This window comes from Bacteroidota bacterium, from assembly GCA_038746285.1.
Taxonomy (GTDB): domain Bacteria; phylum Bacteroidota; class Rhodothermia; order Rhodothermales; family JANQRZ01; genus JANQRZ01.
On the sequence record JBCDKT010000017.1, the window covers coordinates 1 to 55,302 of the forward strand.

Annotated in this window: 59 protein-coding genes and 1 tRNA gene (1 of these 60 only partly in view); 30 read left to right on the forward strand and 30 right to left on the reverse strand. The window is 67.7% G+C overall.

Features of this window, described 5'->3' with window-relative positions; translation table 11 throughout:
* From AAGI91_07330 to AAGI91_07370, 9 genes are all read right to left on the reverse strand, one after another.
* Positions 1-2,970: metallophosphoesterase (locus tag AAGI91_07330; GenBank protein MEM1042427.1), on the reverse strand; the 2,970-nt coding region annotated here is incomplete at its 3' end.
* Between the two features lie 156 nt (positions 2,971-3,126).
* Positions 3,127-4,680 (reverse strand): AbgT family transporter, encoded by a 1,554-nt coding sequence (locus tag AAGI91_07335; protein MEM1042428.1) that lies wholly within the window; start codon positions 4,678-4,680, stop codon positions 3,127-3,129.
* Between the two features lie 137 nt (positions 4,681-4,817).
* A complete protein-coding gene (locus AAGI91_07340) occupies positions 4,818-5,327 on the reverse strand; it encodes a hypothetical protein (protein ID MEM1042429.1) in 510 nt (169 codons plus the stop codon).
* The gene (fabG, locus tag AAGI91_07345; GenBank protein ID MEM1042430.1) at positions 5,324-6,073 is read right to left on the reverse strand and encodes a 3-oxoacyl-[acyl-carrier-protein] reductase; all 750 of its coding nucleotides are present in this window, start codon (positions 6,071-6,073) and stop codon (positions 5,324-5,326) included. The genes AAGI91_07340 and fabG overlap by 4 nt, the downstream gene beginning before the upstream one ends.
* 108 nt (positions 6,074-6,181) lie before the next feature.
* Positions 6,182-7,123: an ACP S-malonyltransferase gene (fabD, locus tag AAGI91_07350; protein MEM1042431.1), complete on the reverse strand. Its 942-nt coding sequence runs from the start codon at positions 7,121-7,123 to the stop codon at positions 6,182-6,184.
* Positions 7,124-7,210: 87 nt separating this feature from the next.
* The gene (locus AAGI91_07355; protein MEM1042432.1) at positions 7,211-8,242 is read right to left on the reverse strand and encodes a beta-ketoacyl-ACP synthase III; all 1,032 of its coding nucleotides are present in this window, start codon (positions 8,240-8,242) and stop codon (positions 7,211-7,213) included.
* 125 nt (positions 8,243-8,367) lie between these two features.
* On the reverse strand, positions 8,368-9,366 hold the full coding sequence (plsX, locus tag AAGI91_07360; protein MEM1042433.1) for a phosphate acyltransferase PlsX: 999 nt from the start codon (positions 9,364-9,366) through the stop codon (positions 8,368-8,370).
* A 234-nt stretch (positions 9,367-9,600) separates the two neighbouring features.
* Positions 9,601-9,789: a 50S ribosomal protein L32 gene (rpmF, locus tag AAGI91_07365; protein MEM1042434.1), complete on the reverse strand. Its 189-nt coding sequence runs from the start codon at positions 9,787-9,789 to the stop codon at positions 9,601-9,603.
* A 32-nt stretch (positions 9,790-9,821) separates the two neighbouring features.
* Positions 9,822-10,328 (reverse strand): DUF177 domain-containing protein, encoded by a 507-nt coding sequence (locus AAGI91_07370; protein MEM1042435.1) that lies wholly within the window; start codon positions 10,326-10,328, stop codon positions 9,822-9,824.
* Between the two features lie 695 nt (positions 10,329-11,023).
* Here AAGI91_07370 and dnaA point away from each other — a divergent pair.
* Complete coding sequence (gene dnaA / locus AAGI91_07375) at positions 11,024-12,607, forward strand: chromosomal replication initiator protein DnaA (GenBank protein ID MEM1042436.1); 1,584 nt, start codon at positions 11,024-11,026, stop codon at positions 12,605-12,607.
* Between the two features lie 118 nt (positions 12,608-12,725).
* Positions 12,726-13,868 (forward strand): DNA polymerase III subunit beta, encoded by a 1,143-nt coding sequence (gene dnaN / locus AAGI91_07380; protein MEM1042437.1) that lies wholly within the window; start codon positions 12,726-12,728, stop codon positions 13,866-13,868.
* A 75-nt stretch (positions 13,869-13,943) separates the two neighbouring features.
* Here the strand turns inward: dnaN and AAGI91_07385 are convergent, their stop codons facing one another.
* A complete protein-coding gene (locus AAGI91_07385) occupies positions 13,944-14,948 on the reverse strand; it encodes a hypothetical protein (GenBank protein ID MEM1042438.1) in 1,005 nt (334 codons plus the stop codon).
* Between the two features lie 124 nt (positions 14,949-15,072).
* Positions 15,073-15,711 carry a sigma-70 family RNA polymerase sigma factor gene (locus AAGI91_07390; GenBank protein MEM1042439.1) on the reverse strand — a complete coding sequence of 213 codons (639 nt, stop codon included), beginning with the start codon at positions 15,709-15,711 and terminating at the stop codon, positions 15,073-15,075.
* A 321-nt stretch (positions 15,712-16,032) separates the two neighbouring features.
* Here AAGI91_07390 and rplM point away from each other — a divergent pair, with 321 nt between their 5' ends.
* The 17 genes from rplM (at position 16,033) to AAGI91_07475 (ending at position 27,557) form a co-directional block, all read left to right on the forward strand.
* Positions 16,033-16,476 (forward strand): 50S ribosomal protein L13, encoded by a 444-nt coding sequence (gene rplM / locus AAGI91_07395; protein MEM1042440.1) that lies wholly within the window; start codon positions 16,033-16,035, stop codon positions 16,474-16,476.
* A gap of 78 nt (positions 16,477-16,554) precedes the next feature.
* Positions 16,555-16,947: a 30S ribosomal protein S9 gene (rpsI, locus tag AAGI91_07400; GenBank protein MEM1042441.1), complete on the forward strand. Its 393-nt coding sequence runs from the start codon at positions 16,555-16,557 to the stop codon at positions 16,945-16,947.
* A gap of 195 nt (positions 16,948-17,142) precedes the next feature.
* Positions 17,143-17,970 carry a 30S ribosomal protein S2 gene (gene rpsB / locus AAGI91_07405; protein MEM1042442.1) on the forward strand — a complete coding sequence of 276 codons (828 nt, stop codon included), beginning with the start codon at positions 17,143-17,145 and terminating at the stop codon, positions 17,968-17,970.
* Between the two features lie 95 nt (positions 17,971-18,065).
* A complete protein-coding gene (gene tsf, locus AAGI91_07410; protein ID MEM1042443.1) occupies positions 18,066-18,830 on the forward strand; it encodes a translation elongation factor Ts in 765 nt (254 codons plus the stop codon).
* A gap of 137 nt (positions 18,831-18,967) precedes the next feature.
* Positions 18,968-19,765: a UMP kinase gene (gene pyrH / locus AAGI91_07415; GenBank protein ID MEM1042444.1), complete on the forward strand. Its 798-nt coding sequence runs from the start codon at positions 18,968-18,970 to the stop codon at positions 19,763-19,765.
* Positions 19,762-20,331, forward strand: coding sequence for a ribosome recycling factor (gene frr, locus AAGI91_07420; protein MEM1042445.1), 570 nt, complete (start codon positions 19,762-19,764; stop codon positions 20,329-20,331). The genes pyrH and frr overlap by 4 nt, the downstream gene beginning before the upstream one ends.
* A 90-nt stretch (positions 20,332-20,421) precedes the next feature.
* A tRNA-Ser gene (locus tag AAGI91_07425) sits at positions 20,422-20,509 on the forward strand.
* Positions 20,510-20,594: 85 nt separating this feature from the next.
* A complete protein-coding gene (locus tag AAGI91_07430; GenBank protein ID MEM1042446.1) occupies positions 20,595-21,470 on the forward strand; it encodes a YicC/YloC family endoribonuclease in 876 nt (291 codons plus the stop codon).
* A gap of 41 nt (positions 21,471-21,511) precedes the next feature.
* On the forward strand, positions 21,512-22,072 hold the full coding sequence (gene gmk / locus AAGI91_07435; protein MEM1042447.1) for a guanylate kinase: 561 nt from the start codon (positions 21,512-21,514) through the stop codon (positions 22,070-22,072).
* Positions 22,073-22,103: 31 nt separating this feature from the next.
* Positions 22,104-22,406 (forward strand): DNA-directed RNA polymerase subunit omega, encoded by a 303-nt coding sequence (locus AAGI91_07440; GenBank protein ID MEM1042448.1) that lies wholly within the window; start codon positions 22,104-22,106, stop codon positions 22,404-22,406.
* A 53-nt stretch (positions 22,407-22,459) separates the two neighbouring features.
* The gene (gene coaBC, locus AAGI91_07445) at positions 22,460-23,722 is read left to right on the forward strand and encodes a bifunctional phosphopantothenoylcysteine decarboxylase/phosphopantothenate--cysteine ligase CoaBC (GenBank protein MEM1042449.1); all 1,263 of its coding nucleotides are present in this window, start codon (positions 22,460-22,462) and stop codon (positions 23,720-23,722) included.
* On the forward strand, positions 23,719-24,339 hold the full coding sequence (locus AAGI91_07450) for an SGNH/GDSL hydrolase family protein (GenBank protein MEM1042450.1): 621 nt from the start codon (positions 23,719-23,721) through the stop codon (positions 24,337-24,339). The genes coaBC and AAGI91_07450 overlap by 4 nt, the downstream gene beginning before the upstream one ends.
* A gap of 246 nt (positions 24,340-24,585) precedes the next feature.
* Positions 24,586-24,789 carry a hypothetical protein gene (locus AAGI91_07455; protein MEM1042451.1) on the forward strand — a complete coding sequence of 68 codons (204 nt, stop codon included), beginning with the start codon at positions 24,586-24,588 and terminating at the stop codon, positions 24,787-24,789.
* A gap of 45 nt (positions 24,790-24,834) precedes the next feature.
* Complete coding sequence (locus AAGI91_07460; protein ID MEM1042452.1) at positions 24,835-25,344, forward strand: GNAT family N-acetyltransferase; 510 nt, start codon at positions 24,835-24,837, stop codon at positions 25,342-25,344.
* A gap of 194 nt (positions 25,345-25,538) precedes the next feature.
* A complete protein-coding gene (locus AAGI91_07465) occupies positions 25,539-26,009 on the forward strand; it encodes an SWIM zinc finger family protein (protein ID MEM1042453.1) in 471 nt (156 codons plus the stop codon).
* Positions 26,010-26,092: 83 nt separating this feature from the next.
* Positions 26,093-26,671 (forward strand): DinB family protein, encoded by a 579-nt coding sequence (locus AAGI91_07470; GenBank protein MEM1042454.1) that lies wholly within the window; start codon positions 26,093-26,095, stop codon positions 26,669-26,671.
* Positions 26,672-26,906: 235 nt separating this feature from the next.
* The gene (locus tag AAGI91_07475) at positions 26,907-27,557 is read left to right on the forward strand and encodes a tetratricopeptide repeat protein (protein MEM1042455.1); all 651 of its coding nucleotides are present in this window, start codon (positions 26,907-26,909) and stop codon (positions 27,555-27,557) included.
* A 7-nt stretch (positions 27,558-27,564) separates the two neighbouring features.
* Here AAGI91_07475 and AAGI91_07480 read toward each other — a convergent pair whose 3' ends face one another.
* Positions 27,565-29,595, reverse strand: a complete 2,031-nt coding sequence (locus AAGI91_07480) for a GMC family oxidoreductase (protein ID MEM1042456.1) — start codon at positions 29,593-29,595, stop codon at positions 27,565-27,567.
* 126 nt (positions 29,596-29,721) lie between these two features.
* Complete coding sequence (locus tag AAGI91_07485; GenBank protein MEM1042457.1) at positions 29,722-30,429, reverse strand: hypothetical protein; 708 nt, start codon at positions 30,427-30,429, stop codon at positions 29,722-29,724.
* A gap of 179 nt (positions 30,430-30,608) precedes the next feature.
* Between AAGI91_07485 and AAGI91_07490 the strand changes: the two genes are divergently transcribed.
* The 6 genes from AAGI91_07490 (at position 30,609) to AAGI91_07515 (ending at position 35,204) form a co-directional block, all read left to right on the forward strand.
* Positions 30,609-31,877 (forward strand): FtsX-like permease family protein, encoded by a 1,269-nt coding sequence (locus tag AAGI91_07490; protein ID MEM1042458.1) that lies wholly within the window; start codon positions 30,609-30,611, stop codon positions 31,875-31,877.
* A 139-nt stretch (positions 31,878-32,016) separates the two neighbouring features.
* Positions 32,017-32,958, forward strand: a complete 942-nt coding sequence (locus AAGI91_07495; protein MEM1042459.1) for a tetratricopeptide repeat protein — start codon at positions 32,017-32,019, stop codon at positions 32,956-32,958.
* Positions 32,959-33,050: 92 nt separating this feature from the next.
* Positions 33,051-34,292 (forward strand): hypothetical protein, encoded by a 1,242-nt coding sequence (locus tag AAGI91_07500; GenBank protein ID MEM1042460.1) that lies wholly within the window; start codon positions 33,051-33,053, stop codon positions 34,290-34,292.
* A gap of 258 nt (positions 34,293-34,550) precedes the next feature.
* Positions 34,551-34,787: a 50S ribosomal protein L28 gene (gene rpmB, locus AAGI91_07505; GenBank protein ID MEM1042461.1), complete on the forward strand. Its 237-nt coding sequence runs from the start codon at positions 34,551-34,553 to the stop codon at positions 34,785-34,787.
* 35 nt (positions 34,788-34,822) lie between these two features.
* On the forward strand, positions 34,823-34,993 hold the full coding sequence (rpmG, locus tag AAGI91_07510) for a 50S ribosomal protein L33 (GenBank protein ID MEM1042462.1): 171 nt from the start codon (positions 34,823-34,825) through the stop codon (positions 34,991-34,993).
* Between the two features lie 37 nt (positions 34,994-35,030).
* Positions 35,031-35,204, forward strand: a complete 174-nt coding sequence (locus AAGI91_07515) for a hypothetical protein (GenBank protein MEM1042463.1) — start codon at positions 35,031-35,033, stop codon at positions 35,202-35,204.
* Between the two features lie 76 nt (positions 35,205-35,280).
* Here the strand turns inward: AAGI91_07515 and AAGI91_07520 are convergent, their stop codons facing one another.
* The 9 genes from AAGI91_07520 to AAGI91_07560 form a co-directional block, all read right to left on the reverse strand.
* The gene (locus tag AAGI91_07520) at positions 35,281-35,718 is read right to left on the reverse strand and encodes a nuclear transport factor 2 family protein (GenBank protein ID MEM1042464.1); all 438 of its coding nucleotides are present in this window, start codon (positions 35,716-35,718) and stop codon (positions 35,281-35,283) included.
* A gap of 61 nt (positions 35,719-35,779) precedes the next feature.
* A complete protein-coding gene (locus AAGI91_07525) occupies positions 35,780-37,135 on the reverse strand; it encodes a DUF4147 domain-containing protein (GenBank protein MEM1042465.1) in 1,356 nt (451 codons plus the stop codon).
* Complete coding sequence (murJ, locus tag AAGI91_07530; GenBank protein ID MEM1042466.1) at positions 37,096-38,973, reverse strand: murein biosynthesis integral membrane protein MurJ; 1,878 nt, start codon at positions 38,971-38,973, stop codon at positions 37,096-37,098. Before murJ ends, AAGI91_07525 begins: the two co-directional genes overlap by 40 nt.
* Positions 38,974-39,009: 36 nt before the next feature.
* Complete coding sequence (locus tag AAGI91_07535; protein ID MEM1042467.1) at positions 39,010-39,264, reverse strand: type II toxin-antitoxin system RelE/ParE family toxin; 255 nt, start codon at positions 39,262-39,264, stop codon at positions 39,010-39,012.
* Positions 39,261-39,470 carry a hypothetical protein gene (locus AAGI91_07540; GenBank protein ID MEM1042468.1) on the reverse strand — a complete coding sequence of 70 codons (210 nt, stop codon included), beginning with the start codon at positions 39,468-39,470 and terminating at the stop codon, positions 39,261-39,263. Before AAGI91_07540 ends, AAGI91_07535 begins: the two co-directional genes overlap by 4 nt.
* A 146-nt stretch (positions 39,471-39,616) precedes the next feature.
* On the reverse strand, positions 39,617-39,949 hold the full coding sequence (locus tag AAGI91_07545; GenBank protein ID MEM1042469.1) for a DUF5615 family PIN-like protein: 333 nt from the start codon (positions 39,947-39,949) through the stop codon (positions 39,617-39,619).
* Positions 39,950-40,022: 73 nt separating this feature from the next.
* Positions 40,023-40,244 (reverse strand): DUF433 domain-containing protein, encoded by a 222-nt coding sequence (locus AAGI91_07550; protein MEM1042470.1) that lies wholly within the window; start codon positions 40,242-40,244, stop codon positions 40,023-40,025.
* Between the two features lie 306 nt (positions 40,245-40,550).
* Positions 40,551-40,991, reverse strand: a complete 441-nt coding sequence (locus tag AAGI91_07555) for a cupin domain-containing protein (GenBank protein ID MEM1042471.1) — start codon at positions 40,989-40,991, stop codon at positions 40,551-40,553.
* A gap of 808 nt (positions 40,992-41,799) precedes the next feature.
* On the reverse strand, positions 41,800-42,843 hold the full coding sequence (locus AAGI91_07560; GenBank protein ID MEM1042472.1) for a DUF262 domain-containing protein: 1,044 nt from the start codon (positions 42,841-42,843) through the stop codon (positions 41,800-41,802).
* A gap of 114 nt (positions 42,844-42,957) precedes the next feature.
* Between AAGI91_07560 and AAGI91_07565 the strand changes: the two genes are divergently transcribed.
* Positions 42,958-44,631 (forward strand): NAD+ synthase, encoded by a 1,674-nt coding sequence (locus tag AAGI91_07565; GenBank protein ID MEM1042473.1) that lies wholly within the window; start codon positions 42,958-42,960, stop codon positions 44,629-44,631.
* Here AAGI91_07565 and AAGI91_07570 read toward each other — a convergent pair.
* The 3 genes from AAGI91_07570 to AAGI91_07580 form a co-directional block, all read right to left on the reverse strand.
* Complete coding sequence (locus AAGI91_07570; GenBank protein ID MEM1042474.1) at positions 44,628-45,092, reverse strand: VOC family protein; 465 nt, start codon at positions 45,090-45,092, stop codon at positions 44,628-44,630. The two genes, AAGI91_07565 and AAGI91_07570, sit on opposite strands and share 4 nt — an antisense overlap.
* 206 nt (positions 45,093-45,298) lie before the next feature.
* Positions 45,299-46,207 (reverse strand): SDR family oxidoreductase, encoded by a 909-nt coding sequence (locus tag AAGI91_07575; GenBank protein MEM1042475.1) that lies wholly within the window; start codon positions 46,205-46,207, stop codon positions 45,299-45,301.
* Between the two features lie 162 nt (positions 46,208-46,369).
* Positions 46,370-46,951, reverse strand: a complete 582-nt coding sequence (locus AAGI91_07580; GenBank protein MEM1042476.1) for a TetR/AcrR family transcriptional regulator — start codon at positions 46,949-46,951, stop codon at positions 46,370-46,372.
* Positions 46,952-47,084: 133 nt separating this feature from the next.
* Here AAGI91_07580 and ruvA point away from each other — a divergent pair, with 133 nt between their 5' ends.
* The 4 genes from ruvA (at position 47,085) to AAGI91_07600 (ending at position 50,273) form a co-directional block, all read left to right on the forward strand.
* Positions 47,085-47,675 (forward strand): Holliday junction branch migration protein RuvA, encoded by a 591-nt coding sequence (ruvA, locus tag AAGI91_07585; GenBank protein MEM1042477.1) that lies wholly within the window; start codon positions 47,085-47,087, stop codon positions 47,673-47,675.
* Positions 47,676-47,861: 186 nt separating this feature from the next.
* The gene (locus tag AAGI91_07590; protein MEM1042478.1) at positions 47,862-48,584 is read left to right on the forward strand and encodes a response regulator transcription factor; all 723 of its coding nucleotides are present in this window, start codon (positions 47,862-47,864) and stop codon (positions 48,582-48,584) included.
* Positions 48,585-48,640: 56 nt separating this feature from the next.
* On the forward strand, positions 48,641-49,723 hold the full coding sequence (locus tag AAGI91_07595) for an ATP-binding protein (protein ID MEM1042479.1): 1,083 nt from the start codon (positions 48,641-48,643) through the stop codon (positions 49,721-49,723).
* A 76-nt stretch (positions 49,724-49,799) separates the two neighbouring features.
* Positions 49,800-50,273, forward strand: coding sequence for a MarR family transcriptional regulator (locus AAGI91_07600; GenBank protein ID MEM1042480.1), 474 nt, complete (start codon positions 49,800-49,802; stop codon positions 50,271-50,273).
* A gap of 6 nt (positions 50,274-50,279) precedes the next feature.
* Here AAGI91_07600 and AAGI91_07605 read toward each other — a convergent pair whose 3' ends face one another.
* From AAGI91_07605 to AAGI91_07625, 5 genes are all read right to left on the reverse strand, one after another.
* The gene (locus AAGI91_07605; protein ID MEM1042481.1) at positions 50,280-51,173 is read right to left on the reverse strand and encodes a hypothetical protein; all 894 of its coding nucleotides are present in this window, start codon (positions 51,171-51,173) and stop codon (positions 50,280-50,282) included.
* A 137-nt stretch (positions 51,174-51,310) separates the two neighbouring features.
* Positions 51,311-52,258, reverse strand: coding sequence for a branched-chain amino acid transaminase (locus AAGI91_07610; GenBank protein MEM1042482.1), 948 nt, complete (start codon positions 52,256-52,258; stop codon positions 51,311-51,313).
* 209 nt (positions 52,259-52,467) lie between these two features.
* Entirely contained in the window at positions 52,468-53,226 is a 759-nt protein-coding gene (locus tag AAGI91_07615) for a glycosyltransferase family 2 protein (GenBank protein MEM1042483.1), read from the reverse strand.
* Between the two features lie 64 nt (positions 53,227-53,290).
* Positions 53,291-54,109 (reverse strand): hypothetical protein, encoded by an 819-nt coding sequence (locus AAGI91_07620; protein ID MEM1042484.1) that lies wholly within the window; start codon positions 54,107-54,109, stop codon positions 53,291-53,293.
* Between the two features lie 65 nt (positions 54,110-54,174).
* A protein-coding gene (locus AAGI91_07625) for a TonB-dependent receptor (protein MEM1042485.1) crosses the window boundary here: on the reverse strand, positions 54,175-55,302 show its 3' portion. It continues 1,065 nt past the right edge of the window; 1,128 of the gene's 2,193 nt are visible here — the last part of the coding sequence; the start codon falls outside the window, past its right edge — the gene reads right to left on this strand; it ends in the stop codon at positions 54,175-54,177.

Here is a 55,302-nt window from a genome sequence, read left to right on the forward strand (position 1 = left end):
GCCGAGAGCCGCGAGCACTGAGGCGCGGATGGCCGTGGTGTAGGAATTAGTAGCACCGTTGGCCTCGGCGAGGTCGAGCACGCCGAGCGCGCCCTCGGCGTCGCCCGCGTCGAGCAGGGCCTTCGCCTCGTCGCTGTAGAGGGCGGGGTCCCGGCTGCCGCGCTCGATCTCGGCCATCCGCAGCGCCGACGCCTCGGCGCCCCGGCCTACGAGTTCTAGGCTCCGAGCCTGGATCGCGCGCACGTGAGCATCGACGGCCTCGGGCTGCCCCTTCTCAACAGCCTCTAGGCGTTCGAGAAAAGCTCGCGCGCCTTCATGTCCAAGTGCAAGTAAGGCATTCCCTAAGTTAGCCCAGTAGGGTGGGAAGTCGCGCCGCATGTCGCATGCCTTTTCGAAGCACGCCAAAGCTTTGTCACTCTTGTCGCCTTCCAACTTGCGGTAGGCCTCTCCGAGGAAGCGCTGGACCATGTGGCTCTCTGGTTCCAATAGGGCTCGGTATTCGAGCGCTGCTGCCTGCTCGTGAATGGGCGCTCTGCTTTCGAAAAGCTGCTTGTAGAAGGCTTCCATGCGCTTTCGCGCCCATTCCAAGTTGGCTCCTAAGAGGGAGACGGCGATCCCTTTCACACGGTGAGCGTCCCCCGCTGCCACGAGGTGGTGAAACGCTTCGAGGGCACGGTCAATGTTGAGGCTCGTGGTGCGGGGCTTCTGGCCGAGCTGCTTCAGGAAGCAACTCGCGATGGCGCCGTGCATATTCCGGGCGCGGCGCTTAGTCTCGCCGGCAGCGTCTTCTCGGAAGGCGAGCGCGTCCTGCTCCCCGTCGTCGGCGTACCCGTGCTTGCGGGAGCGGACCCAAGCGGCAACGAAGCCGTGGAGGAAATACCTCTGGTGGTCGGCGGAGAGCGCGAGGAGGCACCGTCGGTCCAGACCTTCCCAACCCTGTACGCCGAGGTGGCGTTCGAGCGTGTCGATGTGGTCGTGCGGGATACCTTTACGGTAGAGCGCGAGGGCGTCGAGCATATGTCGCGCAGGCGCTTTTAGGACGTTGTCGTAGAGGTCATTGAGGAGCAGCCCTTCCATCCGCTCCTCAAGCTGGTGGCGATGCCGCTGTAGCACCTGCAGCGGGGACTCGTTGCGCCCTCGCGCTACCTCGATGAGAAGCTGGGTGGCGTGGGGATGAGCTTGGTCCCCCTGCCCGCCGCCGAGCCACTGGTATATGGCTCGGCGATCGGTCTTCGTGTACTGCCACGCCTCTGCCTGCCCGGGCGGAGCCGCATCGGCGAGGCATTCGAAGAGGCTAGCGCTGTCGAGTCCTGGGACCTCGCGCTCTTCGGACTGCCCGACGAGGAGGCGCTCGGGCGGGCGCTCGCGCAGCTCGAAGATCCATGTCCACCGGTCACCAAGTGCCTGCTGCAGCCCGAGGAGGAGGGCGCGGACCTCTGGATCGCGGAACCCGTCCGTCCCGAGGAGTTTGTGGCCGCTGTCGATCCAGACCCAGGCCGGTTCTGGGTTGGGAAAGCGCTGCGCGATCTCAGCGGCGATCTCATCTGGGCTCCCCGCGGGAGGATGTTTGTTCTCAGATAGGTCGCCTAGGTTGTGGGCGATGTGCCGGTAGAGCGTTTCGCGCGTGGTGTCTTCATCGGCGAAGAAGTGGAGGGGCGTCCGGCCGGCTCGGCGCGCCAACTCGCGGATGATCTCGGACTTCCCGTTGCCGCGAAGGCCGTATAGGATGAGAAAGGAGACCCTTTCAAGCAGGGCCTCGGTTTCGTCCAGCAGTTCGTCTCGTCCATACAGCCGCACGGCATCGGCCGGAAGAGGATTGTCGGAGGGTGGTCGGGGCTCGATGGGCGGTTCGTTGGGCTCCGGGGCTTCTGTCTTGGCAGCCTCGGGTGGGAGCGCTCGTGGACGAGCAGCGACCGGCTCAGGCGACGTGCCGCCATCCTCTTGAAGCTCCAAGTTGTCGTGATCCGGCTTGAAGCGCCATCCGTTCGGCTTGCCCGTTGCGGTGAGCGGCCACAGGCGCAGCGTCGCCGCGTCGTTTCGGAAGGCTATTCGCCCGGTGGCGTAGCCGTGCGTCCGGGCCACTGTCGGCGGCTCCCCGCTCTTTTCCATGCCGAAGACGGAGCACCCCTGGCATTGCCAGACGGCCCCGGTGTCCCCTGGGTAGCGGACGTATTTGGCCTCCGTCTCGTGCTGGTGGCCGAAGAGGTGAACCGCGAACCGGTTGGACGGAGTGATCTCTGTGCTTCCTCGCTCCCGAGCTTCATCCGTCAGCCAGTCCGGACCCTGGTGAGTGAGCAAGAGGCAGGCGTCATGGTCGTTCACCCAGCGATCTACGCCGTCGTCGAACAAAGCCGCAAGCTGCTGGGGGTGCCAGACGAGCCGTTTTTTGTAGTCCCCTTCCGCAAGTTGGAGGAACGTCGTGTTCAGGCCGACGATACCGATGCGTCGGTAGCCGCGCTCTAGCGTGACGGCAAAGTCACCCGCCAGCATCCCCTCTCTCAGCCCGTCCGGTCGGTGCGGAGCGTCTGCCCACCACGTGGTATAGGCTGCAAACGCCTCGTCGATCACGGCTCGGTAGTCGGACTCGGAGACTGTCCAGAAAGTCTCGGCGATGTGGGAGAAGCCCGTGGGGAGCAGCAGCATGTCCACGGCTCCTGAACCGGGGGTAGGGCGCTGAAGGTCGTGGTTGCCCGGCACTGCCAAGAGGACTGCCTCGCCCGATCCCAACTCACGGAGCTTCTCCCACAAAGGCTCTAGCACATCTGCTTGCATCGCCCCAAACTGCCCAGCCTCACCCGACTGAACAAGGTCGCCGGTGAAGAGCACGGCATCCCAAGGCCCGCTCTTCTCGTGCAGCTTATCCAGACTCTTTAGAAGGGGTTCTCGCAGGGTGGGCCAGAGACACCCCTGCCCATTTAAGCCATAGTGGAGATCGGTGAGGTGAAGCCACGAAAAGAAATTGGCTGCCATGCGTATATCTAGGAAAGGTTCTGCGCGAGTTAGAGGGCGAGAAACTATGCGTCATCCCTGCTTCCGCAACCCTTCCTATCGGTCAAGGCTGTAGTGGGTAGACACGCACACCCCATGTCCGAAGGTCGGTGCTGTTAGTAGACGTGCCGTCGGCGGTCAGGGAGCCGGGTACGTGTACGACGCGCTGAGTCCGAGCGGGATGCCGACGGTCCAGTAGAGCAGCAGGAATGCCGACCACGCCACGAGGAACGCCGCCGCGTACGGGATCATCAGCGAGGTCAGCGTCCCGATGCCGGTGCTCTTGACGTAGCGCTGGCAGTAGACCACCACGAGCGGGAAGTACGGCATCAGCGGCGTGATGATGTTCGACGACGAGTCGCCGACGCGGTAGGCCGCCTGCGTCAGGTCCGGCGAGATCCCGACCTGCATCAGGACCGGCACGAAGATCGGCGCGAGGAGGGCCCACTTCGCGCTCGCCGAGCCGACGAAGAGGTTCACGAACGCCGTCAGGAAGATGATGCCGACGACCGTCACGCCGCCGGGGAGCGAGAGCGCCTGCAGCCCGGCCGCCCCCTTGACCGCGAGGAGCGCCCCGATGTTCGACGCCCCGAAGGCGTGGACGAAGAGCGCGCAGAAGAACGCCATCACGACGTAGTACCCCATCCCTTGCATCGCCTTCGTCATCGCGTCCACGATGTCCTTCGAGGTCTTGAAGACGCCCGCCACGATGCCGTAGACCACGCCCGGTATCAGGAACAGCAGGAAGATCAGCGGCACGATGGACTGCATGATCGGGGCCGAGAACGAGTTGAGCGAGCCGCTCGCGTCGCGGAACGGCGAGTCGGCCGGGAGGAGCGTGAGCGTGAGGACAACGAGCCCGAGGACGAGCACACCCGTGCCCCACCAGAACGCCTTCTTCTCGCGCGGGTCGATGTACCCCATGTCGGGCTGCTCCTCGGCGTCGGAGTCGACCGGCGTCGCCGCGTTCAGGCGCGGCTCGATGATGCGGTCGGTGATGAACCAGCCGAGCAGGATGATGAGGACGCTCGAGGCCGAGGTGAAGAAGTAGTTGTTGAGCGGGTTGACGAGGATGTCCGGGTCGATGAGCTGCGCCGCGGGCTGCGTGAACCCCTGAAGCAGCGGGTCGAGCGCCGAGGGCACGGGGTTGGCGCTGAAGCCGCCCGAGACGCCGGCGAACGCCGCCGCGATCCCGGCCAGCGGGTGCCGCCCCGCCGCGTAGAAGATGATCCCCCCGAGCGGAATCACGAGCACGTACCCGGCGTCGACCGCGCTGTGGCTGATCAGCCCGACGAGGATCACGACCGGCGTCAGGAGCGCCGTCGAGGTCTTGCCGAGGAGGAGCTTGATGCTCGTGTTGAAGTACCCCGCCTCGTCCGCCACGCCGACGCCGAGCATCGCGACGAGCACCACGCCGAGCGGCGCGAAGCTCGTGAAGATGGTCACCATGTTCGACAGGAACGACGCGAGCGCCGTCCCGGTCAGCAGGTTGATCACCCGGATCGGCTCGCCCGAGCGCGGGTCGAGGTCGGCAAACTCGACGGGCGCGAGGAGCGCGGACAGGCCCCAGACGATGAAGAGCGAGATCAGGAACAGCATCGCCGGGTCCGGCAGCTTGTTGCCGATGCGCTCGATGCTGCCGAGCAGGCGGTTGACGAGGCCGGGGCGAGGTTCAGCGATTTTCGGCTCCATGCGGGGCGCGGGCTAGGTGGACGGAGGCGCGCCAAACATAGGCACACCTGACCCTTGCAGGAAAGCCTATTCGTCCCGTGCCCTTTGCCGATCTCTGCGTCCGCCGTCCACCAGAGATATAGCGCTACCGACCGAGGTCAGAAACTCAGGCGCAGCCCGACCGTGGGAGCCTGGACCCCGAGGCCAAGGTTCGCCCGGCTCATCACCGGTTCGACGGAGCCGAACCCGACGAGGGCTCCGATGGGCGGCACGCCGAGGTAGAGCAACGCGCCGAAGATCACCAGCGCAAAGTCGTCGCCGCCGCACAGGAACCCGTCGCTGCAGTCGGAACCGCTGAGCCGAACGGCACCTACTGTGATGAGCACTGCGCCGGGGAGGGCTCCAAGGCCAGCGCCAACCATCGTTCCCCGAAAGTCGCCCTCTGCCCCAAGAATCCGGCCCATGCCGTAGACGCCCAACGCTGAGGCAAGCGGGGCGAACAGCACCACGGCACCGTCGTTGGCCTCAGATGCTACAGAGACGGTCCAGACACTCGCACCAGCACCGGCAGCTAGCATGAACGTCCGCTTGGCGAACGCGCTTCCGTCCTGCGCCGCCGCGGGGGCCGTGAGCAGGACGAGCGCGAGTACGGAGGTCAGCCGTCTCACATCGCCAGTCCGCCGTCCACATGGAGAACGTGGCCGGTGATGTAGCTGGACGCGTCGGAGGCGAGGAAGAGGGCAGCGTGGGCGATGTCCTCGGGCGAGGCGGGGCGCTTGAGCGGGATGCCACCTAGCATCGCCTCCTTCGCCGCGTCGCCGAGGGCACCCGTCATGTCGGTCTCGACGTAGCCGGGGGCCACCACATTCGCCCGCACGCCGCGCGCGCCGAGCTCTTTGGCGAGGCTCTTGGTGAAGCCGATGATCCCGGCTTTGCTCGCGGCGTAGTTCGCCTGTCCCGCGTTCCCCATCACCCCGACCACCGACGAGATGTTGATGATGCTCCCGGCGCGCTGCTTCATCATCGGGCGGTAAGCCGCTTTGCACGCGTTGAAGACGCTCTTGAGGTTGACCCCGATCACGGCGTCCCAGTCGTCCTCGCCCATGCGGATCAGCAGGTTGTCCCGCGTCACGCCTGCGTTGTTGACGAGCACGTCAATCGACCCCCACTGCCCGGTGACGTGGTCGACGGCCGCCTGTGCCGCGTCGAAGTCAGCGGCGTCACTCTGGAGGGCGAGGGCCTCAGTGCCCCTGCCTTCGAGATCGGCCTTGAGGGCGTCGGCGGTCTCAGACGAGGAGCGGTAGGTGAAGGCTACCTTCGCCCCTGCCTCGGCGCAGGCTTCGACGATCGCGCGGCCAATCCCGCGCGTGCCGCCAGTGACGAGGACCGTCTTGTCCGTGAGATCGAGGTTCATTTAAGTGGTAGGGTTGGATTCAGAGTCGGCGCTTCGGGCGGAATGAAGATGGAAGGTTGAGGATAGAGGATGGCCTTCAGGTTCGTACGCTTCGCCATCTTCGATCCTCTATTCCCCATCCTCCAACTCCCCAGCGGTGCCCGCCGTGGCGGTCTCGACCTTGCGGCCGAGCGTGCGCTTGGCGAGGCCGGAGAGCACGGTGCCCGCGCCGACCTCGACGAAGCGCGTCGCGCCGTCGGCGTGCATCGCTTCGAGCGTCTGCGCCCAGCGGACGGGCGCGGTGAGCTGGTCGAGCAGGCGGCGGCGGATCTCATCTGGGTCGGTCGAGGGGTGGGCGGTGACGTTGAGGTAGACTGGGCACTGCGGCGCGTTGATGGTCGCTGCTTCGAGCGCGTCGCTGAGGCCGTCCACGGCGTAGGCCATCAGCGGCGAGTGGAACGCCCCGCTGACCGGGAGCGGGAGGACGCGCTTCGCCCCGGCCGCGCTCGCAGCCTCACTCGCCTGGGCCACGGCGTCCCGGTCCCCTGAGACGACGATCTGCCCCGGTGCGTTGAAGTTGGCGCACTGCACGACGCCTTCGCTCTCGTCGGTGGCTTGCTGGCAGATCAGCTCGAGCACGTCGGCGTCGAGGCCCAAGACGGCCGACATCGCGCCGGGCCGCTCGTCGCCCGCCCGGGCCATGAGCTGCCCGCGCAGCCGGACGAGGCGGAGGCCCTGCTCGAAGCTCAGCGCGCCGGCGGCGGCGAGCGCGCTGTACTCGCCGAGGCTGTGCCCGGCCGCCATGTCGGGCGCGTGGCCTTTCGACTGGAGCACCGCGAAGGCGGCGAGGCTGTGGACGTAGAGCGCGGGCTGCGTGACGTCGGTCTGCGTCAGCGCGGCCTTTTCGGTCTCCGGGTCGTCGCCGTCGCCGAACATGCGGATTTTGAGCGGGAGGTCGAGGTTCCGGTCGGCCTCGTCGATCACGTCGCGGGCCTCGGGGAACTGCTCGTAGAGGTCGGCCGCCATGCCGACGAACTGAGAGCCCTGGCCGGGGAAGAGGAAGGCATTCATGAGCGGAGGAGCGGAGGAATGGAAGAGCGGAAGATAGGCGGCGAGGGTCAGAGGCTTCCGCTCTTCACCCCCTCCACTCCTCCCCTGCTAATCAAGCGTTTTCTGCTGCCGGTCGCGCGCGCCGGGGACCTGGCTGCCGTCGTAGGCCCAGGTCAGGTACGTCGCGCCCCAGGTGAACCCGCCGCCGAAGGCCGCAAGGACGACGTTGTCGCCGGGCCGGAGCTCGGCTTCCCAGTCGTAGAGGCAGAGTGGGATCGTGCCCGAGGTGGTGTTGCCGTAGCGGTCGATGTTGATCATCACCTGGTCGCGCCCGATGCCCATCCGGTTCGCGGTCGCGTCGATGATGCGGAGGTTGGCCTGGTGCGGGACGAGGTATTTGATGTCCTCGCCCGAGAGCCGGTTGCGCTCCATCACCTCGGCCGAGACGCCCGCCATACCCTTGACGGCGAACTTGAACACCTGCCGTCCCTCCTGAAGGAGGTAGTGCATCCGCTTGTCGACGGTCTCGTGCGTGGCCGGGTGCAGGCTCCCGCCGCCGTCCATGCGCAGGTGTTCCGCCCCAGAGCCGTCGGCGTGATGTACGAAGTCGAGGAGGCCGTGCTCCTCACTGGGTTCGAGCAGGACGGCCCCGGCCCCATCGCCGAAGATGATGCAGGTCGTCCGGTCGGTGTAGTCCATGATCGAACTCATCATGTCGGACCCGATCACGAGCACTTTTCTGTACGTCCCGCTTTCGATGAACTGAGTCCCGGCCGAGAGCGCGAAGAGGAACCCGCAGCACGCCGCCGAGAGGTCGTAGCCCCACGCGCGGTGGGCTCCGATCTCGTGCTGGACGAGGCAGGCCGTCGCGGGGAACAGCATGTCCGGCGTGACGGTCGCGACGATGATCAGGTCGATCTCCTGCGGGTCGATCCCGCGCTGGTCGAGGATCTCCCGGGCCGCGTGGGCGCACATGTAGGCGGTCGCCTTGCCGGGCTCGCGCAGGATGCGGCGCTCGCGGATGCCGGTCCGCGTGCGGATCCACTCGTCGCTCGTGTCGACCATCTTCTCGAGGTCAGCGTTGGTCAGCTTGGTCTCGGGGAGAAAGTGACCGACGGCGGTAATGGCGGCGCGGGGCATGGCGGGTCGGGGTGAGAGGGCGTGGAGGGGAATGGAGAGGAGGTGGAAAGAGGCTATGCTCTCCCGGCCCTCCACGCCCAACGCAGCGGCAGGCTCAGCAGCGTAAGGGGCATGGGTGGCGGGGACTAAGCCAGTGCTTCTGCAATCGCGCCGTGGACGTCTTCGCGCGCGATCTCGGCGGCGCGGTGGATCATCTGGGCGATGGCCTTGGCGGAGGAGCCGCCGTGTCCGATGACGCTCGTGCCGGTCACGCCGAGCAGCGGCGTCCCGCCGTACTCCTCGTAGCTGAAGGGCCGCGTGACGTTCCCGAACACCGTTCGGATCGCGCCGACGGCCTCGGGGCCGAGGCCTTGCCGCTGGACCTCGGCGCGGATGAGCTGGGGCAGGGCCGTCGCCAGGCTCTCGCCGAGCTTGAGGACGATGTTGCCGACGAACCCGTCGCAGACCACGACGTCGGCCGCGTGGTGCATCACGTCGCGCCCCTCGACGTTGCCGACGAAGTGGAGCCCGCCGAGTTCGCTGAGGAGCGCGTAGGCCGCTTTCGAGGCTTCGTTGCCCTTGCTCGGCTCCTCGCCGACGTTGAGGAGGCCGACCGTCGGGCGCTCGCGTCGGAAGGCGCGCTCGACGTAGACCTGGCCCATCCGCGCAAACTGCGCGAGATGCTCCGGCTTGGAGTCCACGTTCGCGCCCACGTCGACGATAATCGCAAAGCCCTCGACGGTTGGGAAGATGCCGGGGAGCGTGGGGCGCAGCACGCCCGGCAGCCGGCCGAGGAGGACGAGCGAGGCCGCCATGACGGCCCCTGTGTTGCCCGCCGAGGCGAAGGCGTCCACGTCGCCCTGCTTGTGCGCGCCGAGGCCGGCGTGGATCGACGAGCGCGTCTTGTTCTTGACCGCCGCCGCCGGCGGCTCGGCCATCGCGATCACCTCGGGCGCGTCGAGCACGTCCAGGGCGAGGCCGCTGGTATCGTGCTCGCCGAGTTCGGCGCGGACCGTCGCCTCCGGCCCGACGAGCACCACCTGGAGCGCGCCCTCGGCCTTCTGCAGCGCCTCGACAGCGCCTTGCACTACGACGCCGGGCGCATCGTCGCCGCCCATCGCGTCCACTGCCACGCGAACAGCCATCGGATCGAGAGGTTGAGTTGCCGAAGACCGGGCGGGCTGCACGCTGCACCCCGCGCCGGGAGAGGAGACGCGCCGAACGTGTCCCGGCGCAGACGGCAAAGATACGGAGGTCCCCCAAACCGAGCGCACGCCCCGCGCCGATGCTTACGGAAGCATCACGCAGAGCGTGCGGAGAGTTCGGAGGAGGGAGGAGGGCGGGCCATTCTCCCTCCTCCATCTTCTATCCTCCAGCGTTCAGGCGTAGTCCGGGCGCTCGACGACGGTGCGGCCCCGGTACTGACCGCACGTCGGGCAGGCGCGGTGGTACATCTTCGTGTTGCCGCAGTTCTGGCACTCGTGCACCCTGGGTGTGGAGCGGACCTTGTACTGGGAGCGGCGCTTGCGGGTGCGGGCCTTGGAGTGCTTGCGTTTCGGGTTAGCCATGATCGGTCTCAGAAGTCGGCCGGGGGCCGAGGTCAGTTGGTAGAGTCGCGGAGGGCGCGGAGCGCGTCCCAGCGCGGGTCGATAGGGTTGCCGTCCTCGTCGGTGAGCGCGCCGAATTGGACGGGGAGGTCTTCGTCCTCGGCACCCGGCGCGACGCGTCGCGTCGGGAGCGACAGCAGAAGAGTGTCGCGGACCGGCTCCGTCAAGTCGAGCGGCTGTCCGGGGTCGGGAAGCGGCCGGACGTCGTCGCTGCTGTCGTCGTCCGACGCGTACTGGTCCAGCCGCTCGGGCAGGACGAAGAGGACGGCGTAGCTCCCCTCGACCCGCTGCCGAAAGGGCTTGAGCGTGCGGTCGCACTCGAGCGTCGCCGTGGCGCGCGCCGTGAACGCGACGAGGTCACGGTCCTCCCCGTGGTCGAGGGTGACCTCCACCACGATGTCGCCGAACGTCCCGGCGTCGAGCCCGAGATCGTCGGGGACCGGCGCGTGGGTCTGCTGGTGCAGACCGGGCGGGAGCGCTGTGATGTCGACGCCGAGCATCAGATCGAAAATGAGAGGATTGCAGAACGAAAAAGGTACGCACAGTCCAGGCTCAGCGGCAAGCCTCCACGACTCTCCAAGAAACCTTCGGATTTGGTCGCGCGCTCCCTTGACAAGATGGCCGGATCCGTACTACCCTAGGGCGAGCGAACGCGGCAGGGCACGACCCGGTGGGAAGGCCGATCAGGAAGAGGCGGGCGGCGCAACCCCGGACCGGGGGCGAGCCCTGCCCCGAGCGTCGTGCGCGCTGGCAGGGCGACGGGACTGTCCTCTGTCCCTTGCGCGTGTGAACAACTTGTTGACAAGTGAAAAGGGGTGAAAAGCCGCTTCGGGTCCAGCGCGCCGGGAGGGTGGCGCGGCGCGGTGCGTCTGTGTGCAAAGAATATATTCTCAGAGTAAGCGCTTTGCGTGTAATGCCTTACGACCCTTGATCGTGCTGTGGATAAGATGTGAGCAAAACCCAACACTCTCGGAGAGGGCGCACGGCGTGGCCCTGATCTCGATTCCCAATCTGATACCCATGTGAATAACTCCTGCGACGCGCGGCGAAGACCTTGCACCGCTTCCACTGCGGCTCCTATTTTCGGTAGCCCCGAGTGGCCTCCCGATGCACGCGCTTTCGGCCCCGTCGCTGCTGCACATCTGACGACGCCCTCCCTCCCTCACTCCCACGCCTGAAGCGCTCTGTTTACCGGATGAACGACGCCTCCGAGCCTTCCCGCCACGTCGATACCGATAGCCCCCCCGAAGCGGTCTGGAACGCCTGCCTCGCCATCATCGGGGACAACATCAACCGGCAGAGCTTCAAGACGTGGTTCGAACCGCTTACCGCCGTAAGCCTTGAGGTGGAGGACGGCCTGACCAAGCTGACGATCCAGCTTCCGAGCCGGTTCTACTACGAGTGGCTCGAGGAGCACTACTTCGGCCTGCTCCGCAAGACGGTCACGAAGGTGCTCGGCCCGAGCGGGCGGCTCTTCTACGACATCGTGATCGAGAAGGACGACGCGGACGGCCCGCCCGGCGCGTCGATGCACCTGCCAGCGCACCCGCCGCCTGCGGCCGAGCCGCTGGCCGGACCGCCGGGCCAGTCCAGCGGTGGCGAGGTCCCGCCGCCGTCGGCACCGCGCGAGCAGCCTGGCGGGCGGCCCCGGACGACCCGCCGGCCCCCGCAGGGGCAGTCCCCGGCCGCCTCGCCGCCGCCGATCGCCAACCCGTTTGCGATCCCTGGCATCCAGAAGGTCAAGGTAGACAGCCAGCTCAACGCGAGCTACACCTTCGAGCGCTTCATCGAGGGCGACTGCAACCGCCTCGCCCGGAGCGCCTCGTGGGCCATCGCCCAGCAGCCCGGCGCGACGGCGTTCAACCCGTTCCTGATCTACGGCGGCGTCGGGCTCGGCAAGACGCACCTGATCCAGGCCGTGGGCAACTTCGTCCGGCAGCACCACAAGAGCGAGGCCGTGCTCTACGTCTCGTCCGAGCGCTTCACGACCCAGTTCGTCCAGGCCATCCAGAACAACCGCGCCTCGGACTTCTCGCTCTTCTACCGCCAGATCGACCTCCTGATCGTGGACGACGTGCAGTTCTTCGGCGGCAAGGAGAAGACGCAGGAGGAGTTCTTTCACATCTTCAACGCCCTCCACCAGTCCGGCAAGCAGATCATCCTCTCCGCCGACCGACCGCCGAAGGACATCGACGGCATCGAGGAGCGGCTGCTCTCGCGCTTCCAGTGGGGCCTCTCGGCCGACATGAAGCCGCCGGAGCTCGAGACCCGCATCGCGATCCTCAACCGCAAGGCCGAGGACGACGGGATCGAGGTCGACGGCGAGGTGATCGAGTTCATCGCGCACAACGTCAAGAGCAACATCCGCGAACTCGAAGGCTCGCTCATCCGGCTCCTCGCGCACTCGACGCTCCACAGCCGCGAGATCGACCTGGAGCTGGCACGCGAGATGCTGCGCGACATCATCAAGGAGACCCACGTCTCGCTCGGCGTCGAGCAGATCCAGCAGATCGTCTGCGAGTACTTCTCGATTCCCGAGGACCTTGTCCGGGCGCGCACCCGCAAGCGCGAGGTCGTCCAGGCGCGCCAGGTGGCGATGTACTTCGCCAAGCAGTTCACCAAGCACTCGCTCAAGACCATCGGCCTCCACTTCGGCGGGCGCGACCACTCGACCGTCATCCACGCGATCCAGAGCATCGAGAACCAGATCGAGACCGAGGTCAAGTTCCGCGAGATCATCGACGAGATCCGCCGCAAGCTCGAACTCCATACCCGGTGAGACGGAAGACGGTGATACAGAGGACAGAGAGCCTGTCTTCCGTCTTCTGTCCTCCGAGCTTGCATCCGTTGCTTTCGTTTCCGATACTTACCGGCCCCCTATCCTTCCGAGTCCCGCCATGAAATTCACCGTCTCCAGCACCGACCTCCAGAAAGCGCTCACCGCCGTCAGCGGGGCTGTCCCGAGCAAGAGCACGCTCCCGATCCTCGAGTGCGTCCTATTCGAGAAAGAGGAAGGCGACGCCGGCGGCATGCTCCGCCTCGCGGCGACCGACCTCGAGGTCTCGATCGTGCAGCACCTCGCCGTGCAGTTCGGGACCAACGGGGCCGAGGGCACCGAGCGCATCGCGGTCCCGGCTAAGCGCCTCTTGGACACGCTCCGCGCGCTCCCCGACCTCCCGGTCACTTTCACCTCGGACGCCGAGTTCCAGGTCGAGCTGACGACCGACCAGGGCCGGTACAAGATGGTCGGCTTCGACGGGGCCGACTATCCGGCGCTGCCGGCGCTCGAGGACGCCCGCGAGATCGAGACCGACGGCGGCCTCGTCAAGCGCGCCATCTCGAAGACCTCATTCGCGGTCTCCAAAGACGCCCTCCGCCCGGCGATGATGGGAATCTACTTCCAGGTCCGCCCCGAGCACAGCCGGGTCGTTGCCACCGACGGGCACCGCCTCGTCAAGCTCGTCCTGGACGCCGTCACAGCCGAGGAGCCGCTCGACTTCGTGGTCCCCGAGAAAGCCCTCAACCTCACCGGCCGCGTCGCCACCGACGAGCCCTGCACGATCCGCGTCGGCTCGGGCTACGTCGGGTTCGACTTCGGCTCGACGCAGGTGATGGGCCGGATGATCGACGAGCCGTACCCCAACTACGAGGCCGTCATCCCGGTCGAGAATGACAAGCGGCTGACCGTCAGCAGCGCCGCGCTCCTGGCCGCCGTGCGGCGCGTCGCGCTCTACTCGTCCTCGATGACGCACCAGATCCGCCTCAGGCTCGAACCCAACACGCTCACCATCTCTGCCGAGGACATCGAGCGCGCCAGCGAGGCGAAGGAGACCGTGCTCGGCGAGTACGACGGGCCGGGGCTGGAGATCGGCTTCAACTCGGTCTACCTCATCGAAGTCCTCTCGAACGTCAGCGCCGACGACGTGGTGTTCGAGTTCTCGTCGCCCAACCGCGCCGGCGTGGTCCTCCCCGCCGAGCAGCCCGAAGGCGAAGACATGCTGATGCTCATCATGCCGGTGATGCTGAACACCTACGCGTAGGCCTGGAGCGCCGCACCTCTGCGGGCCACTCACCATGCGGTGGGTGGCCCGTCTATCTGCAAGACCTCCGGCCCGCTACAGGACCGATGCAGCCAACGCATCGAGGAGGCGCTGGGCATCGGGGGCGCTCGGTCCTCGCTCGTCCACGACCGTCTGGAACGCCTGGCGGGCGGCGGCTTCGTCGCCCTGGTAGAGCCTGATCTTGCCGATCACGAACCGGGCTTCCAGCGCGATGGGGCCGTCCGGCGCGCCCAGCGACGCAGCTTGTTCGAGGAGCGCTGTCGCCTCGCGCAGCCCGTCGGGGGCGTAGCTCGGGAAGAGGCCGAGCGTGGTGGAGCGGGCGTCGTGGAGCGCGTCGAGGGCTTCGGCGTAGCGGTCGGCTACAGGGTCCATGTCGCCATCGGCCCCCCGGAGCCGGAGCCCCTGAAACTCGTCAGCCACCTCGTCTAATCCCGCGAGGCGCTCGTAGGAAGACAGGCTCGACCCGCTGGCGAAGAAGAGGCCGCCGTAGAGGAGCGCGAGGGCGAGCGAGGCCGCGAGCGCGAGCCGCGGCAGCGAGACGCGCCGCCGCAGCGGCACGGCCGGCCGGTCCGTGACCGACGTGCGCCACGACCGCGCAGGCTCGCGCTTCGGCACCGCCGTCGGCGTGTAGGGCGTGAACCCAATCCCCGATGAGCCGTCGGGGTCGAGCGGGAGGCTGGTGAGCCGCTTGAACTGGGCCGCGGGCGACTCCGCGCCCTGGGTGAGCGTCTTGAGCCGGTCCTGCATCATCGCGTAGCGGCGCTCCAGCTCCGGGTGCTCGTCGAACGCGTCCTCGATCCGGTTGCCGAGGGCGGCGAGGTCGGGCGGGAGCGGGTGGTTGCCGGCTGCGTACTGCGAGGCCAGGTAGCGGGCCATCGACTCGGCATCGGGCACCTCGGCCCCGGCGCGCGCCGCGTCGTCGAGGAGCGCCCGGACGGCGCGGCCCTCGGCCCGGATGAGCTCGGCCTCGGGATGCTCGGCGAGGTAGGCGTCGACCGCGTCCCGCTCCGAAGCCGGGAGGTCGTCGTAGTTGAGCAAGGCCTGTTCGATGGATCCCATGTGCGGTGGACAGGAGACGCGTGTCCGAGACTGTGCGTTCGGCGAGTGCGGTTCGGCGGGTACGGTTTCGAGACTCTCTACGTGCCGTAAGACAACGAAGCAGGGCTCCGCATAACCTCCTCGGTCAAATGCGGATTTCTTGAAGGAGCGCGACGAGCTCCGGGTCGGACCGCAGGCGGACGACGGCTTTGTGGGCGAAGGCGCGGAGCGAGGCCAGCGGACGCCCCGTCGCCTCGCTGATCTCGTCGTACGAGCGGTCCTCCAGAAACTTCATCCGGGCGATTTCGCGCAAGGACGGCGGCAGGCGCTCGACCGCGTGCTCGGCCGCGCGCCGCGTCGCCAGGCGGTCGTTCTCGAACGTCTCCGGGCGGGGCGGGGCCGGCGTGCGCGTCTCGTCGAACGAGGTCTGCTCCCGGTAGCGCCGCAGGAAGTTGACGAACACGTTGCGGCAGATCACGCTGACCCAGCTCGCGAAGCGCTCGGGTTGCTGCACCCGGTCGAGGTTCATCCGCGCTTTCGTGAACGCCTTGCCGATGAGCTGGTCGAGGTCCGTCGGGCCGTAGGCGCTGTCGCGCAGAAACTTGGCGACGAAGTAGCGCCGGGTGTAGCAGTAGGTCCACAGTTCGACCACTTCGAGGTCGTCGGCGCTGCCGCCGGCGTGCCACCGGACGAACGCCTCGTTGGCCTGGTCTAGGTCGTCGACGTGAAACGGAAGGCGGGCCGCTACCTCGTCCAGCGAGCGCATCGTAGCCTTGAGCGTCATAGGCCGCTGGAGAGAGCGAGGGGGAAAGGGACCGCCGGGTGCCAGAGGATAAGCTGAGCCCGCGTATTCTGGCAGCAGGATGCAGAAGAAGATAAGAAAGGATTTGCCAAGGCGGAACAGAGGCCGACCTGCCGGGTGGGGGAAAAGGTGCCGAGGAGCCATCACCGGCCTCCTGCACCTCTCGCCTCCTTTCTGTTCTCTGCCGGCCGCCTTCTTTCTAAATTGGCTTTCTCGGAATAGACGTAGGCCCTAGTTTACCCTGCTCCCGTCGCGTCGTCGGTGCGTCCTTCGGCGCGGCTTCACGTTTCTGCTTTTCCAGGTATGGACCACAACAGCTTCAAGACCGCCAGCGCCCGCCCGGCCGATGTCGAGCGCCACTGGCACGTCGTCGACGCCGAGAACCAGGTCGTCGGCCGGCTCGCGGCTCGCGTCGCGGCCGTGCTGCGCGGCAAGCACAAGCCCTCCTACACCCCACACGTCGACACCGGCGACTTCGTCGTGGTCGTCAACGCGGAGAAGGCCCGCTTCACCGGGCAGAAGGAGACCAAAAAGGAGTACTTCAGCCACAGCGGCTACCCCGGCGGCGTCAAGACCGCCACGCCGAAGGAGATGCGCGCCAAGAAGCCGACATTCATCATCGAGAACGCGGTCAAGGGCATGCTCCCCAAGAACCCGCTCGGCCGGGCGATGGGCAAGAAGCTCAAGGTCTATGCTGGCCCAGAGCACCCACACGAGGCCCAGGAGCCGCAGCCGCTCGAATTCTAGGACGCTGTTAGCTTTTGGCTTTTGGCTGTTAGCGGTCAGAGGCTACGAGCTAACAGCCAACAGCTAATAGCCAACCCCATGGCAGTAACCCAGTACCAGGCCATCGGCCGCCGCAAGACCGCCGTGGCGCGCGTCTACCTCCGCCCCGGCAGCGGCAACATCGTCATCAACAAGAAGCCGCTCGAAGCCTACCTCCCGACCGAGGCCCGGCAGCGCGCCCTCCGCGCGCCGTTCGTCGTGACCGAGACGGCCGGGCAGTTCGACGTGCTCGTCAATGCCAAAGGCGGCGGCCTCACCGGCCAGGCCGAGGCCACGCAGCTCGGCATCGCCCGGGCCCTCGTCGCCTACAACGAGGAGCTGCGCAAGCCGCTCCGCGACGCCGGCTTCATGACGCGCGACCCACGCATGGTCGAGCGCAAGAAGTACGGCCAGCCGAAGGCGCGCAAGCGGTTCCAGTTCTCGAAGCGCTAGCTCGAACGTCGAGTTACGAGTGTCGAATGTCGAGTGGGTGCTTGCCTCCAGCTCGACATTCGTCACTCGCAATTCGGCACTATCCCTCACACCGCCCGATGCGGCAGCGGGTGTTCCGGCCGGAGCCGTGCTCCCCGGGATCGCTGGCCCGCAGACGACGGCGGTGGTGGACCTAACCAAACCCTACCTACTCTCATGGCACGCGTATCCGTCGAAGACCTGCTCCGCGCAGGCTCCCACTTTGGCCACCTCACCAGCCGCTGGAATCCGAAGATGGCCCCGTACATCTTCATGGAGCGCAACGGCATCCACATCATCGACCTCAAGCAGAGCCAGGCGATGCTCGACGAGGCCGCCGGCGCGATCGGCCGGATCGCGGGCAAGGGCCGCAAGGTGCTCTTCGTCGGCACCAAGAAGCAGGCGCAGGAGATCGTCCGCACCGAGGCCGAGCGCTGCGGGATGCCCTACGTCACCGAGCGCTGGCTCGGCGGGATGCTGACCAACTTCCAGACGATCCGCCGCTCGATCCGCCGCATGGAGCAGCTCGTCAAGGAGGAGCAGGACGGCACGGCGGCGCAGCTCAAGAAGAAGGAGCGCCTCATGCGGAGCCGCGAGCGCGAGAAGCTCGAGAAGACCCTCGGCGGCATCGCCGACATGAACCGGCTCCCGAACGCGCTCTTCGTCGTCGACACCAACCGCGAGCACATCGCCGTCCAGGAGGCCCGCAAGCTCGACATCCCCGTCTTCGCACTCCTCGACACCAACTGCGACCCTGACCACGTCGACTACGGCATCCCGGCCAACGACGACGCCATGAAGTCGATCCAAGTCGTCACCCACGCGGTCGCCGAAGCCGTGGCCGAGGCCGCGCGCGCCGGTGAGATGGAGCGCGAGGCCCGGAAGGCCGAGCAGGAGAAGCGCCAGCAAGACGCCGCTGCTGCCAAAGCGCAGGCCGAGGCCGAAGCCGCCGAGGAGGTCGTCACGATGGCCGACGCGGAGGCCGAAGCCAGCGCCGACGGCTGACCCCGCCGGCGTGTAGGGGCGCCCCTCGTGGTCGCCCTTTCCGAGACCGTCTCCCACGCTATATCTGACCACGACACCGAACGACAACCGAACCGATGAGCACGATTTCCGCCAAAGACGTCAAGCGCCTCCGCGACTCCACCGGCGTCGGCATGATGGATTGCAAGAAGGCCCTCGCCGAAGCCAACGGCGACTTCGAGGGCGTCATCACGACCGCCACGAGCGACGACGCGACCGTCGGCGTCCTCGCCGAGGTCAACTCCGAGACCGACTTCGTCGCCCGCAACGACGACTTCGTCGGCTACGCCGAGCGCATCACGGCCCTCATCCTCCGCGAGCGCCCCGCCGGCCTCGACGCGCTCAAGGCGCTCGACTTCGAGGGCGGGCGCACCGTCGGCGAGTCGCTCATCGACATGACCGGCAAGATCGGCGAGAAGATCGAGGTCCGCCGCTTCGAGGTCGTCGACGCCGGGGCAGGCAACCAGATCGTGACCTACATCCACCCCGGGGCCAAGCTCGGCGTGCTCGTCGAGATGCAGGGCGCGAACGGTGTCGCTGACGCCGGGCGCGACGTGGCGATGCAGGTCGCCGCGATGAACCCGGTGGCCGCCAACCGCGACGAGGTGCCGGAGGAGGTCAAGCAGAAGGAGCTCGAGATCGGCCGCGAGACGGCGCGCAACGAGGGCAAGCCGGACCACATCCTCGACCGGATCGCCACCGGCAAGCTGGAGCGGTTCTACAAGGACAACGTCCTCGTGGACCAGCCCTTCGTCAAGGACTCCTCGATGACGGTCAAGGAGATGCTCGCGAAGGGCGGCACCGACGTCGTACGCTACGTGCGCTACGGCCTCGGCAGCTAGGTCGGACCTCGAACATTGAACGACTCCGCAGGGGCGGGTTTGAAACCTGCCCCTACGCCTGTCCACACGCCGGCGTGGATTGCGCGAGACGGCGGCGCACCGTAGTTTCCAGTGCTCCCTCTCGCGCACCGCTCGTCATGGCCGACTCCTCGCAGCCCCTCCGCTACCGCCGCGTCCTGATCAAGCTCAGCGGCGAGTCGCTCCTCGGCGACAAGCCCTTTGGCATCGACCACCGCGTGCTGAACCGCTACGCGGAGGAGCTGCAGGAGGCGCACGAGGCCGGGGCCGAGCTCGCCCTCGTCGTCGGCGGCGGCAACATCTTCCGGGGCGTCTCGCCCGAGGGCGCGGCGATGTCCTCGCGCGCCCACGGCGACTACATGGGGATGCTGGCCACGATGATCAACGCGATGGCACTCCAGGACGCGCTGGAACAGAAGGGCGTCTTCACCCGGCTCATGTCGGCCATCGAGATGGACGAGATCGCCGAGCCGTTCATCCGCCGCCGGGCGATCCGCCACCTCGAAAAGGGACGCGTGGTGATCTTCGGCGCGGGCACCGGCAACCCCTACTTCACCACCGACACCGCCGCGAGCCTCCGCGCTGCCGAGGTCGACGCGGAGGTCGTCCTCAAGGGCACGCGCGTCCCCGGCGTCTTCACCGCCGACCCGGAGACGGACCCCGAGGCCCGGCGCTTCGCCACGATCAGCGGGCACGAGGTCTTCCGCCGCAACCTCAAGGTGATGGACCTCACCGCGATCTCGCTCTGCCAGGAGTCCGGCCTGCCCATCGTCGTCTTCAACATGGATGAGCCCGGCATGCTCCTCCGCGTGCTTCGCGACGCGGGCGAGGGCACGCTCATCCAGTGGGACGACGACACGAGCACGCTCGCCGACCCCTCCGACCTGTCCTCCCCAATCGCTACCTCTGCGTCATGATCGACGACACCCTGAAAGTCATCCTGGACGAGACGCGCCAGCACATGCACAAGGCGCTCGAGCACCTCGCCCACCAGTTCAACCACATCCGCGCCGGGCGGGCCTCGACGAGCATGGTGGACGACGTGAAGGTCGACGCCTACGGCCAGCACATGCCGCTCAACCAGGTCGCCAGCGTGAGCGCGCCGCAGTCGGACCTGATCGTGATCCAGCCCTGGGACAAGGGCATGCTCGCCCCCATCGAGCGCGCGATCACCGCCGCCAACCTCGGCCTCAACCCGACGAACGACGGCACGCTCATCCGCATCGCCATCCCGCCGCTGACCGAGGAGCGCCGCAAGGAACTCGCCAAGGCCGCCCGCTCCGAGGGCGAGGAGGCCAAGATCTCGATCCGCAACGCCCGCCGCTCGGCCAAAGACGACATCAAGAAGGCCACCGACGCCGAGAGCCTGAGCGAGGACATGCGCTACGAGAGCGAGGACCGGCTCCAGACGATCACCGACGAGTACGTCGGCAAGGTGGACGAGATGCTCGGCAAGAAGGAAACCGATATTATGGCGGTCTGACGAACGACGAATTACGAGTGACGAATGGCGAGCGGAGTGGCGAGGCCCAGCAGGTTGCCCGATCTTCGTCGCTCCTAGTTCCCCATCCCCGGAGAGGTGCCCGAGTGGCTGAAGGGGCGCGCCTGGAAAGCGCGTGTGCCGGTTCCCGGTACCGAGGGTTCGAATCCCTCTCTCTCCGCATGTTTATTTGCTGATTGGGTGATTGGCTGAATGGGTGATTCGGGCAGCACAATCAGCCAATCGCTCAGTCACCCATTCAGCCAATGATCTCCTCCATGACCGGCTTCGGGCGCGGCACGGCCAGCGCCGACGGGGCCGACGTGACCGTCGAGCTCCGCTCGCTCAACGGGCGCTACGCCGACGTGAGCGTCCGCGCCCCGCGGAGCCTGGCCGAGCACGAGGCCGAGATACAGAGCCGGGTCAAGGACGCGCTCGACCGTGGGAAGATCAGCGTCAGCGTGCAGGCGCAGCGCGCCGCCGTCTCGGCCCCGCTCCGGGTGGACGCCGCCGCCGCCGCCGCCTACCGCCAGCTCCTCGACAGAGTCCGCGAGGCCGCCGGCATCGCCGAGCCTGTTGGGCTGGAGCACGTCCTCCGGTTTCCCGACGTGCTCGTGGCGGTCGAGACGGAGGACGAGGCGGAGGGCGTGTGGGAGGCCACGCAGGCTGCGCTCGCCGAAGCCCTGGAGGCCCACCTCGCCATGCGGCGGCAGGAAGGCGACGCGCTCGCCGCCGACCTCCGCGCCCGGCTTGGTGCCATCGAGACGGAACTCGACGCGGTCGAGGCCGACGCGCCGGCCCGCATCGTCGCGGCGCGCGCCGCGATGCACGAGCGCATCGCCGACCTCCTCGGCGACGAGCGCCTCGACCGCGACCGGCTCGAACTGGAGATCGCCCTCCTCGCCGACCGGCTCGACGTGAACGAGGAGTGCGTCCGCCTCCGCTCCCACCTCGCGCTCTTCCGCGAGGCGCTCGGCAGCGACGAACCCGTCGGGCGCCGCCTCAACTTCCTCGCCCAAGAGTTCAACCGCGAGATCAACACCATTGCCTCGAAGGCGGGCGACCCCGGCATCGCGCACCGCGCGGTCACGATGAAGGAGGAGCTGGAGAAAATCCGCGAGCAGGTGCAGAACGTCGTGTAAGGGCGCAGCACGCTGCGCCCCTACTACGTCAACCTCGACCCATGAAGATCATTGTCCTCACAGCCCCGAGCGGGTCCGGCAAAACGACGATTGCCCGCGCCCTCTTGGCGGCCGAGCCGGGCCTCCGGTTCTCGGTCTCGGCGACGACGCGCCCGCCGCGCGGGCAGGAGCAGGACGGGGTCGAGTACTTCTTCCTCTCCGACGAGGCGTTCCGGTCGCGCATTGCCGACGGGGCATTTCTGGAGTACGAGGAGGTCTACGGCGGGTCGTTCTACGGCACGCTTCGCCAAGAATTAGAGCGCGTGGCCGTGGACAGCCGGGCCGCCCTGCTCGATATTGACGTCAAGGGTGCGCTCAACGTGAAGCGCCTCTACGGCGACCGCGCCCTCACGCTTTTCATCGCCCCGCCCTCGCTCGCGGCCCTCGCCGAGCGCCTCCGGGCGCGGGGCACCGACGCCGACGCCGCCATCGCAACGAGGCTCGCCCGCGCCGAACTGGAGATGGGCTACGCACCCGAGTTCGACCACACCGTCGTCAACGACGACCTCGACACGGCCGTCGAAGAAACCGTAGCGCTCGTGCGCGCGTTTCTCGCGGCCTGAACCGACCGCCCCCGCACAACCGCTGCCCCGTATGGCTATTAAGACCCGCGACACCTCGCACCTCGCCGAGAAAATCGGCAACCTCTACGAGGCCACCGTCATCCTCTCGAAGCGCGCTCGCCAGGTGGCGACCCACACGAAGGCCGAGCTCGACACCAAGCTCTCCTACTTCGAGGACTTCGGCCTGGAGCCGACCGACGAGATCCGGACCAACGAGGACCAGCTCCGCGTCTCGCTCGAATACGAGCGCCGCGCCAAGCCCACTGAAGTCGCCATCGAGGAGATGATGGAGGACGAGATCTACTACCGCAACCCCGGGCTGGAAGAGGGGTGATGACAGGTTTCTAGTTCTTAGTTTCTCGTTTCTGGTTGGTGATTCTAACCCCCATGCCTAACGAAGAACGAGGAACGAGGAACGAGAATCTGAACGGCCGAAAGGTCGTGCTCGGGGTCTCCGGCTCGATTGCGGCCTACAAGGCGGCGGAGCTCCTGCGGCTGCTGAGGAAAGCCGGTGCCGAGGTGCAGGTCCTGATGACGCCCGACGCGGCGCGCTTCATCACGCCGCTCACGCTCGGCACCCTCTCCGAGCGCGAGGTGCTGACGGAGATCTTCCCCCAGAACGCCGACGGAAGCTGGACCAAGCACGTCGGCCTCGGCCTCTGGGCCGACCTCTTCGTCGTCGCTCCCGCCACGGCCACGACGCTTGCCAAGCTCGCCACCGGGATCTGCGACTCCATGCTGACGGCGACGGCGCTCTCTGCGCGCTGTCCGGTCCTGGTGGCCCCGGCGATGGACCACGACATGTGGCTCCACCCGGCGACGCAGCGCAACCTGCGGACGCTCCGCGCGGACGGCATCGAGGTGATCGACCCGGCGCACGGCGAACTCGCCAGCGGCCTCGTCGGGACCGGGCGGCTGCCCGAGCCGGCGGTGCTGTTCGAGCGCATTGCGGCCAAGCTGAGCGAGAGGGATAATCAGGCGAGCGGTGCACTCGCTGGAAAGACCGTCCTCGTCACCGCCGGGCCGACGCGCGAGGTCATCGACCCGGTGCGCTACCTCACCAACGGCTCGACCGGCACGATGGGCTACGCCCTCGCCGAAGCCGCCGCCCGGCGCGGGGCCGACGTAACCCTCGTCAGCGGACCGACGCATCTCGGTACACCGCCCGGCGTCGCCCGGCGGATCGACGTGACGAGCGCGGCCGAGATGCACGCCGCCGTGATGGAGCACGCCGAGGCCGACCTCGTCCTCATGGCTGCCGCCGTGGCCGACTACACGCCTGCCGCGCCGAGCGACCGGAAGGCCAAAAAGAGCGAGGCCGACCTGACGATCCCCATGCGCCGGACGACCGACATCCTCGCGGCGGTCGGACAGCAGAAGCGCGAAGGGCAGACGCTCGTCGGCTTCGCGCTCGAAACCCACGACGGCGCGGCGCACGCGCGCGGGAAGCTGGAGCGCAAGAACCTCGACTGGATCGTGCTCAACCACGCGAACGAGGACGGCGCAGGCTTTGGACCGGGCACCAACCGAGTCACGATCCTCGGGCGCGATGGCTCCCAGCACGATGTCCCGCAGCGCCCGAAGTGCGACGTAGCCGAGGCCGTCCTCGACCGCGTGCTGGCCCCGGCCGCCGAGCCGGTCGCGCCATGAGCCTCCGCTACCTCGCCCTCGGCGACTCGTACACGATTGGCGAGAAGGTCGCCCCCGAGGTCCGCTGGCCGGTCCTGCTGGCCGACGAGCTTCGGGCACGCGGCGTCGACGTCGCCCCGCCGACGATCATCGCCCAGACCGGCTGGACGACTGGCGAACTCGGCGCGGCCCTCGACGAGGCCGACGTGGAGGACCGGTTCGATCTCGTCTCGCTCCTGATCGGCGTCAACGACCAGTACGACGGGTGCAGCGCGGCCGACTTTCGCCCTGCCTTTCGGGCGCTCTTGCGCCGCGCCGTCGGGTTCGCGAGCGGCGAGGCCCGGCGTGTCCTCGTCCTCTCGATTCCAGATTGGGGTGTGACGCCCCACGCCGAGCAGGACGACCGGAGCGCCGAGCAGATCGGGGCAGAGATCGACGTCTACAACGCGGTGGTCCGCGAGGAGACGGAGCGAGTGGGCGCGCACTTCGTGGATGTCACCCCCATCTCCCGCACCGCCTTCGGCGACCCGTCGCTCACGGCCGAGGACGGCCTCCACCCGTCGGGCGCGATGTACGCGGCGTGGACCGAACGTGCGCTGACGGCTGCATTGAGCGCTTCGAGTCGGAAGGCCATGTAATGCTCCTGACTGGCGTACCATGCGTCCATCCGACACTCAATTGCAGGTTAGGCAGCCCCTGGACGAATGCGCCATGTCGTAGCCTTCACTCTGCTCTCGCTGGTGCTGGGAGCTTGCGTCAGCTCGCGGCAGTCAGCTTGCGAGAGATACTTCCCCTCCTGCGACCGGGAGGCAGAGCGTCCGTCATGCGAGACGTTGACTTGGCCTTCTGGTCGGCCGCTCGACTCGGACAGACTGGTGGGGCGAGTGACTGAGGACCACGTCGCCTCGTTCTTCGGTCCCGAAGTGACGCTGGACTCATTCTCGGTTCGGGCTGCCGGGGCGGACTCTTTCTGGTACTACGACGGGAGCGGCCGAATAAACGGCGGCATGATGATCGGTTCGGAGGAGCTTTTAGCCCTTCGTGGCTGCGGCGTGATCGCTACGTTTACTCTCGTCATCTACAACTAAGGTGTGCCCAGGCTGCATAACATCTGTTACACCACCCGTGACCGCTTGAGCGAACCTTCCGTCCGGCTCGAACCTATCGGCCAGCACCATGCTGCGGCCGTTCAGCGTCTGGCCTCCGATCCCGCCATCGGAGCCACCTCGAACGTCCCGTCCCCCTACCCCGACGGAGGGGCCGAGGCCTGGATCGCCTCCGAAGTCGACAAGCGCACCGCCGGTCGGTCCTATGCTTTCGCTGTGCTCGACGCCACCGGCGAGGTCGTCGGCGTGGTAACCCTCGTGGGTGTGGACCTGGAGGCCGGCACGGCCGGGCTCGGGTATTGGATCGGGGTCCCGTACTGGGGGCGAGGGTACGCGACGGCAGCGGCGCGGGCCTGCGTCCGGTACGCCCGGGAGGCGTTGGGCCTACGCCGTATCGGGGCGGCCTGCCTGGAGCGGAACAGAGCGTCACGGCGGGTGCTGGAGAAGGCAGGGTTTGAGGTGGTAGGGCCGGGCAAGCCAGACCCACGCGGGCTGATCCTGAGGTATGAGCAGCGCGTCGATGCTGAGCCGGCGTAGCACCCCTGCGGGCCGGCAGCACCTTCCGGTGCCTGATGGCATGCTCGTAGCCGAGGTCGTGCAGGTCGGACCTCGGCACGATGCCTATCGGTAGCTTCTGTCGAGGAAATATGCCAACCAGTCTCTGCTGCTGTCTTGCGCGACCAATCCGTCGCCGACGTTCCTTGCCTTGATGCATCCTAGCGTCGCGTCCCATGAGGCCGCTCCCATTCCGTGAACCGCTCCTCCGTGCGAACGCGACCGAGAACGTGTTCGACCGCGCCGTGAACTATGTCGAAACCGGGGCCGTGCGGTGGCTGGTCCGGCGTGGGGAGGCGCTCGCCGCCGAGGTCCGCGGCAGCGAATGGAAACCGTATCAGGTGCGAGTGACGCTCGACGGAGAGGGCGTCCGCGAGGTCCGCTGCTCCTGCCCGTACGACTGGGGCGGTTGGTGCAAGCACGCCGTTGCGGCACTCCTCGTCGCCCTCGACGATCCGCCGTCCATCGAGGAGCGGCCTCCGCTCGGCGAAACGCTGGCAGCGCTCGAACAGGAGAAACTGGCCGACCTGCTGAGCGCACTGGCCGACGAGCACCCGGAGCTTCTGGCTGAGATCGAGGGACGGATCAACCCGGCGTGGGTGCGGCCGGCTCAGCCCGAGGACGAGTGGGGCCCCGAGGGATGGTGAGAAATCCGTGCAGATACGGGCGCTGCGTCACCCGCCGGGCAGCGTGCCGTACTCTGACCCATCGCTCACCATCCGGTATCGCTATGACTACCGTCTCCTCAACCCTCTCGAACGCCCACCTGCGTACCCTCCTCGCCGACGCCGAAGCGGTCCGCGCCGAGGCCGAGCGGCTCCGCGCCGAGCTCACAGACGCGCAGCTCACCTGGAAGCCGGCCCCCGACGTGTGGAGCGTCGCCGACTGCTTCGAGCACCTGCGCAGGGCGGACAAGGCGTACGGCCGGGCGCTCCCGGAAGCCATCGGGCGGATGGAGCCGGGGGGCGGACCGTTCAGGCCGTCGCTCTTCGGCGGGTGGTTCATCAAGTTCGCCTCGCCGGAGTCGGGCATGAAGCTGAAAGCGCCGAAGGCGATCCGTCCCCGGCGCGGCGGGCCCTCGACCGAGGCCGGGGCGCTCGGCCGGTTCCTTGATCAGCAGGCGGCGCTCCTGGGCCTGATCCAGGACGCAGACGGGAAGGACCTCAACACGGGCACGTTTCCGTCGCCGCTCCTGGGCCTCATCCGGTTCACCGTCGGCGAGGCGCTGACGCTGCTGGTCCGGCACGAGCAGCGCCACCTCGGGCAGGCGCTCCGCGTCACCGAGCACCCAGGCTTCCCGCGCGCCTGAGCCGATTTGAGGAAGCGAGCCGGGGAGCCGAGACTCAGGGCGTAGGGGGTACCATGGATCTGTTGCCCCCGCGAAGCTTTCTGCTGGCCTCGTGACCACGGGCGGCCGACCGCTAGGCCCAGCACGGCCCCGCCGTCTGCGGTCCGTCGTCTGCGGTCTCAGCGCCCACTGCCGCGTTTTCGGGACCATCGGACGAGCTTCATAACAAGCTTCAGCCTCTCGTCCCTCGGTGCCCATGCCTCGTCTCGCCCTGCTTCTGTTTCTCGCTGCCGGACTCGCGGCGTGCGCCTCTGACCTCGTCGAGACGGCCGTCCGCCAGGGCGACCGGGCGATGAACCGGCTCCGCTACACCGAGGCCGTCGAGCACTTCGACCGGGCGATCGCCGCCGACGCGGAGCGGGCCGACGCCTTCCTCGGGCGCGGGCGCGCCTACTGGGCGATGGGGCAGTTCGAGAACGCCGTGGCCGACCTCGACCGGGCGATTGACCTCGACCCCGGCGGGGCGTGGGCCTACTATTTCCGGGGCTCCAGCCGCCTCCAACTCGGCCGCTTCGAGCCCGGGATCGAGGACCTCGTGGAGGCCGCTCGGACGGAAGGGCTGCCGGTCGAGGACCGGCGGCGGGCGCACTACCTGCGCGCCGTGGCCCACATGCACCTCGAACAGTACGGTGCCGGCATCGAGGCGCTCACCGAGAGCATCGCGCTCCGGCCCGACTTCGCGTTCTACTACTTCGAGCGCGGACAGCTCTACGAGATGACCGGCCAGACCGACGCTGCCGTGGCCGACTTCGAGCAGTACCTATCGCTCGCCGAACCGGACACCGAGCTTGCCGAGCAGGCGCAGCAGCGGCTGGCCGCCCTCCGTCCTGCGACCGCGACGAGCTAGCCGCTGGTCAGGCGGCTGCAGCCGCAGGCCGGCGCGCCGGTCGTGCCGAGGTGGTCTTCAGGCCTTGCGCCGTGTGGTGGGCGATGGCCATCACCGAGAGCATCGGGTTGACGCCGCTGGACTCGGGGAAGCAGCTCGCGTCGGCGACGTAGAGGCCGGCCACGCCGCGCACCGCGCCGTCGGGCTGGACGGGGTGGCGCGCCGCGTCGCCGCCCATGCGGCAGGTCCCCATCTGGTGCGCGGTGAAGAGCGGGAACCGGTTCGCCTTCCAGCCCCAGCCCGGCAGGCTCGCCAGCAGCTTCTCCAACTCGACCTCGCCGTGGACGCGCTGGTAGACCGGCGCGGAGTTGTGCGGGAAGAAGACCTCCTCGGCCCCGGCGGCGAGGTGGATCCGGCACGCCTCGGTGATGCCGCGCAGCAGGTGGTTGCGGTCGTAGCTGCTGAGGGCGTACCGCAAGACCGGCTGCCCGTTCTTGTCGGCCTCGACGCGGCCCCCGTCGCGGTCGCGGGTGAGGACGATGAACGAGCCGAGGTGGGCGGCGTGCTGCATCGTGGCCTTGTGCTGCGCGCCGGAGCGCCACGGCAGCGCGAGGCCGAGGATGCCCGCGTGCGCCGGCGGCGTCTCCAGCTTCGGCCCGTAGAGGTCGTCGAGCTTCGAGAACTCGCTCGAGACGACGCTCATCATCGGGCCGTACCACGGCTCCATCGGCTCCGGGTAGCGGGCGGCGACGGCGACGGTCGGGTGGAAGAAGAGGTGCCGCCCGAGGTGCGGGTGCTCAACCCCGCTGCGCATCAGGAGCGCCGGCGTGTGGATCGAGCCCGCCGCGACGACGACGCGGTCGGCCCGAACCGTGACGCGCACGCGCGGCCCGCCTTCGGGCGCGTAGACCCCGACGAGGCCCGTCGCCCGCCCGTTTTCGATCACGACGCGCTCGACGGTCGTCTCGGCGAGGATGCGGGCACCGTGCCGGACGGCGCGGTGGAGGCTCGTGCGGAGCGTGCTTTGCTTCAGCCCGTCGCGGTCGCCGAAGGGGGCGAAGCCGAGGCGCTGCCACTCGGCCTCGGTCTCGGGCGGGCGCTGGTTGCGCGGGATGTCGGCGACGTGGTAGCCCAGCGCCTCGCAGCCCTCGCGGAGCGCCCGGTTCTGCGGGTTGTCGCGCGTGCCCGGGTCCACGCCGATGTGGAAGTCGTCTTCGAGCGCGTCGAAGCTCCGCTGGAACGCCGGGCTGCGGAAATGGGGGGCGCTGTGCCTGTCGGCCCACTGCCGGAGGATGTAGTCCGGCGTGCGAAACGCCCCGGCCCAGTTGACCGTCGTCCCGCCGCCGAGGCAGCTTCCGGCGAGGACGCTGACCGAGCCGCTCTTCGTGGTGAGCGCGCCCTGCTGCTCGTAGAGCCGCTCCATCGCCTCCGTCTCGCGCTGCGCGAACGCGTCGCGGTCCACGTACGGCCCCTTCTCGACCACGATCACGTCCTGCCCGGCCGCGGCCAGTTCGCCCGCCACGACGCCGCCCCCCGCCCCGCTCCCGACGATCACCGTCTCACACGAGAGCGTGAGGTCGCGCTCCGGCGCGAGCGGCTCGATGGCGCGCTCGAACGCCGGCGGCTCCGCGGGCGGGCCGGGGTAGCCGATGGCGGGCCAGTTCGGGTTGGGCTGTCCGGCCTCGGCGTAGCCGTAGAACAGCAGCGCCGTCGCGTTCTTCAGGCTCGCGAAGCCCTTCCGGAGCGGCGGGATCGGCGAGAGCGACCACCGCTGGAGGAGTGTCTCGCGCTGGACCGCCGAGAGCGCCGTGATTGGCTTCGGCGGGCCGCCCCAGGTCAGCCCGAGCAGGCGCGAGCCGAGGAGGTCGAGGAGCTGACCGAACTCCTTCTGCTGCGCCGCCGGGAGCGTCCCAATGAGGTCCGCGAAGAGGCCGGGCACGTCGAGGTCGGAGGCCCGGCGCGCCCAGAAGCCGTGCGGGTCATGCTCGCGCTGGATTGAGGGCACGAGGGCGTCGCAGGCTGCGCAGAGGGCGTCGCGTCGAGAAGGCGTCAGCGTCATAGATTCTTAACAGCGTTAACAGGCCGCGCAGTATACGACAACTTCCGGGCCGGGAGTCCGGGGCCCCAGGCCGAGTGTCTTTTTGTTTCAGCCGGGCGCTCGCCTCCGAGCCCTGAATCTTCAGCGCTAAAACAACCGCACGAGATAGAGACTAACAACCGGCGTGCCGAAGAACTGCCTGGTCGGGCTCTCGACCTCGGGGCGCAGTTCGAGCAGGTCGACCGGCTCGAAGAAGTACGAGCCGACGTAGCCGATCCGGAAGCCCTGCGTGGCGCGGCGGCTCTCGCCGAAGTAGGCCCCGAAGGCGAGCGTCGCCCCGACGCCAAGCTGGAAGCTGCCCTCGTTGAGCCCGCTGAGCGCGCCCAGCTTGCGCTCGTCCGTCTCGCGGATGCCGTTGTTGTTCTGGTCCTCGAAGTAGGGCCACTGGAAGCCCGCCGATGGCCCGGCCAGGACGTGCACGAACGGCCGGAAGCTGTCCTCGATCGACGCGCGGAAGAGGCGCTGCTCGATGCCGACGTGGAGCGGGGCGACGAGGAAGTAGCTCCGCTTGAACGGCACCACGGTGTCGCCGAAGAAGCCGATGAAGAACTCCTGCTCGCGCTCGTCCTTGCCCGCGCTCGCGCTGAACTCGACCGTGAGCGAGGTCGTCTCGCTGAGGGCGTTGCGGTAGAGCGCCCCGAGACCGAACCCGAAGTTGGTCAGCATCAGCGACGCCCCGATGCCGTTGCCGTACTCGCCGAGCGCCTCGGGGGGTGCGTCCGGCAGCGGCTCCGGCAGGGGCTGCGCCTGCGCGGCAGCCGTGAGGGCGAGGACGAGGAAAACCAGGCGGGGCATCGGCGCGGCGACGGGTCGGGGCGAGCCTACCCGAGGCTGCGCGGATTTGTTCGTGGGGCACGGGCTTTCCCACCGCAGCATCCCCGGCCGTCGCCAATATGGACAGGGCGGGCACCGTTTGCCCCTGCAGGTGTCGTTCGTAGCTTCGGACTTGTCGTTCGTCGCCCATCATTCGTCGTTTGAACTACCGCTTCCTCATCGCCCGCCGCTACCTCGCCACCTCGCGGCGCGTCACCCTCGTCTCGGTCATCAGCAGCCTCTCGGTCGCCGGCGTCAGCCTCGGCGTGGCGGCCCTCGTCGTCGTGCTCTCGGTGATGAACGGGTTCTACGACATCGTGCGCGACCTCCTCGTGTCGTTCGACCCCCACGTCCGCATCGAGTCCGCCGAGGGCCGCGCGCTCGCCGGGGCCGACTCGCTCCTCGGCCTGGCGCGCTCGCTGGAGCACGTCGAGTCGGCGACGGCGTACGTCGAGGGCAAGGCGCTCCTGAGTTACAGCGGCGCGCCGAACGAGACGCAGGTCGTCGTGGTGCGGGGCGTGGACGCCGCCGCCTTCAGCGACAGCCTCGCGGCGGGCAGCCCAGCAGGCGCGGCGCTCTCGGGCACGTTCGACCTCGCGCGCACGGGCGACGAGGCGGGGATCGTGCTCGGGGCAGGCCTCGGCCTTCGGCTCGGGCTCTACGCGGGCGTCTCGACGGAGTCGGGCAGCCGCGTCTCGCTGCTCTCGGCACCGGGCATCGAGCGCCTCCTCACGCAGCCACTCGGGCTGCCGCCATCGCGGCCGTTCACCGTGCGCGGGCTCTACGAGATCGAGCCGGTCTACGACGCCAGCCACGTCTTCGTCGAACTCTCCGAGGCGCAGCGCCTCTTCCGCCTCCCCGGCCAGGTCACCGGGATCGAGCTTCGCCTCGACGACCTGGAGCGCGCCGACGCGGTCAAGGCCGCCCTCGTAGAGCGCCTCCGGCAGACCGCGCGGGTGCAGACCTGGTACGACCTCCAGCGCTCGCTCTACGACGTGATGCGGCTCGAAAAGTGGGGTGCGTCGTTCGTGCTCCTGCTCATCATCGTCGTCGCCGCCTTCAACATCGTCGGCAGCCTCACGATGATCGTGATCGAGAAGCGGCGCGACCTCGGGGCGCTCCAGGCGATGGGCGCGTCGCGGGCGGACATCCGGCGCATCTTCTTGCTCGAAGGGCTGCTCGTCGGCGCGATCGGGAGCGGGCTCGGCCTCGCGCTCGGGCTCGGGCTGGCGCTCGCGCAGCAGCACTTCGGCCTCGTCCCCCTCGCCCAGGCCGAGGCGTTCATCATCGACGCCTACCCCGTCGCCGTCCGCGCCTGGGACGTGGTGGCGATTGTGGCGGTCGCGGTCGGGCTGTGCGCGGCGGCAGCGCTGTATCCGGCGGCGCGGGCGGCGGCCGTGGAGCCGGCCCACGCCGTTCGGAGCGGGTAGGCGAGAGGTTTGTGGGCTTGCAGGCACGGTGCAAAAAGGTTACAATGGCGGGGGGGTAAAAGACTCCCTTTCAGGACCTCTCAGCGCGACGCGATACGCCGGTATCAGCCCCTTTGCCTCTCATTTTAGCCTGACCCTCATGCTGCGATTCAAACACACCCTCATCGCCTCGGCCCTCGCGGTGGCGCTCACCGTCTCCGGCTGTAACCTCCTCGACGGAGCCTACAGCGAGGGCGGCAGCGTCGAGAACCTCGTCGACGACGCCCGCTTCGCCCGCGCCAATGGCGACTTCGAGCGCGCCGTCGAACTCCTCGAAGAGGCCTTCGCCGAGGACCCCGCGAACGCCGTCGTCCGCCTCGAACTCGCCACGACGCTCATGCAGCGCGACGGGCTGAACTCGGTCGATCTCATCAGCCAGGTCTCCAACTTCATCTCCGACGCGACCGAGAGCGCCGAGGGCGGCTTCCGCGCACCGTTCGCCTCGCGCTCGCAGGTCGAGGCCTGCTCCTACACGTCCAGCGAGACCGACCGCGAGGTGTTCGACCCGACCGAGTTCGGAGGGTACGGCGACATCATCGCGTCGCTCCCGACGCTTGAGCGGGTGAGGGAACTGCTCGGCGGCGCAGACGGGTCGGTGCTGCCGTCCCAGCTCCTCGCCCTGAGCCCTTGCGAAGCTATCGTGGACGGCGAGGTGGTCTACGACCGAGCCGCGGCGTCGCAGGAGATCTACGACACCTTTGACGGCGACCAGAACCTCGTGCGGACGGCGCTCCAGCTCAACGCCGTCGGCCTCATCCTCGACGCCTACAGCGGCATCTTCGAGCAGCCCGACCTCCCCGTGGACTGGTATCTCGTCGGCTCTGAGGACAACCGGCGGCTCGGGTTCTGCGTGGCCGACGAGCCGACGCTCGACCTGCTCTACGACCGGATCGACGGGCGCGTCGCCGACGTCGGGCAGGCGCTGTTCTCGATTGACCTGCTCGTCTTCGACGACGGCAGCGAGACGCTGGAAGACCTGCGCGACGAGGCCCTCGAACTGTACGTGACCTTCCAGGAGGACGTGAGTCGTTTCTGCGATTAAACCCACTCGCCTGCACGCCGATAGCTGGGGGGCGGTGCCTCGCGACTGCGCGACGCCGCCCCGCCCATTCTCCAGGTCCACCCCGCCCTGCCATGCCCAACGCTCCACTCCGCATCACGCTCACCCTCGTCCTCGCGGCTGTGCTCAGCCTTCCGGCGCAGGCGCAGCGGTACGACCAGTACGCCCGCGCCGCCGTGCCGTCCTCGCAAGTGCTCGGCATGGGCGATGCCGGGGTCGCGTTCTCGGGGCCTGAGACGGCGTTCTTCTACAACCCGGCGCACCTGGCGAGTGCCGGGCTGGCCAAGCCGCGCATCGACATCCTCGGCGTCCAGGGAGAGCTGAACAGCAAGTTCTTCGACGACCTCAGCTTCGTCACGGACCGCGTCAGCCCCGCGCTTGACGACGGGATCGACGTGCCGCTGACGGAGGAGAACCGGGCGCTGTTCACCGACGCGCTGGCGCAGGGCCGCCGCCCGACGGTTGGACAGGCCGCCGCCCTCCTGCCGTCGGTGATGGTCGGGTTCGGCAACTACGCGGTCGGGGCCGGGCTCTTCGCGCACAACACGACGCGCTACCGCTTTGAGGACAACGGTACCGGCATCCCGGTGCTCGACCTCTTCAGCCAGTCCGACGCCATCGTCGCGCTCTCCGGCGCAGCGGCCGTGCCGACGACCAACCTCTCGGTCGGCATCACGGGCAAGTACGTCCGCCGCTACATCGGGTACAAGAACAAGGACTTTCTCGCCATCGACCCGGACAACGAGCAGCTCTACTTCGTCAACGGCTCCACGGTCACCTTCGACCTCGGCCTCCAGTACACGGACGCCGTGGCCACGCTGCCGGGCTCGCTCGACTTCGGCCTTGCGGTCTACGACCTCGTCGGCGGCAACTTCAGCTACGACCTCTTCCGCGCCCTCGACCTCACCGGCGGCGACGCCGCGACCGACGACGCCGAGGTCCAGAACATCCTGAGCGTGCTCGACGGGCGCGACGGCGAGCCGGCGGTCCGGCTCGGGGCGGCCTACCGGCACCCGGCGATCCCCTCGCTGCCGGTGCTCGGTGACCTCGGCGTGGCGCTGGACTACCTGAGCCGGTCCACCTCGGAGGTGCAGCAGCCGTTCCTCTCCAAGTTCCGCCTCGGCGGGCAGGCGACCGTGGCCGGGCTGCTGGCGCTGCGCCTGGGCATCAGCCAGGGCTACCCGACCTTCGGGACCGGCATCCACACGTCGTTCTTCCGTCTGGATTACGTATTTTACGGTGTCGAGGACGGCCGCCTGCCAGGACAGCTCGAGCGCTACAACCACCTGGTGCAGGTCCGATTCGGCTTGTTCTAAAGAAAACCACTCTGCAGGACGATTCTTCCATGGTGAAGGGAAGAAGGGAAGGGGGGCGCCGGTAGCGAGCATATCGCTGCCGGCGCTCCCCGTTTACAGGGGGCCGGCCGAGCCGTGCTTTACCGTATCGCTACAGACCGCCTTAACCCGAAATCCGCACGCTTCTGGATGGTTGGGCGGCTCGCAGGGTTGCGCTCGGCCGGAGGAGTGGGCTACCTTCCTCTTCTGCTTTCGCACAACTATCCCGCCCCTACCCCGATGGCGCGCAAAGATCAACTCACCGGCAAAGGCCCGATGTCGGGCAACCACGTCTCGCACGCCAACAACAAAGTCCGGCGGCGCTTCAACGTGAACCTCCAGAAGAAACGGTTCTACATTCCCGAGGAGGACCGCTGGGTGACGCTGCGCGTCTCGGCGCAGACGATCAAGACGATCAACAAGAAGGGGGTCTCGGCCGTGCTCAAGGAGGCTCGCGCCCAGGGCGTCCGCATCTGAGCTTCCGCCCCTCCCACCGCTAACCCGACGCTGTCATGGCCAAAGGCAAAGACGTTCGCCACCAGGTGACCCTCGAGTGCACCGAAGCACCGGGCACCTCGCGCTACTCCACGACCAAGAACCGCCGCAACACGACTGGGCGGCTGGAACTGCGCAAATACAACCCCGTTCTCCGCAAGCACACGCTCCACCGCGAGATCAAGTAAACCCGAGCGCTCCGGCGCCCCCTGACCACCCGGACCTATGGCGAAGAAAGTTTCCAAGAACCAGCGCACCAACCGTGGAGCCGACGCCAGCGCGCGCAGCATGGCGAAGGTCATCATGGCCTCGAAGAAGCAGAACGGGCACTACGAGTTCCGCCAGAAGATGGTCGAGGCCTCGCAGGTCCAAGACGAGTTGAAGGCCGCGCGCAGCTGAAGGCCCGGTTCACACCGAACAGCGAGAGGCAGCCTCTGACGGGGGCTGCCTCTTTTTTGTGCCGAGCCCAACGGCACTACTTCGGCTCGACGTGGAAGATCTTGTTCACGATCTGCCACCGCCCGTCGACCTTCAGCATGGACATGTAGTCGGTGATGAGGGCACCGGGATAGTCCAGTTCGAGACGGACGACGGCCGCGTCGCCGGTGATGTCGATGTCGGTGATGCGGCGGGCGCGGTCGGCCTCGTCGTCGGCCGGGACGCCGCGCGCCCCGCCGATGTAGTCGGCGCTGGTCCGCTGGTTGAACGCGCCGTCGCGCATCCACATCAGCTCGGACTCGGGGTGGAAGACCTGCTCGAAGTGGGTGCCGTCGCCGGTGGCGTGGCCCTGGAAGTAGAACTCGATGGCGGCGCGGACGGCGTGCTCCTCGTCGTCCGGCTCAGGAGGCAGGATGGAGGCGGCGGTGAGCGCGACGGCGGCGAGCAGAGCGAGGGCAAGAAGCGAGCGGCGCATGGCAGGCGGGGTCTCGTGAGGATGCTAAACGCTTAGCACCTACGGGGCATTCCTGCCAGGGTTACAACCCTGATGCCGGCTGGACGAGCGCGACCTGCACGTCCATTACGTTCGTGTGCGTCGGCCCCGGCCGGAGGAGCTGGCCGAGCGCGTCGAAGAACGGGTGGGCGTCGTTGCGGGCGAGGTAGTCGGTGGGGTCGAGGCCGAGCGTCCGGGCGCGGGCGAGCGTCTGCGGCGTCGCCCACGCCCCGGCCGCGTCGGTCGGCCCGTCGATCCCGTCGGTGCCGCCACTGAGGACGATAATCTCTCTATCCGTCTCGTCGAGCGCGAGCGCGGCGGCGAGGGCAACTTCCTGGTTGCGCCCGCCGCGTCCGTCGCCGGTGACGGTCACCGTCGTCTCGCCGCCCCAGAGCAGGCAGGTCGGACGGGCGGCCTCGACCGCGAGCGCCTCGGCGGCGAGCCGCCGCCCGACCGCGCGGGCCTCGCCCGTCACCGGCTTCGCCGCACGGACCACCGCGTAGCCCCGCTGCCTAGCCTCGGCCTCGGCGGCGTGGAGGGCGTCGCGGTTCGACCCGACCAGGACGGTCCGCACGCGGTCCGACCCGGCCTGCTGCTCGGCCTCGTTCTGACTGAGGTGGTCGCGTACCGAAGCGGGGACCTCGTCCCACAGCCCGACCTGCCGGAGCACGGTCCGGGCGTCGGCCGCGGTCGTAGGGTCGGGCACGGTCGGGCCGCTGGCAATCGTGAGGAGGTCGTCGCCGACTACATCGGAGACAACGAGGGCGAGGACCGAGGCAGGGTGCGCGGCGCGGGCGAGGCCGCCACCGCCGATGCGCGACAGGTGCCGCCGGACAGTGTTGGCTGCGCGGACATCGACGCCTCCATGAAGCAAGAGGTGGAAGGTCTCTCTGGCGTCGCCGAGCGCGATGCTCCCGGCGAAGGCGGGCCAGAGCGAGGTGCCGCCGCCGGAGAGCGCGACGAGCAGCAGGTCCTCCGGCCCCAGGCTCTCGGTGAGGCCCAGCACGCGCTGTGCTGCCTGCACTCCAGCCGCGTCCGGCACGGGGTGGCCAGCCTCGACGACCTCGGTTTGCTTCGGCCTGGGCTGCCCCGCGGGGAACGTCGCCCGGTAGCCGTGCGGCACGACGACGAGGCCTTCGCCGAGCGCATCGCCGGACTGCGCCTCCAGTATCCCCGCCATCGCCATTGACGCTTTGCCCGCGCCGACGAGCGCGACGCGGCGGTACCCGTCGAGTGGCCGGTCGAGGTGCTCGTCGAGATCGACCCGCTCCAGCAGCGCCGAAGGCCGCACGCCTTCCACCGCTGCCTCGAAGATCGCCCGCGCATCGCCTTTCAGTCTCTCTCTACCCTCCACGCTCATCATGTCCTCCGAAGCCGTCGTGTGATCTTGCCCGTCCACGCCTCGCCCTCGTCGAAGCCGAGGAGGTGTGCGAGCGCGAGGTAGCCGACGCCGTAGAGCGCGAGGATCGCCGCGCCGTAGGCCCAGACCGGAAACGGCTCGACCGGGACGAGCCACCGTACGAGGCTTGCCGGGACGGCTGCCAGGAGCGCTACGCCGAGCATCTGCACCGTCCGCCCGACGGGTAGGCGGAAGGCGTCGACCTCGGCCCGGAGCGCTGCGCGCAGCCGCCACAGCTCGACCCACGCCCCGACGCTCGACCCGAGCGCGAGGCCGACCGCGCCGATCCGCAGTGGCCGCCCCTCGGCCGGAATCCCGACGAGCTCCGGTACGGAGTACCGGTCCAGCGCGAACATCAGCCCCGCACCAATCGTCGCCGAGACCGCGACGCGGACGACCGCGATCCGGGCCGGCGTCTTGGTGTCGTCGAGCGCGTAGAACGCGTTCTGGAGAAGCCGCGAGACGGTCGTCGCGAGGAGGCCGAGGGCGTAGGCCCCGAGGACGAAATAGACGAGGTAGGTGTCGTCGAGGTCGAACGAGCCGGTCTGGTAGAGGACGGCCACGACGAGGAAGCCGAAGATGAGAAAGCCGACCACGCTCGGCGCAATCATAAACAGGATCTGCCGGAGCGAGCGGTCGATCCGGCCGAGGAACGCCTCGGGGCGGGCACCCGAGAGGCGCGACAACTCGGGCAGCTCGCTCGCCGCGACGCTCATCGCGAAGAGCGAGACCGGGAGCGTGTAGAGCACCTGCGCGTACGTCAGCGCCGAGATCGCGCCGACGGCGGCGAACCCGGCGAGGAGCAGGTCGAGGTAGCCCGAGATCTGGTAGACCCCGCGCCCGGCGAGGACCGGCAGGAACGCGTTGATGCTCTGCCGGACGCCCTCGACTTTCGTGGAGAACGACGGCCGGAAGCCGCGGATCACGCGGAGCACCGCCGGAAGCTGGACCCCGAACTGGAGCGCCCCGCCGACGAGCGCGCCCCACAGCCCGGCGAAGAGCAGCCGGTTGAGGGCGTCAACCGGGATCACGTCGAGCTCGTCGAGCGCCGTCGGGTCGTCGAAGAAGGTGAACCCGGCCCAGATGAGCGCGCCGATGATGGCGGCGTTCCAGAAGACCGGCGCGACGTACGGCAGGAAGAACTTGCGGTGGCTGTTGAGCACCCCGAGCGCCCACGCGCTGAGGACGAGGAGCCCCGTCATCGGGAACGTGACGCGGACGGCCTGCACGGCGAGGCGGAACCGGTCGACCGCGATCTCGCCCGCGACGACCTTCTCGGCGTCGCCGAGCCAGCCCGGCTGGAGGAGCGTCGTCAGCGGTTCGGCGAGGAGGATGCCGAGCGTGACGAGCACGGCGACGAGCGCGGTGAGCAGCCCGAGGATGGCCCCGGCGAACCGGCCGGCGTCTTCGGGCCGCCCCTGCTCCAGCATCCGGCTGTAGATCGGGATGAACGCCGCCGAAATCGTCCCCTCGCCGAGGAGGTTCTGCAGGAGGTTCGGCGCGCGGAGGGCAACGCGGAACACGTCGGCGTGGGGCCCGACCCCGAAGAAGTAGCCGATGGCGCGCTCGCGGACGAATCCGATCAGGCGGCTCAGCAAAATCCCACCGGCGACGAGGCCAGCCGCGCTCTCGCGCTGCTCTTCGGGCGGCGTGGCTCCGGTCCTCGGTGCCTTGCCTGCCGATTCGAGCCTTGCTTCGGCTTCGAGCGCCGCCTCGGTCGAGCTTTCGGGCGTGGCGTCGGCGGTGGGCGACGTGGCCTGGTCCGCCTTCTCGCTCTCCGGCACCGGGTCCGGCGGCTCGGCCTCGTCCAGCGGTCGGGCGTCCTCGTTCGGGTCCATGAATCGGGCGGCGGCAGGAGGGGGAACAGGCTGCGCTTACTCGTAGATGTCTTTGCGATGACCCACGTCGAGCACCGTGACTACGCGAACCACGTCGGCGATCTCGTAGATCACCCGGTAGCGACCGATCCGAATGCGCCAGCCCTCGCGCCCGACCAGTTTCTTGCAGCCCGGTGGCCGCGGGTCAGTCCCCAACGCACGGACAGCATCGCGGACCCGCTCGTAGTCCCGTTCCGGCAGCTTCGCGAGCGACTTAGCGGCGCGCCGGAGGATCTCGACGCGGTAGCTCACCCGGCGCCCCGGTTCTGTTCGATCTCGCGCGTTGCCTCGTCGAACGGGATCGCCTCGTCGCCGCTCGCTTTCGCCTCGTCGTAGGCGCGGATCGAATCAATTTCTTCGACGGCGTCGAGCAATTGCTGGTAGCGGTCGAGGCCGATGAGTACGGCGATGCGCTGCCCGGCGTCATCCGTCACGAACTGGGTTTCCGTAGTCGTCATGGCCCTTCTTTGCTTTTGGGTCTCACGTCACCATGTGGCTGAGCGTTCCGTCCTGGGCGACGCAGCCTGCTTCGCCTTCTTGCTCTCCGGCACCGGGTCCGGCGGCTCGGCCTCGTCCAGCGGTCGGGCGTCCTCGTTCGGGTCCATCAGCGGAGCGAGAGCAGGGTGACGGTAGGATCAGCACCGAGCGCCTGAATGGCGTCCGCATTCTGACGCAGCAAATGCTCGAGGTCTTGCGTCGAGCAATTGCCGAGCTGCACCCAGATGATACGAGGAGCATCGGGAAGTAGGAGCCGCAAGTCGTCGAAGTCGGCGTCCTTCGTTACGATGGCAAAGCCTTCTCGCCGAGCAAAGGCTACGATCTCCCGATCATCGGCTCGGTCGAGATCCAGCGCTGCGACGTGTGCCGAATTGGGGAAGAGATCGGCGAGGGAAGAGGCGAGGCGAGGCGAAAGGTTCTGATCGAAGAGGAGCTTCATCGGAGCTTGCTGTCGGGCGGCGGTTTGGGTCTGCCTCTGTTGCGACGCAGCTTGTGCCCGGCTGCTCTTCAGTTCATACCGTAACGATCTTCGTCCGCTCTCGCTCTGCCGCGTAGCTCAGCGATGCTAACACGTCCTCCCGCGTCAGGTACGGGAAGTCGTCCAATACCTCCTCGACACTCATCCCCGAGGCGAGGTAGCTGAGCACGTCGTAGACGGTGATCCGCATCCCGCGAATGCAGGGCTTGCCGCCACGCTTCCCCGGCTCGATAGTGATGATGTCTCGGTAGTCCATCGTTGTCCTCGCCGCGTCCTGCAATGTAACCCCGGCGGTGCGTACCGGTTCACAGGCCGGTTCTTGCGCTTAGGCCCCGATGTCATCCCGAGCGCAGTCGAGGAACCCGAAGGTTCGGCCTAGCCCATCTCTACGGAGGAAGCGATGAAGACTCGCGCACGAAGTCGCGCCATGCTTGAGCGCCGTACCCGGAGAGATCCTTCGACTCGCTTTGCTCGCTCAGGATGACGTTGTAATGGGGGTCTCGCTTCATCCTCGACGCGCTACGCCCGCGTCAGACGGCGGATGAGGGCTTCGTGCTCGGGGTTACTGCGCCAGAGGGGCGGCCCGCGACGGGGCCTCGAAGTCGGCGAACTCGAAGCCGGGAGCGACGGTACAGCCGACGGGCGCGAACGCCGCCGGGTCATCGACCGTAGCGGCGAAGAAGGTGCCGCCGGGAATGGTGATCTGGAACTGCTGGTCCGGGACGGCCCGACCGAGGTGAAGCTGCGCGTAGGTCCCTGCCGCGCCGAGCGTATGGAGGGTCAGCGGGCTGCCCTCGCAGAAGTGCCACGTCTCGTCTTGCCGGACGCGGTGGAAGGCGGAGACCTCGTCGCCCGGCAGGAGGTAGTAGATCGAGGTGGCGAAGGTGCTCGGGCCGTCGAAGCGCTGGAGCAGGCCGTCCGTCGGGATCGACTCCGCGGCGCGGTAGACCTCGCGGTACCAGCCGCCCTCCTCCGGCGGTGGCTCTAGCCCGAGCGTGTCAATCCAGTGCTTAGCATCCTGCGTTTGTCAGCCAATGTGAGTCGGAAGTCTGTAGTAGAAACCCCAGTTTGTCGTTACAAGACCAGCTTTAAATCAGGCACATCTACATTGCGCGGGGCAACTCCAATTGAATCGCAAGGAGCAAGTCACTGCAAAGGTTTAGCGTCAATGGCAGAGGTACCTTGCTGTGAACACGATATCGTCTATCCAATCGTGGATGAGTGCCTGGTGTCGCCCGATGCCCTTACGCATTAGTGCCTGATATGGCCTGAGCGAAGCAGGAATTCCATACTGAGGCATCACATTCATTGCTGCCTCCTGTGTTCTTTCATTTCTATGTGCAAAATAATTCCTGAACACCGGGAGATCTCCGAAAACTCGCGTGCCACTTGAAAATGCAGACTGGACATCAGTCAGGTTGGATGCACCAATCAAGCTACAGCTTGTCATTAGCACATTGGGATCATGCCATGCTGGTTCAGTTCTGCGATGCCACGTACCGTCAGACCTCGGCGTGGCCCACGGGTTAAAATGGACTATCACCTTTCCAATATGGTCGTTGTAGCCAGAGCCTGAAGCACACGCAACTTTCGTCCCAGTAGATGTTAGAGGTTTTTCAGATATGACATATAGTACGATCTGGAAAAGTTATACCATGTATTTTGTATTTCGATAATTGTATATCCTAATCCAAAACGGCTTCCCCACCAAGGACTAGTCAGATCAGTTCCCCTGATGATCACCTGAATCTGCCTAAGTCTTCTGCAGCAACTTTTCTCTAAGCTACTAAGTTTAGAAGATGCTCTCATCCCTAATGCTGCAGCTTGATTCTAGAGCATAGGAACTTGAATCGTGTTTTCCGCGGCCCAATTCTGTTGGTGGCTTTCGAGTTTGCCTCAGTAAAGTCGTTGAAATCAGTATCTGCCCTCTCCGGTTCAGATAGAACATCGGCAACCTCGCTCAAAGACTGCAGGGTAGCTCCACTGTCGATAACTTGCGGCTCATCTACCATGTATTCCTCCTGTAAGCTGTCAAACGGACGCATGTGATGCATTAGCGCCAAGAATAGTGTGTATAGGTTGTAAGGCTTTACAACTGGACTGTTGTGGATCTCATTCCATTCTAGTAAGTAGTCGAAGGCGCGATCAACCAGAGAAGCATATTCCTCTTTCAATTCAAATAACTTGTCGTGTTCTTTGTAGAAATCATCGAGCTTAGTATCTGATGCGCTAACAATTCCGTTTTCAGCGGCATCAATTATTTCTGTCAATAGATTGGCGTCTTTCATTCTACTTAGCTGACTCTCTTTGAAAGCGCCAATATCTTTCAATGATTGAGCGTAACGCTCAACCAGCCTTACAATGAACCATTTAAACTCTCCTTGAAAGGTAGCATGACGTAACTCTTGTCTGTTAAGGGGTACATTATATGAGTTTATTCTTCTGAATACCTGTCGTATCTGCTCCATTGTCGCACCAACGAATAAATCCAGACTCAACTGATACTCTAGGAATGCTGCCTGCTGATCCTCTTCGAGGTTTGAAAAATTACGTCCTGAGAACTCGCTGTCGCCGGTTATTTTAAATTTGTCTTTTGAGAACTCGAAGATGGTCATGCTACGCTGCTGCCCATCCACTATCTCCTTTATAGTCTTTCTGCTTCTTAGATCAGTCTTTTGATATAGAGAAAGCTTTGGTACGGGAAAACCAAGGAGGATAGTGTCGATTAGATATGACTTGGCCTTGACCGGCCATACCTTGTGCGAGCGCTGGTAGTCGCGGTTAATGACAAGCTTCTCCTCTTCCATTTCTTCACAGTAGGAAGCAATCGTCGTCGTCGTAGTTATAACTTTCATAGTCTGCTTGCAAGGTGACAGCCTCACCGGCTCGTTTCGACCTCTCTTGAGATTGGTGCGAGGCAGTGATTGTTGTCGCTCGTTAATGCGGAAGCGATAATACTGACTACGCCCATGAAGATTGCCCTTTGCCAGATCAACCCCACCGTCGGCGACCTCGACGGCAACGCGGATACCATCGTCGCCTTCGCCCGCCGCGCGGCCGAGGCCGGAGCCGACCTCGCCGTCTTCCCCGAGCTGTGCGTCGTCGGCTACCCGCCGCTCGACCTGCTGGAGAGCGAAGCGTTCCTCGACGATGTAGAGGCGACCATCGAGCGGATCGCCGTCGCCGTACCGCCGGAGATCGGGGTGCTGATCGGCGCGCCGGTGCAGAACCCGAGCGCAATTGGCAAGCGGCTCTTCAACGCGGCGCTGCTGTTTGAGGGCGGCGAGCAGGTCGCCGAGGTGCGGAAGGTGCTGCTCCCGACCTACGACGTGTTCGACGAGGTCCGCTACTTCGAGCCGGGGACGGCGTGTGAGCCGGTCGTTTTCCGTAGCGTCCGGCTCGGGCTGCACGTCTGCGAGGACATGTGGAATAACGAGGAGCACGCCGCCGTCCACCTCTACGCCGCCAACCCCATCGACGCCCTCGCCGACGCCGGGGCCGACCTCTACGTCAACATCTCGGCCTCGCCGTTCGCGCTCGGCAAGCACGAAGCGCGCAACGCCGTCATCGCCGAGAGCTGCCGCGAGCACGGTCTGGGGTTCGTCCTCGTCAACCAGGTCGGGGCCAACACCGAGATCCTCTTCGACGGCGACAGCCGGGTCCACGACTCGCGGGGCACCCGCATCCTTTGCGCGCCGAGCTTCGAGGAGGCGCTGCTCGTGTGGGACACTGAAGCGGAGACCGGCCCGTGCCCGATGCAGCACGACCCCATCACCGACCTCCACGACGCGCTCGTGATGGGCATCCGGGACTACTACGAGAAAACCGGCGCGTTCGACGGCGCGCTCATCGGTCTCAGCGGCGGGATCGACTCGGCGGTGACGTGCGCGCTCGCGGTCGAAGCGCTCGGGGCCGACGCCGTCACCGGGATCACGATGCCGTCGAAGTACTCGTCGCCCGGCTCGGTGGACGACTCGCGGGCGCTCGCCGAGAGACTCGGGATCGCCTTCCACGAGGTGCCCATCGTCCCGGCGGTCGACGCGTTCGGGACGATGCTGTCGGGTCTGTTCGTGGGGACGGACGAGGGCATCGCCGAGGAGAACGTCCAGTCACGGGCGCGGGGCGTGACGCTGATGGCGGTCTCGAACAAGTTCAACAAGCTCCTCCTCACGACGGGCAATAAGAGCGAGATGGCCGTCGGCTACGCGACCCTCTATGGCGACATGTCGGGCGGCCTCGCGGTCCTCTCCGACGTCTTCAAGCAGCAGGTCTACGCCCTCGCAGAGCACGTCAACGCCCGCGCCGGGCGCGACCTCATCCCCCGAAGCACGATCACCAAGCCGCCCAGCGCCGAGCTCCGCCCGGACCAGCTCGACTCCGACTCGCTCCCGCCCTACGACGTGCTCGACCTGATCCTCCAGCTCTACATCGAGGAGCTGCTCGACCTCCGCGAGATCGTCCACCGGACGGGCTTCGACCCGGCGCTCGTGGCACGCGTGCTCGGGATGGTGGACCGGAACGAGTACAAGCGGCGGCAGGCCCCGCCGGGGCTGCGCGTCTCGGCGAAGGCGTTCGGCCACGGCCGCCGCATCCCGATCGTGATGAAGCGCACCCGCTCGCTGCCGAAGGAGACGGAGGCCTAGCCCGCAGCCTCGCGGAGCGCTTTCAGCGTCAGGTTCTCCTGCTGCCCCTGCCAGAGCGGACGCCCGCCGGCGCGGGTGCGGCGGTCGCAGTAGAGTTCGAGCCGGACGCCCTCGGGGTCGCGGAAGTAGCACTGCCACGCGATCCCGGCCTCCTCCAGACTCATCTCCACGTCCATCGCCTTCAGCTTCTCGACAGCGGCGAGGAGCGCGGTCTCGTCCTCGACCTCCCACGCGAAGTGGTCGAGCCGCGTCGCATCGTCGAGGTCGCGTCCGGCCTCGTCGCGGGCTTGGCGGAGGACGAGCCGGTGGTGCATCCCCTGGCCGTCGGTGAGGAAGGCGTAGTGGCTCGCGTCGTCTGTGGCACGCTCGTGGACGGTGAGGCCGAAGACCTCGGTGTAGAACTGGGCGGCGCGAGCGAGGTCTTCGACGTCGAGGCGGAGGTGGCCGAGGCGGGCAGGCATGGAGCAGAAGGGTGAGGTGAGAGAGGAGCTTGCTAAACGCCGAGGCCCCGCCGGGGTGCCGGCGGAGCCTCGGCAATCACCAGGCGCACTGCGGGTCAGACGCTCATACCGCCGTCGACCGGCAGCGTGTCGCCGGTGACGTAGCTCGCCTCCCGGCGACGCGAAGAACGCGACGGCGAGGTCCGAGCATACTCCTCCGCGGAGGCTCACGAGGCTTCGGCGGGCTGGACGGACAGCAGGCCTTCCATGCCGAACCCTTCGAGCGTCTGCTGCTGCACATGGGCCGCGGTTTCGTTGATCGCCTTCGCGCCGTCGCCGCCCGTCATCGGGTCTACCACGACGCGCAGAGGGCGCTCGCCCGCCGGGGTGGCGATGAGCGTCGCCACCGCGTCGGCGACCTCTTGGGGATCGGGGGCATCGTCGCCCTGGAGCATCTCGCCGACGCCGCTCCACATCTGACCAGGCATCTCGGCGAGAGGGCCGTAGCTCTCGGCGCGGGCGTCGTCGGCACCGGGGACCATGCTGTCGAAGAAGTTAGTGCCGAAACCACCCGGCTGGACAATCGCCACGTCCACGCCCGTCGGAGCCAGTTCGTAGCGCAGGCTTTCGGCCAGTCCCTCGACGGCGAACTTGGACGCCGTGTAGGCACCGGAGAACGGGAGGACGACGCGGCCCAGCGTGCTGGAAATGTGAACCAGCAGGCCCTTGCCGCGCGCCCGCATCGCAGGGAGCACCGCGCGGTTGACGCGCTGCACGCCGAATACGTTGACGTCGAACATCGTCTCGAACTGCGGCACCGTGAACGTCTCCGTCAGTCCGCCGCCACCGAAGCCCGCGTTGTTGACCACCACATCGATGTGACCCTCCAGGCTGATCGCCCGCTGGACGGCCTGGTCGACGGACGCATCGCTGGTCACGTCGAGGTCAAGGATGTGGACGGTGCCGCTGGTTTCGTCTGCGAAGGCGCTGAGGTCGGCAGCGGCCTCCGCGTTGCGGCCCTCGGGCGCGCGCATGGTGGCGAAGACGGTGTGCCCGCCGGTGAGAAGGGTGCGGGCGATCAGCAGACCGAAGCCGCTGCTGCTGCCGGTGACGAGAACGTTCTGGGACTGAGACATGACGGTAGAGGGTTGGGTGTGGATAGCGAAGCCGGCAGAAGGTGGCGGGGGGCCACCGAGGCGTGCGTCGCAGAAGGCAGTGTCTTGAGAATGACACCTATTTGGAATGATCGTTCCTAAATATGCTGAGCGCGTCTGTCTGTTCCGACGAGTAGTGGATTTTTATTCCAGCGTCCGCAGCGTCTGGTCTACCACATCTTGCAGCGCGGCCTTCGACGGGCCGAGCCGTGCGGTCGCCTTCAGCCCGTAGACGGCGTTGGCGAGGTAGCGCCCGAGTGCCGTCGCAGCCCGATCCGCAGGCAGTTCGCCTGCCGCCTGCGCTCGCTGGATGACTTGCTCGAAGGTCTGCTGCATCCCGGCGAGAGCGGCCTCGGCCCGGCGCGCTGTCTCGGCGTCTGATGGGCCGCGCTCGACGGCGGCGTTGGCGAGGAGGCAGCCCCGGTAGTCCGCGTCGGCGGCGGCATAGTCCACGATGGCCTGGAAGTAGCGCCGGAGCGCGGCGAGCGGTTCGGTCTCCGACTCACGCAGGAGCCGAGCCTCGCCCTCGCCCTGCTGCTTGTAGCGGTCGAGCGCCGCGAGCCAGAGCGCCTGCTTGTCGCCGAAGGTCTGGTAGAGGCTGCTGCGGCTGATCCCGAGGTGATCGACGAGGTCCTGAATCGAGACGGCTTCGTAGCCGCGCTGCCAGAACAGGTCGACGGCGCGGTCGAGCGCGGCGTCGGGGTCGAAGGCTTTGGATCGGGGCATGGCGCGGGTGTATTTATTCTGGAACGCTCGGTCCGATGCGAGGTTCAGGGCGCTTCGGGGCTGACGAGGTGCTGTCACTCGGGCGGCGTACCTTCACCCGACTCTCGACCCTAGACTGCCTGACCTCCCGACCGTGATCACCTACGTCTCCGGCACGCTCGCCGCCAAGTCGCCCACCGACGCCGTCGTCGACGTGCAGGGCATCGGGTACCACGTCCTGATCCCGATGTCGTCGTTCGAGAAGCTGCCGGCGGCGGGCAAGCCGGTCAAGCTGCTGACGCATCACCACATCCGGGAAGACGCCGAGACGCTGTTCGGCTTCGCCACCGACGCCGAGCGGACGCTCTTCCGCACCCTCGTCGGTGTCTCGGGCGTCGGGCCGAAGCTGGCGCTCGCGGCGCTGTCGGCGATGTCGCCCGAGGCGCTGCGCGACCACATCTTGGAGGGCGACGCGAGCGTGCTCACCCGCATCCCCGGCGTCGGCAAGAAGACCGCCGAGCGGCTGGTCGTCGAACTGAAAGACCGGCTGGCGAGCCTCGACGGGTTCGAGGGCGCGACGGCCGTCGGCGGCGACGGCACGGCGAGCGTCCGGGCCGACGCGCGCGCCGCGCTCGAGTCGCTCGGCTTCGCCCGCGCCGAGGCCGAGAAGCGCATCCGCAAAGCGCTCCGCGACCACGACGGCGCGGTGACGGCCGAGGAGCTGATCCGCCTCGCGCTGCGGTAGGGCGAGCGAGTAGCGCGGAGGAACGGAAGCGGAGACGAGAACGGGTACGGTTAGCCCAGCGGTGAGTCCTGCGTTCTTCCGCTCTTCCCACCCTCCGCTCCTCCTCTCTTAACGCTCCCGTAAAGCGAGGGTATACCGAAGGCCCTACCTTAAAGGCTGGCCCCCCTCTCACCTTTCCGCCCTGCCGTGGCCGATCCCTCGTTCGACCTCTCCTCCGGGACCGTCCTGCTTGTGGACGACGAAGAGGACCTCCTCGACCTCCTCTCGTACGCGCTCGAGCGCGAGGGCTTCGACGTGCTGACGGCGCGGGACGGCGTGGAGGCGCTGCGCGTCGCCAAAGCCGAGCGGCCGGACCTCGTCGTGCTCGACATCATGATGCCGAGGATGGACGGCCTCGAGACCTGCCAGCGGCTGCGCGAGGACGCGACCCTCCGCCTCGTCCCGATCCTCATGCTGACCGCCCGCAGCGAGGAGCGCGACGAGATCCTCGGCCTCGACGCCGGGGCCGACGACTACCTCACCAAGCCGACCTCGCCGAGCCTCCTCGCCTCGCGCGTCCGCGCCCTCCTGCGCCGCAGCGAGCGTGCCGAGGCCGCCACCACGAGCCAGCTCCGCGTCCACGACCTCGTCATCGACCGCGACCGCTACCTCGTCACGCGGGACGCCGCCGGCGAGGCCGAGGAGTTCCGCCTGCCGCGTAAGGAGTTCGAGCTGCTCTTCTTCCTGGCCTCGCACCCAGGCAAGGTGTTCACGCGCGAAGACCTCCTCAACCACGTCTGGGGGCCGGACGTCTACGTCGTGGACCGGACCGTGGACGTGCACGTCCGCAAGATCCGCGAGAAGCTCGGCAGCGGGACGATCGAGACCGTCAAGGGCATCGGGTACAAGCTGGCCGAGTCGGTGGCGTAGCTTCGGGCTTCTTCTAGCCCTGACGCCTCGTGGCCGCTGACGCCCCTGCCCCGCCTATGTCCGACTCGCCCGTGCGGCGGGTCAACCGGCTCGCGCTCAAAACGGCTGTCGTCACCGGGGCCGTGGTGGCGGGCGTGGCGCTCGGCGTGGTGCTGGCGGGGATGCCGGAGGCGTGGGCACCGCCGCTCCTCGGCCTCGCCGCTGGCCTGGCGGCGTACGGGGCGGTCCAGGTGCTCGTCGCGCGGCGGCTCGAACTCGCCCGGGCCACGCTCCGCTCGGCGCGCAAGCGGCGGTTCGACGCGCTCGGCCGGCTCCGGTCGCCGGAGGACCGGGACGAGCTCGACGCCCTGCTCTGGCAGGTCTACCGGGCTGGGCGCACGCTCCAGCAGGAGATCGAGCGGCTCGAGCGGCTCGAAGACTACCGGCGCGAGTTTCTGGGCAACGTCTCGCACGAGCTCAAGACCCCGATCTTCGTCATCTCTGGCTTCGCCGAGCAGCTCCTCGGCGGGGCGCTCGAGGACCCCGCCGTCAACCGCCGGTTCGTGGCCAAGATCGGGCGCAATGCGCAGCGGCTCGACAGCCTCGCCCGCGACCTGCTCGCGATTTCGCGGATCGAGAGCGGCGAGTTGACGATGACCCAGGCCGGGTTCAGCCTGAGCGCGCTCGTCGAGGACGTCGCCGAGTCGCTGGAGCCGGTGGCCGAGGCCGAAGAGGCCCAGATCCTGCGCCGCGTGCCGCCCGACCTGCCGCCGGTGACCGGCGACCGCGATCAGCTTCGGCAGGTGCTCGTTAACCTCGTCGACAACGCGCTCAAGTACAACAACCCCGGCGGTCGCGTCGAGGTGGCCGCCCGCGCGACCGCCGAGGGCACGGTCCGCGTCAGCGTCGTGGACGACGGGATCGGGGTGGCGGCCGAGGAGATCCCGCGCCTGACCGAGCGCTTCTACCGCGTGGACCGGAGCCGGAGCCGGTCGCAGGGCGGCACCGGCCTCGGCCTGGCCATCGTCAAGCACATCCTCGAGGCGCACGGGCAGCGGCTCCGCATCGAGAGCCGCCCGGACTATGGCTCGTCGTTCTCGTTCCACTTGCCCCTCGGCGTCGCCGAACCCGTTTCTGAGGTACCAGGGCCCCTCGTTTAGCCCCGGCTGGACCGGAACAAATGCGGGGTGCCGGGTTCCATCGCCTAACCTACACAGTACTTCGACGCCCGGACCCGTGAGCACGCTCTCCGACCTCATCAAACAAGACCGCTTCGCCTCGCCCGCCCACGAGGCGCTGCTCAGCGTGATGGTCACGCAGCCCTTCATCATGGGCCGGCTGGCTGACGTGATGAGCGAGCACGACCTGACGCCGGCGCAGTACAACGTGCTGCGTATCCTCCGCGGGTGCCACCCCGAGCGGGCGACCTGCAGCTACATCGGCGAGCGCCTCATGGACCGGACGCCCGACGTGACGCGCCTCCTCAACCGGCTCGGCACGGCCGGCTTCGTGGACCGCCGCCGCGCCGACCACGACCGCCGCGTCGTCGAGGTCTGGATCACCGACGAGGGGCTGGAGCGCCTGGCGAGGCTCGACCACCCCGTCGATGCCATGATGCACGAGCTAGCCAGCGGCCTCACCGACGACGAGCACCGGATGCTCTCGCACCTGCTGGAGAAGGTGCGGCAGGCCGCCGAGGTCCCGGCCTGAGGAGGGTCACTTGGCCGGGGCCACTTCAGAGACGTAGACCGTCGCCTGCTGCGTCGCGCCGGCCTGGTAGGTGCCCACCCAGATGTTGTAGTTGCCCGCCATCGGCTGGGAAAGCTGGACCATCGGGTTCGAGCCAGTGGCGTCGTCGCTGCACACCCACGAGCCGTCGGGGAGGTTGACGAGCAGCGTCGTGTCCGACGCGGCACGGACGTAGATGTAGAGCGGATAGGCTCCCGGCGTGAAGTTGAGGTCGAGGTCGGGCCGCTCCAGGTTGATGTAGCCCACGCAGCCGGCTCCGCTGATCGGGTTGGCGCTGCTGCCCCCGGCCTGGATCGTGTTCACCTGTGGGTCCGGCTGGAAGCCCGACGAGAGGGTCATCGTGCCGTAGAGCGGCTGCGCCCCGATGTTCGGCGACCCGGAGGACGCCGTCGCCTGGCGCGACCCGGCCTCGGTGATCGAGACGACGGCGTCGGACTGCGCGTTGGCGTTGTAGGTCGTCACCCAGATGTTGTAGTTGCCGCTCTGGGGCTCCGAGAACACGACGAGCGGGTCGCTGCCGTCGCCCCCGTCGTCGTCGCAGACCCACGAGCCGTCGGGCTGGTTGATGAGGAGGGCGGTGTCGGTGGAAGAGTCCACCGAGATCCGGAGCGGATAGCTGCCCGCCGTGTAGTTCAGGTCGAGGTCAGGGCGCTCCATGTTCAGGTAGCCTACGCAGCCGGCCCCGTTGACCGGGTTCTCGCTCGTGCCACCTGCGACGACGCTGCTCCGGTGGGGGTCGGGCTGGAAGCCTGCGCTCAGCGTAACGGTCCCGTAGAGCGGCTGGGCGCTGATGTCCGGCTGGGCTACAGCCGGCGGGGCGAGGGCAACGAGCAGAGCGAGGGGAAGCGCGCGAGCGAGCATAGCAGCAGTTAGCTTGGGGGAGGGCGATAGCTCCTATATCAACCGGGCGGGCCCAGAATTTAAACGCAGTCGCCGCCCGATGCCGAAGCTCCGGGCGGCGATGCGCAGGTCTAACGTACGCAAAAGATGGGACGTGCTCAGGCGGCGACCTCCTCCGCCTCCGAGACGTGGCCCTTCGGCTCGACGAAGGTCATCCACTCGTCGTGGCTGGACCGCCCCTCGACTGCGTCGAGGTAAGCCGTCTGGAGCGTCTCCGTGACAGGGCCGCGGCGCCCCTGGCCGACCGGGATGTGGTCGACCGAGCGGACCGGGGTGACCTCGGCGGCGGTGCCGGTGAAGAAGAGCTCGTCGGCGATGTAGAGCGCCTCGCGCGGGATGAGCTTCTCCTCGATCTCGTAGCCCCGGCCCTGGGCCAGCGCGATGACCGTGTCGCGCGTGATGCCGGGGAGGACGGAGAGTCCGGTCGGTGGCGTGTAGAGCTTGCCGCGCTTGACGAGGAACAGGTTCTCGCCCGAGCCCTCGGAGAGCAGCCCGTCCACGCTGAGCGCGATCCCCTCGGTGAAGCCGTTCTTGACGGCCTCCATCTTGATGAGCGCCGCGTTGAGGTAGTTCGCCCCCGCCTTGGCGAGCGACGGCGTGGTGTTCGGCGCGTTGCGGTTCCACGACGAGACCTGCACGTCGACGCCCTGCTCGAGCGCTTCGGGGCCGAGGTACTTCCCCCACTCCCACACGGCGACGACTGTTTCGACCGGGTTGTTGAGCGGGTTGACCCCCATCGGGCCGTGGCCCCGGAAGACGAGGGGGCGGAGGTAGCACGCGTCGAGGCCGCTCTCGGCGACGGTGTCGACGCACGCCTGGCACAACTCGTCGAGCGAGTAGGGAATCTCCATCCGGTGGATCTTGGCCGAGTCGACGAGCCGCTGCATGTGCTCTTCGAGCCGGAAGATGGACGGGCCACGCTCGGTCTGGTAGCAGCGGATGCCCTCGAACACGGAGGATCCGTAGTGGACGACGTGGGAAAGGACGTGGATGTTTGCGTCCTCGAAGGGGACGAGATCGCCGTTGAACCAGATCTTGTGTGGCATGAGTGCTCGGTCGGGTGATTAAAGGACGCGCGGCGGAAAGAAGGGAGCCAAGATACTGAATCGCGGCCCGCCTCTTCAAGGTTTCGGAAGCGCTTCCGCTTCGGTGGGACGGAGGACTGGCGAGACGGAGGACGGTCAGGCGGCACCGGGGCGATGGCGACCGGCCCCCGTAGGGGCGTAGCATGCTCACCCCCAGCCCGGAGACGGCATCACCTCCCGGAGACGGCAGTCCTACCGTCCTCCGTCTTTTGTTCTCCGTCCTCTGCCCTACCGTCCCACCGTTTCACCGGCACGGCGGCGTAGCGGGCGATCGTCCACAGGATTTTGGCCGACGCCTTCGCGGTGCCCGCGAGCGTGCCGGTAATCTTCGAGACGCCGATCCGGCGGCGGTACGAGACGGGCACCTCGGCGCAGCGGAGCCCGGCGCGGACAGCCTTGATCTGCATCTCGACGGTCCAGCCGTAGGTCGTGTCCTGCATCCCGAGGGCGAGGAGGTCGGCGAAGCGGATGGCGCGGAAGGGGCCGAGGTCGGTGAAGCGCGCGCCCCAGATCCAGCGCATGAGCGTGCACGCGATCCGGTTGCCGACGAGCGCCTGCGGCAGCATCGCGCCGGGCTCGCGCACGCCCGTCATCCGGGAGCCGACGACGAAGTCGGCCGCGCCGCGCCGGATCGGGCCGAGGAGGCGGGTCATCTCGTCCGGGTGGTCGGAGTAGTCGCCGTCGAGGAAGACGACCACGTCCGGCTGCCGGGTCGTGGCGTAGGCGATCCCGCACAGGCAGGCCGAGCCGTAGCCTCGTCGCTCCTCGCGGAGGACCGTCGCCCCGGCGGCGCGGGCGTTGTCCTCGGTCTCGTCCGTCGAGGCGTTGTTGACGACCACGACCTCGTCGACGGCGTCGGGAATGTCGCCGATGACACGGCCGATGGAGCGGGCTTCGTTGAAGGCCGGGATGATGACGAGCGTGTGCACGAGCGCAGGGCAGGGTGAGGCCGGAAGCTACCGCCCGCCGCACGTACCGTCCATCACGCTGCCGTCACTTCGCCCCTTGGGCATCGACGAAGCCGAGGGCCTCGACGATCCCAGGCGCGAGCGTCCAGCGGCTCGTGAACCGCGCCGCCGCGCCGACGAGTCCCAGCCCGCCCGTGACCGGGGCAGCCCGTCCGTCTACCACGTCGTAGGCGATCTCCAGCGCGAGCAACTCGACCTCGGCGCCGGGCTCGAAGCTCGACAGGACGGTGCCGGCGTCGCGGGAGAGGCTGAGGAGCACGCCGAAGCCGGCGTCCACGGGCTCGGCGGTGTCGTAGGCCACGTCGAACCGGCGTGGCTCTGCGCCCTCGGCCCGCACGGTGTACGTGACCGCAATCGCACCCGGCACCTCGGCGGTCTCGATTCTCAGCACCTGCGACACGACCTCGTTGAACACGTCGGGGTCGTCCGGGCGCAGCGCGGGCTCGGACGGGAGGCGGACCTCGGCCGTCGTCGCTGCGCCGCCGGTGCGCCGGACGGCTTCGATCCGGTAGGCGCGCCCGGCGACGGGCTGGAAGTCGGCGACGAACACGGTGCCGGAGGCCCCCTCGCCGGGCAGGGCGAGCGAGTCGCGCCAGGCGAGGGTCGCGCCCGTCGTGAGGTCGGTCGAGGTCACGCGGGCGTCGTCGGTGCTCCCGCCCTCAGCCCGCGCCGTGATGAGCTGGAGGCGGACGAACTGCGTACCCGCCCGGGCATCGAGGAACCCGTAGAGCGCGAACGTCTGGTCCGACTCTACGAACGGATCGAACGCGTCGGAGCACCCGACGAGAGGAGAGAGGAGAGCGACCAAGAAGAGAAGGAAGGAGAAGCGAAAGCGGGCAAGCATAGCTCGACCCCGGCCCTCGGTGTCTTCCATCCTTCCGCTCTTCCGGTCTTCCATGCTTGGCATCCTCACTCAAACGCCACGCGGAGGCCGACCGACGGGATCAGCGGGAACTGGTCGACGCGGTCTGCGCGGAGGGCGTCGTAGTAGAAGAAGTTGGCGCGGTCGGTCGTGTTGATGACGCTAGCCTGGAGTGTGAGCAGGGCCGGGCCGAGGTCGAAGTCGCGCTCGGCGGACACGTCGAGGCGGTGGTACGACGGGGTCAGCCCGCGGAACGGGACAGCCTCGGGGATAACTGCCGGGGTGCCTTCAGCAGTCAGGAACTCGCCAGCGGGGTCGGGCGCGCCGAGGTCGTCGAAGACGCCGACGAGGCGGGTGAACGGGCGGCCCGAGGCGAGTTGCCAGCGCGCGGCTAGGCGCCACGGCCCGCGCTCGAAGGTGCCGACAAGGTTGAGCCGGTGGCGGCGGTCGTGCGGCGGCCGGTACGCCTCGCGTGCGTTGCGGTAGGTCGAGGCCGAGTAGCCGTAGGTGGCGAGGAGCGTGAGTGGGCGGCGGCCCCACTCGGCGCGGAGGTCGACGCCGAACACCTCGCCGTTGGAGCGGACGAGGCCGCGGTCGGCCAGCAGCACCTGCATCGCGTCGAGCTGCTTGGCGTAGCCCTCCACGCCGAGCGCGAGGCTGGCCGTTGGCCGCACCTCGGCCCCGAGGATGGCGTGGAGCGCGCGCGGCGTCGGCTCGTTCTGGGGGATCGAGGCCCAGGCGGTGAACACGTCGCCGATGTCGCGCTCGTCGCTGAGCCCGATGATCTCCTGCCGGTAGAGGCCGAGGGCGGTGCTGAGCGTGAGCCCGGGCGAGGCCGCCCACGAGGCGCGCAGGCGCGGTTCGAGCGAGAGGTCGCGCTGCTGCGCCGGGAAGGTCTGGAGCCGCAGTCCCGGCTCGACGCGGACGCCGCGCCCGAGGTCGAACTCCGCCTCGACGAAGAACGTGCCCTCGGTCGTGCGCTCGCGCTGGGTCGGTCCGGCACGGTCGAAGGTGTAGTCGAACAGCAGCGTCTGGCCGCCGAACCCGAAGTGGACCTCGGCGCGGCCCAGGTAGTAGGCGAGCGCGAACTGCCCGCCGAAGCTCCTGACGTCGGCGTCGCGCGCCGGAGCCCGGTCCGGCTCGAACGAGGAGCGGTAAGCCGCGTAGTTGACCGT

Coding starts and splice junctions, on each gene's coding strand:
- AAGI91_07335 (MEM1042428.1), bottom strand. CDS start 4,680: ATGGAGCCGAAAATCGCTGAACCTCGCCCCGGCCTCGTCAACCGCCTG.
- fabG (MEM1042430.1), bottom strand. CDS start 6,073: ATGAACCTCGATCTCACGGACAAGACGGTCCTCGTCACTGGCGGCACG.
- fabD (MEM1042431.1), bottom strand. CDS start 7,123: ATGAATGCCTTCCTCTTCCCCGGCCAGGGCTCTCAGTTCGTCGGCATG.
- AAGI91_07355 (MEM1042432.1), bottom strand. CDS start 8,242: ATGCCCCGCGCCGCCATTACCGCCGTCGGTCACTTTCTCCCCGAGACC.
- plsX (MEM1042433.1), bottom strand. CDS start 9,366: ATGGCTGTTCGCGTGGCAGTGGACGCGATGGGCGGCGACGATGCGCCC.
- rpmF (MEM1042434.1), bottom strand. CDS start 9,789: ATGGCTAACCCGAAACGCAAGCACTCCAAGGCCCGCACCCGCAAGCGC.
- AAGI91_07370 (MEM1042435.1), bottom strand. CDS start 10,328: ATGCTCGGCGTCGACATCACAGCGCTCCCGCCCGGTCTGCACCAGCAG.
- dnaA (MEM1042436.1), top strand. CDS start 11,024: ATGAACGACGCCTCCGAGCCTTCCCGCCACGTCGATACCGATAGCCCC.
- dnaN (MEM1042437.1), top strand. CDS start 12,726: ATGAAATTCACCGTCTCCAGCACCGACCTCCAGAAAGCGCTCACCGCC.
- AAGI91_07385 (MEM1042438.1), bottom strand. CDS start 14,948: ATGGGATCCATCGAACAGGCCTTGCTCAACTACGACGACCTCCCGGCT.
- AAGI91_07390 (MEM1042439.1), bottom strand. CDS start 15,711: ATGACGCTCAAGGCTACGATGCGCTCGCTGGACGAGGTAGCGGCCCGC.
- rplM (MEM1042440.1), top strand. CDS start 16,033: ATGGACCACAACAGCTTCAAGACCGCCAGCGCCCGCCCGGCCGATGTC.
- rpsI (MEM1042441.1), top strand. CDS start 16,555: ATGGCAGTAACCCAGTACCAGGCCATCGGCCGCCGCAAGACCGCCGTG.
- rpsB (MEM1042442.1), top strand. CDS start 17,143: ATGGCACGCGTATCCGTCGAAGACCTGCTCCGCGCAGGCTCCCACTTT.
- tsf (MEM1042443.1), top strand. CDS start 18,066: ATGAGCACGATTTCCGCCAAAGACGTCAAGCGCCTCCGCGACTCCACC.
- pyrH (MEM1042444.1), top strand. CDS start 18,968: ATGGCCGACTCCTCGCAGCCCCTCCGCTACCGCCGCGTCCTGATCAAG.
- frr (MEM1042445.1), top strand. CDS start 19,762: ATGATCGACGACACCCTGAAAGTCATCCTGGACGAGACGCGCCAGCAC.
- AAGI91_07430 (MEM1042446.1), top strand. CDS start 20,595: ATGATCTCCTCCATGACCGGCTTCGGGCGCGGCACGGCCAGCGCCGAC.
- gmk (MEM1042447.1), top strand. CDS start 21,512: ATGAAGATCATTGTCCTCACAGCCCCGAGCGGGTCCGGCAAAACGACG.
- AAGI91_07440 (MEM1042448.1), top strand. CDS start 22,104: ATGGCTATTAAGACCCGCGACACCTCGCACCTCGCCGAGAAAATCGGC.
- coaBC (MEM1042449.1), top strand. CDS start 22,460: ATGCCTAACGAAGAACGAGGAACGAGGAACGAGAATCTGAACGGCCGA.
- AAGI91_07450 (MEM1042450.1), top strand. CDS start 23,719: ATGAGCCTCCGCTACCTCGCCCTCGGCGACTCGTACACGATTGGCGAG.
- AAGI91_07465 (MEM1042453.1), top strand. CDS start 25,539: ATGAGGCCGCTCCCATTCCGTGAACCGCTCCTCCGTGCGAACGCGACC.
- AAGI91_07470 (MEM1042454.1), top strand. CDS start 26,093: ATGACTACCGTCTCCTCAACCCTCTCGAACGCCCACCTGCGTACCCTC.
- AAGI91_07475 (MEM1042455.1), top strand. CDS start 26,907: ATGCCTCGTCTCGCCCTGCTTCTGTTTCTCGCTGCCGGACTCGCGGCG.
- AAGI91_07480 (MEM1042456.1), bottom strand. CDS start 29,595: ATGACGCTGACGCCTTCTCGACGCGACGCCCTCTGCGCAGCCTGCGAC.
- AAGI91_07485 (MEM1042457.1), bottom strand. CDS start 30,429: ATGCCCCGCCTGGTTTTCCTCGTCCTCGCCCTCACGGCTGCCGCGCAG.
- AAGI91_07495 (MEM1042459.1), top strand. CDS start 32,017: ATGCTGCGATTCAAACACACCCTCATCGCCTCGGCCCTCGCGGTGGCG.
- AAGI91_07500 (MEM1042460.1), top strand. CDS start 33,051: ATGCCCAACGCTCCACTCCGCATCACGCTCACCCTCGTCCTCGCGGCT.
- rpmB (MEM1042461.1), top strand. CDS start 34,551: ATGGCGCGCAAAGATCAACTCACCGGCAAAGGCCCGATGTCGGGCAAC.
- rpmG (MEM1042462.1), top strand. CDS start 34,823: ATGGCCAAAGGCAAAGACGTTCGCCACCAGGTGACCCTCGAGTGCACC.
- AAGI91_07515 (MEM1042463.1), top strand. CDS start 35,031: ATGGCGAAGAAAGTTTCCAAGAACCAGCGCACCAACCGTGGAGCCGAC.
- AAGI91_07520 (MEM1042464.1), bottom strand. CDS start 35,718: ATGCGCCGCTCGCTTCTTGCCCTCGCTCTGCTCGCCGCCGTCGCGCTC.
- murJ (MEM1042466.1), bottom strand. CDS start 38,973: ATGGACCCGAACGAGGACGCCCGACCGCTGGACGAGGCCGAGCCGCCG.
- AAGI91_07540 (MEM1042468.1), bottom strand. CDS start 39,470: ATGACGACTACGGAAACCCAGTTCGTGACGGATGACGCCGGGCAGCGC.
- AAGI91_07545 (MEM1042469.1), bottom strand. CDS start 39,949: ATGAAGCTCCTCTTCGATCAGAACCTTTCGCCTCGCCTCGCCTCTTCC.
- AAGI91_07550 (MEM1042470.1), bottom strand. CDS start 40,244: ATGGACTACCGAGACATCATCACTATCGAGCCGGGGAAGCGTGGCGGC.
- AAGI91_07560 (MEM1042472.1), bottom strand. CDS start 42,843: ATGAAAGTTATAACTACGACGACGACGATTGCTTCCTACTGTGAAGAA.
- AAGI91_07565 (MEM1042473.1), top strand. CDS start 42,958: ATGAAGATTGCCCTTTGCCAGATCAACCCCACCGTCGGCGACCTCGAC.
- AAGI91_07570 (MEM1042474.1), bottom strand. CDS start 45,092: ATGCCTGCCCGCCTCGGCCACCTCCGCCTCGACGTCGAAGACCTCGCT.
- AAGI91_07575 (MEM1042475.1), bottom strand. CDS start 46,207: ATGTCTCAGTCCCAGAACGTTCTCGTCACCGGCAGCAGCAGCGGCTTC.
- AAGI91_07580 (MEM1042476.1), bottom strand. CDS start 46,951: ATGCCCCGATCCAAAGCCTTCGACCCCGACGCCGCGCTCGACCGCGCC.
- AAGI91_07595 (MEM1042479.1), top strand. CDS start 48,641: ATGTCCGACTCGCCCGTGCGGCGGGTCAACCGGCTCGCGCTCAAAACG.
- AAGI91_07605 (MEM1042481.1), bottom strand. CDS start 51,173: ATGCTCGCTCGCGCGCTTCCCCTCGCTCTGCTCGTTGCCCTCGCCCCG.
- AAGI91_07610 (MEM1042482.1), bottom strand. CDS start 52,258: ATGCCACACAAGATCTGGTTCAACGGCGATCTCGTCCCCTTCGAGGAC.
- AAGI91_07620 (MEM1042484.1), bottom strand. CDS start 54,109: ATGCTTGCCCGCTTTCGCTTCTCCTTCCTTCTCTTCTTGGTCGCTCTC.